General features: G+C 37.7%; 57 protein-coding genes (1 of these 57 running past the window's edge). 24 read left to right on the top strand and 33 right to left on the bottom strand.

Annotation, left to right across the window (positions count from 1 at the left end; translation table 11 throughout):
• Window positions 1-279 carry the 3' portion of a helix-turn-helix domain-containing protein gene (locus tag CLV62_RS01250; RefSeq protein WP_110308965.1) on the top strand. Its footprint begins 207 nt before the window's first position, so the window shows 279 of its 486 coding nt (coding positions 208-486); its start codon lies beyond the left edge, outside the window; it ends in the stop codon at window positions 277-279.
• 74 nt (window positions 280-353) lie between these two features.
• On the opposite strand, the gene CLV62_RS01245 is transcribed toward CLV62_RS01250, so the two are convergent.
• The 7 genes from CLV62_RS01245 to queC all read right to left on the bottom strand — a co-directional run bounded on the left by CLV62_RS01245 (window position 354) and on the right by queC (window position 6,898).
• Window positions 354-1,565, bottom strand: coding sequence for a TlpA disulfide reductase family protein (locus tag CLV62_RS01245; protein WP_110308964.1), 1,212 nt, complete (start codon window positions 1,563-1,565; stop codon window positions 354-356).
• Window positions 1,566-1,813: 248 nt separating this feature from the next.
• Window positions 1,814-3,166: a tetratricopeptide repeat protein gene (locus tag CLV62_RS01240; protein ID WP_110308963.1), complete on the bottom strand. Its 1,353-nt coding sequence runs from the start codon at window positions 3,164-3,166 to the stop codon at window positions 1,814-1,816.
• 42 nt (window positions 3,167-3,208) lie between these two features.
• Window positions 3,209-3,460, bottom strand: coding sequence for a hypothetical protein (locus tag CLV62_RS01235; RefSeq protein WP_110308962.1), 252 nt, complete (start codon window positions 3,458-3,460; stop codon window positions 3,209-3,211).
• Window positions 3,461-3,496: 36 nt separating this feature from the next.
• Window positions 3,497-4,636 (bottom strand): tetratricopeptide repeat protein, encoded by a 1,140-nt coding sequence (locus CLV62_RS01230; protein WP_110308961.1) that lies wholly within the window; start codon window positions 4,634-4,636, stop codon window positions 3,497-3,499.
• Window positions 4,637-4,931: 295 nt separating this feature from the next.
• Window positions 4,932-5,414 (bottom strand): preQ(1) synthase, encoded by a 483-nt coding sequence (queF, locus tag CLV62_RS01225; protein WP_110309252.1) that lies wholly within the window; start codon window positions 5,412-5,414, stop codon window positions 4,932-4,934.
• Window positions 5,415-5,449: 35 nt separating this feature from the next.
• Window positions 5,450-6,172 carry a hypothetical protein gene (locus tag CLV62_RS01220; RefSeq protein WP_110308960.1) on the bottom strand — a complete coding sequence of 241 codons (723 nt, stop codon included), beginning with the start codon at window positions 6,170-6,172 and terminating at the stop codon, window positions 5,450-5,452.
• A gap of 57 nt (window positions 6,173-6,229) precedes the next feature.
• A complete protein-coding gene (queC, locus tag CLV62_RS01215) occupies window positions 6,230-6,898 on the bottom strand; it encodes a 7-cyano-7-deazaguanine synthase QueC (RefSeq protein ID WP_110308959.1) in 669 nt (222 codons plus the stop codon).
• Window positions 6,899-7,117: 219 nt separating this feature from the next.
• Between queC and CLV62_RS01210 the strand changes: the two genes are divergently transcribed.
• Window positions 7,118-8,017 carry a hypothetical protein gene (locus CLV62_RS01210; RefSeq protein ID WP_146212661.1) on the top strand — a complete coding sequence of 300 codons (900 nt, stop codon included), beginning with the start codon at window positions 7,118-7,120 and terminating at the stop codon, window positions 8,015-8,017.
• A 22-nt stretch (window positions 8,018-8,039) separates the two neighbouring features.
• Here CLV62_RS01210 and CLV62_RS01205 read toward each other — a convergent pair whose 3' ends face one another.
• The 5 genes from CLV62_RS01205 to CLV62_RS01185 all read right to left on the bottom strand — a co-directional run bounded on the left by CLV62_RS01205 (window position 8,040) and on the right by CLV62_RS01185 (window position 13,206).
• Window positions 8,040-9,512, bottom strand: a complete 1,473-nt coding sequence (locus CLV62_RS01205; protein ID WP_110308957.1) for a hypothetical protein — start codon at window positions 9,510-9,512, stop codon at window positions 8,040-8,042.
• Entirely contained in the window at window positions 9,509-10,027 is a 519-nt protein-coding gene (locus tag CLV62_RS01200; RefSeq protein WP_110308956.1) for a CYTH domain-containing protein, read from the bottom strand. Before CLV62_RS01200 ends, CLV62_RS01205 begins: the two co-directional genes overlap by 4 nt.
• 17 nt (window positions 10,028-10,044) lie before the next feature.
• On the bottom strand, window positions 10,045-11,130 hold the full coding sequence (locus CLV62_RS01195) for a DUF4831 family protein (RefSeq protein WP_110308955.1): 1,086 nt from the start codon (window positions 11,128-11,130) through the stop codon (window positions 10,045-10,047).
• 287 nt (window positions 11,131-11,417) lie between these two features.
• Window positions 11,418-11,867: a PepSY-like domain-containing protein gene (locus CLV62_RS01190; protein ID WP_110308954.1), complete on the bottom strand. Its 450-nt coding sequence runs from the start codon at window positions 11,865-11,867 to the stop codon at window positions 11,418-11,420.
• A gap of 13 nt (window positions 11,868-11,880) precedes the next feature.
• Window positions 11,881-13,206: a mechanosensitive ion channel family protein gene (locus CLV62_RS01185; protein ID WP_110308953.1), complete on the bottom strand. Its 1,326-nt coding sequence runs from the start codon at window positions 13,204-13,206 to the stop codon at window positions 11,881-11,883.
• Between the two features lie 427 nt (window positions 13,207-13,633).
• Here CLV62_RS01185 and CLV62_RS01180 point away from each other — a divergent pair, with 427 nt between their 5' ends.
• The 4 genes from CLV62_RS01180 to obgE all read left to right on the top strand — a co-directional run bounded on the left by CLV62_RS01180 (window position 13,634) and on the right by obgE (window position 17,145).
• Entirely contained in the window at window positions 13,634-14,422 is a 789-nt protein-coding gene (locus CLV62_RS01180; RefSeq protein ID WP_110308952.1) for a hypothetical protein, read from the top strand.
• A gap of 150 nt (window positions 14,423-14,572) precedes the next feature.
• A complete protein-coding gene (hpt, locus tag CLV62_RS01175; protein ID WP_110308951.1) occupies window positions 14,573-15,106 on the top strand; it encodes a hypoxanthine phosphoribosyltransferase in 534 nt (177 codons plus the stop codon).
• Window positions 15,107-15,186: 80 nt separating this feature from the next.
• On the top strand, window positions 15,187-15,768 hold the full coding sequence (locus CLV62_RS01170; protein WP_110308950.1) for an adenylate kinase: 582 nt from the start codon (window positions 15,187-15,189) through the stop codon (window positions 15,766-15,768).
• Window positions 15,769-15,951: 183 nt separating this feature from the next.
• The gene (gene obgE, locus CLV62_RS01165) at window positions 15,952-17,145 is read left to right on the top strand and encodes a GTPase ObgE (RefSeq protein WP_110308949.1); all 1,194 of its coding nucleotides are present in this window, start codon (window positions 15,952-15,954) and stop codon (window positions 17,143-17,145) included.
• Between the two features lie 140 nt (window positions 17,146-17,285).
• Here obgE and CLV62_RS01160 read toward each other — a convergent pair whose 3' ends face one another.
• Window positions 17,286-17,768, bottom strand: a complete 483-nt coding sequence (locus tag CLV62_RS01160) for a nuclear transport factor 2 family protein (RefSeq protein WP_110308948.1) — start codon at window positions 17,766-17,768, stop codon at window positions 17,286-17,288.
• 86 nt (window positions 17,769-17,854) lie between these two features.
• On the opposite strand from CLV62_RS01160, the gene CLV62_RS01155 reads away from it, so the two are divergent.
• The 7 genes from CLV62_RS01155 to CLV62_RS01125 all read left to right on the top strand — a co-directional run bounded on the left by CLV62_RS01155 (window position 17,855) and on the right by CLV62_RS01125 (window position 26,643).
• Window positions 17,855-18,166 (top strand): winged helix-turn-helix transcriptional regulator, encoded by a 312-nt coding sequence (locus CLV62_RS01155; RefSeq protein ID WP_110308947.1) that lies wholly within the window; start codon window positions 17,855-17,857, stop codon window positions 18,164-18,166.
• Window positions 18,167-18,442: 276 nt separating this feature from the next.
• Entirely contained in the window at window positions 18,443-19,255 is an 813-nt protein-coding gene (gene pgeF, locus CLV62_RS01150) for a peptidoglycan editing factor PgeF (protein ID WP_110308946.1), read from the top strand.
• A gap of 360 nt (window positions 19,256-19,615) precedes the next feature.
• Window positions 19,616-20,191, top strand: a complete 576-nt coding sequence (locus CLV62_RS01145) for a hypothetical protein (RefSeq protein WP_110308945.1) — start codon at window positions 19,616-19,618, stop codon at window positions 20,189-20,191.
• A 114-nt stretch (window positions 20,192-20,305) separates the two neighbouring features.
• The gene (locus CLV62_RS01140; protein ID WP_110308944.1) at window positions 20,306-21,328 is read left to right on the top strand and encodes a Gfo/Idh/MocA family protein; all 1,023 of its coding nucleotides are present in this window, start codon (window positions 20,306-20,308) and stop codon (window positions 21,326-21,328) included.
• A 115-nt stretch (window positions 21,329-21,443) separates the two neighbouring features.
• Complete coding sequence (locus CLV62_RS01135; protein WP_110308943.1) at window positions 21,444-23,126, top strand: kelch repeat-containing protein; 1,683 nt, start codon at window positions 21,444-21,446, stop codon at window positions 23,124-23,126.
• 9 nt (window positions 23,127-23,135) lie between these two features.
• The gene (locus CLV62_RS01130) at window positions 23,136-24,620 is read left to right on the top strand and encodes a fibronectin type III domain-containing protein (RefSeq protein ID WP_110308942.1); all 1,485 of its coding nucleotides are present in this window, start codon (window positions 23,136-23,138) and stop codon (window positions 24,618-24,620) included.
• A gap of 379 nt (window positions 24,621-24,999) precedes the next feature.
• Complete coding sequence (locus CLV62_RS01125; protein ID WP_110308941.1) at window positions 25,000-26,643, top strand: fumarate hydratase; 1,644 nt, start codon at window positions 25,000-25,002, stop codon at window positions 26,641-26,643.
• A gap of 88 nt (window positions 26,644-26,731) precedes the next feature.
• Here CLV62_RS01125 and CLV62_RS01120 read toward each other — a convergent pair whose 3' ends face one another.
• The 3 genes from CLV62_RS01120 to CLV62_RS01110 form a co-directional block, all read right to left on the bottom strand.
• Window positions 26,732-27,565: a hypothetical protein gene (locus tag CLV62_RS01120; RefSeq protein WP_110308940.1), complete on the bottom strand. Its 834-nt coding sequence runs from the start codon at window positions 27,563-27,565 to the stop codon at window positions 26,732-26,734.
• Window positions 27,566-27,602: 37 nt separating this feature from the next.
• The gene (locus CLV62_RS01115) at window positions 27,603-28,400 is read right to left on the bottom strand and encodes a hypothetical protein (protein ID WP_110308939.1); all 798 of its coding nucleotides are present in this window, start codon (window positions 28,398-28,400) and stop codon (window positions 27,603-27,605) included.
• A gap of 93 nt (window positions 28,401-28,493) precedes the next feature.
• Window positions 28,494-29,309 carry a hypothetical protein gene (locus CLV62_RS01110; RefSeq protein WP_146212660.1) on the bottom strand — a complete coding sequence of 272 codons (816 nt, stop codon included), beginning with the start codon at window positions 29,307-29,309 and terminating at the stop codon, window positions 28,494-28,496.
• 663 nt (window positions 29,310-29,972) lie between these two features.
• Between CLV62_RS01110 and CLV62_RS01105 the strand changes: the two genes are divergently transcribed.
• Complete coding sequence (locus tag CLV62_RS01105) at window positions 29,973-30,191, top strand: hypothetical protein (RefSeq protein ID WP_110308937.1); 219 nt, start codon at window positions 29,973-29,975, stop codon at window positions 30,189-30,191.
• Between the two features lie 93 nt (window positions 30,192-30,284).
• On the opposite strand, the gene CLV62_RS01100 is transcribed toward CLV62_RS01105, so the two are convergent.
• The 10 genes from CLV62_RS01100 to CLV62_RS01055 all read right to left on the bottom strand — a co-directional run bounded on the left by CLV62_RS01100 (window position 30,285) and on the right by CLV62_RS01055 (window position 39,841).
• A complete protein-coding gene (locus CLV62_RS01100) occupies window positions 30,285-31,091 on the bottom strand; it encodes a hypothetical protein (protein ID WP_146212659.1) in 807 nt (268 codons plus the stop codon).
• A 77-nt stretch (window positions 31,092-31,168) separates the two neighbouring features.
• Window positions 31,169-32,044 (bottom strand): hypothetical protein, encoded by an 876-nt coding sequence (locus CLV62_RS01095; protein ID WP_146212658.1) that lies wholly within the window; start codon window positions 32,042-32,044, stop codon window positions 31,169-31,171.
• 28 nt (window positions 32,045-32,072) lie between these two features.
• Window positions 32,073-32,891: a hypothetical protein gene (locus CLV62_RS01090; RefSeq protein WP_146212657.1), complete on the bottom strand. Its 819-nt coding sequence runs from the start codon at window positions 32,889-32,891 to the stop codon at window positions 32,073-32,075.
• Window positions 32,892-33,570: 679 nt separating this feature from the next.
• On the bottom strand, window positions 33,571-34,170 hold the full coding sequence (locus tag CLV62_RS01085; RefSeq protein WP_110308933.1) for an outer membrane beta-barrel protein: 600 nt from the start codon (window positions 34,168-34,170) through the stop codon (window positions 33,571-33,573).
• Window positions 34,171-34,405: 235 nt separating this feature from the next.
• A complete protein-coding gene (gene pfkA / locus CLV62_RS01080) occupies window positions 34,406-35,386 on the bottom strand; it encodes a 6-phosphofructokinase (protein ID WP_110308932.1) in 981 nt (326 codons plus the stop codon).
• Window positions 35,387-35,534: 148 nt separating this feature from the next.
• Complete coding sequence (locus CLV62_RS01075) at window positions 35,535-36,413, bottom strand: 4-hydroxy-3-methylbut-2-enyl diphosphate reductase (protein WP_110308931.1); 879 nt, start codon at window positions 36,411-36,413, stop codon at window positions 35,535-35,537.
• On the bottom strand, window positions 36,410-37,102 hold the full coding sequence (cmk, locus tag CLV62_RS01070; protein ID WP_110308930.1) for a (d)CMP kinase: 693 nt from the start codon (window positions 37,100-37,102) through the stop codon (window positions 36,410-36,412). The genes CLV62_RS01075 and cmk overlap by 4 nt, the downstream gene beginning before the upstream one ends.
• Window positions 37,103-37,182: 80 nt before the next feature.
• Window positions 37,183-38,184, bottom strand: a complete 1,002-nt coding sequence (porQ, locus tag CLV62_RS01065; protein ID WP_146212656.1) for a type IX secretion system protein PorQ — start codon at window positions 38,182-38,184, stop codon at window positions 37,183-37,185.
• 210 nt (window positions 38,185-38,394) lie between these two features.
• Window positions 38,395-38,862 carry a hypothetical protein gene (locus tag CLV62_RS01060; RefSeq protein ID WP_110308929.1) on the bottom strand — a complete coding sequence of 156 codons (468 nt, stop codon included), beginning with the start codon at window positions 38,860-38,862 and terminating at the stop codon, window positions 38,395-38,397.
• 559 nt (window positions 38,863-39,421) lie between these two features.
• Window positions 39,422-39,841: a helix-turn-helix transcriptional regulator gene (locus tag CLV62_RS01055; RefSeq protein ID WP_110308928.1), complete on the bottom strand. Its 420-nt coding sequence runs from the start codon at window positions 39,839-39,841 to the stop codon at window positions 39,422-39,424.
• A 172-nt stretch (window positions 39,842-40,013) separates the two neighbouring features.
• On the opposite strand from CLV62_RS01055, the gene CLV62_RS01050 reads away from it, so the two are divergent.
• Window positions 40,014-40,244, top strand: coding sequence for a hypothetical protein (locus CLV62_RS01050; protein ID WP_146212655.1), 231 nt, complete (start codon window positions 40,014-40,016; stop codon window positions 40,242-40,244).
• Between the two features lie 178 nt (window positions 40,245-40,422).
• On the opposite strand, the gene CLV62_RS01045 is transcribed toward CLV62_RS01050, so the two are convergent.
• From CLV62_RS01045 to CLV62_RS01035, 3 genes are all read right to left on the bottom strand, one after another.
• The gene (locus CLV62_RS01045; RefSeq protein ID WP_110308926.1) at window positions 40,423-41,265 is read right to left on the bottom strand and encodes a hypothetical protein; all 843 of its coding nucleotides are present in this window, start codon (window positions 41,263-41,265) and stop codon (window positions 40,423-40,425) included.
• Between the two features lie 10 nt (window positions 41,266-41,275).
• Window positions 41,276-42,043: a hypothetical protein gene (locus tag CLV62_RS01040; RefSeq protein ID WP_110308925.1), complete on the bottom strand. Its 768-nt coding sequence runs from the start codon at window positions 42,041-42,043 to the stop codon at window positions 41,276-41,278.
• 83 nt (window positions 42,044-42,126) lie between these two features.
• Window positions 42,127-42,987: a hypothetical protein gene (locus CLV62_RS01035; RefSeq protein ID WP_110308924.1), complete on the bottom strand. Its 861-nt coding sequence runs from the start codon at window positions 42,985-42,987 to the stop codon at window positions 42,127-42,129.
• A 610-nt stretch (window positions 42,988-43,597) separates the two neighbouring features.
• Here CLV62_RS01035 and CLV62_RS01030 point away from each other — a divergent pair.
• The 6 genes from CLV62_RS01030 to CLV62_RS01005 all read left to right on the top strand — a co-directional run bounded on the left by CLV62_RS01030 (window position 43,598) and on the right by CLV62_RS01005 (window position 49,314).
• Window positions 43,598-44,842, top strand: a complete 1,245-nt coding sequence (locus CLV62_RS01030) for an ABC transporter permease (RefSeq protein ID WP_110308923.1) — start codon at window positions 43,598-43,600, stop codon at window positions 44,840-44,842.
• Window positions 44,843-44,894: 52 nt separating this feature from the next.
• Window positions 44,895-45,368 (top strand): PepSY-like domain-containing protein, encoded by a 474-nt coding sequence (locus tag CLV62_RS01025; protein ID WP_110308922.1) that lies wholly within the window; start codon window positions 44,895-44,897, stop codon window positions 45,366-45,368.
• Between the two features lie 82 nt (window positions 45,369-45,450).
• A complete protein-coding gene (locus CLV62_RS01020; protein WP_110308921.1) occupies window positions 45,451-46,431 on the top strand; it encodes an aminodeoxychorismate synthase component I in 981 nt (326 codons plus the stop codon).
• Window positions 46,428-47,036: an aminotransferase class IV gene (locus CLV62_RS01015; RefSeq protein WP_110308920.1), complete on the top strand. Its 609-nt coding sequence runs from the start codon at window positions 46,428-46,430 to the stop codon at window positions 47,034-47,036. The genes CLV62_RS01020 and CLV62_RS01015 overlap by 4 nt, the downstream gene beginning before the upstream one ends.
• Before the next feature lie 221 nt (window positions 47,037-47,257).
• A complete protein-coding gene (locus CLV62_RS01010) occupies window positions 47,258-47,857 on the top strand; it encodes a hypothetical protein (RefSeq protein ID WP_110308919.1) in 600 nt (199 codons plus the stop codon).
• Between the two features lie 20 nt (window positions 47,858-47,877).
• Window positions 47,878-49,314, top strand: coding sequence for a DUF5723 family protein (locus tag CLV62_RS01005; RefSeq protein ID WP_146212654.1), 1,437 nt, complete (start codon window positions 47,878-47,880; stop codon window positions 49,312-49,314).
• 12 nt (window positions 49,315-49,326) lie between these two features.
• Here CLV62_RS01005 and CLV62_RS01000 read toward each other — a convergent pair whose 3' ends face one another.
• The 4 genes from CLV62_RS01000 to CLV62_RS00985 all read right to left on the bottom strand — a co-directional run bounded on the left by CLV62_RS01000 (window position 49,327) and on the right by CLV62_RS00985 (window position 54,257).
• Complete coding sequence (locus CLV62_RS01000; protein ID WP_110308917.1) at window positions 49,327-49,893, bottom strand: flavin reductase family protein; 567 nt, start codon at window positions 49,891-49,893, stop codon at window positions 49,327-49,329.
• 252 nt (window positions 49,894-50,145) lie between these two features.
• Window positions 50,146-53,082 (bottom strand): BamA/TamA family outer membrane protein, encoded by a 2,937-nt coding sequence (locus tag CLV62_RS00995; protein ID WP_110308916.1) that lies wholly within the window; start codon window positions 53,080-53,082, stop codon window positions 50,146-50,148.
• Window positions 53,083-53,084: 2 nt separating this feature from the next.
• Window positions 53,085-53,561: a hypothetical protein gene (locus CLV62_RS00990; RefSeq protein WP_110308915.1), complete on the bottom strand. Its 477-nt coding sequence runs from the start codon at window positions 53,559-53,561 to the stop codon at window positions 53,085-53,087.
• Window positions 53,562-53,591: 30 nt separating this feature from the next.
• A complete protein-coding gene (locus tag CLV62_RS00985; RefSeq protein WP_146212653.1) occupies window positions 53,592-54,257 on the bottom strand; it encodes a hypothetical protein in 666 nt (221 codons plus the stop codon).
• A gap of 942 nt (window positions 54,258-55,199) precedes the next feature.
• Between CLV62_RS00985 and CLV62_RS00980 the strand changes: the two genes are divergently transcribed.
• From CLV62_RS00980 to CLV62_RS00970, 3 genes are read left to right on the top strand one after another with little or no spacing between them, the layout of a single operon-like run.
• On the top strand, window positions 55,200-56,000 hold the full coding sequence (locus tag CLV62_RS00980) for a hypothetical protein (protein ID WP_110308913.1): 801 nt from the start codon (window positions 55,200-55,202) through the stop codon (window positions 55,998-56,000).
• A gap of 16 nt (window positions 56,001-56,016) precedes the next feature.
• Window positions 56,017-56,811, top strand: coding sequence for a hypothetical protein (locus CLV62_RS00975; RefSeq protein ID WP_110308912.1), 795 nt, complete (start codon window positions 56,017-56,019; stop codon window positions 56,809-56,811).
• A gap of 34 nt (window positions 56,812-56,845) precedes the next feature.
• Entirely contained in the window at window positions 56,846-57,631 is a 786-nt protein-coding gene (locus tag CLV62_RS00970) for a hypothetical protein (protein WP_110308911.1), read from the top strand.
• The last annotated feature ends 40 nt before the right edge of the window (window positions 57,632-57,671 follow it).

Raw genomic sequence — 57,671 nt, 5'->3', positions numbered from 1 at the left:
CTCAAAGAAGACCATTCGCCTCTGGGAGCAACTAATAATACTATAAATGATTCTCCTGTTCATTCACAAACGCAAACGGGAGCTGAAAATTCGAGAGATGTTCAAAATACAACTCAAATTCAAGGAGAGCAGATAAACTATAATATTACTAATGACGACGATTTTATTAGTCTATACGAAAGATTATTGAAATCGGAGGTTGAAAATGCTCAACTGAAAGGTCAGTTGAAAGATCTCAAGAAAGAAAATCAGGAATTAAAAAATATCAAAAAGTCTTAACGGATTGAATCTGATGAAATTAAATAAGGGTGCAATCTTTTGCACCCTTATTTTTTATCTCTCTTGCCTGTTTATTACGTCTCCTGTTTTAGAATATTATCTATAAATTCAAGTTCTTGGTCACCGATATGTTGCCATTTTTTAAGAATTTTCCCCTGCTTATCGATTAAAATATATACAGGAATAGCCTTTATATTATATATCACAGAAATATCACCTGCTTTACTGAAATAATCATCCGGATCACTATAACCTGAAACCTGAATCCATGTTCCTACCTGATGTTTTTCGACTGCGTTACGCCATTCTTTTTCATCGCCATCCAAAGACACTCCAATAATTTTCAAGCCTTTGTCAGCATACGTATCCTGTATTTTTTTTAGTTGAGGAATTTGTTTTACACAAGGACCGCACCAACTCGCCCAGAAATCTAATAAGACATAATTCTTAGTTCTAAAATCGGATAGTTTAATGGTCTCACCCTGTATATTTTCCTTCGAAAAATCGGGAGCCGTCTCACCCGTTGAAAGATCTTTTATATTCAATGATAATTGGGTCTCCTTCATTTGTGCTGAAGCTAATTTACCTGATAACGTTACTTTGGAGTGTTCGGGTAAGTTGTTATAAATAGAGGTTATAGTATCAATACTAATGAGATTATTTCTTGAAAGTGTATACAGCAAATGAGGTATTATTTGGTATGTAGTATGCTTTACTATAAAATCGAGCTTTATACTGTCTGACTTTTGGGCATTAATGGTGGCTTTATCCTTAAAATAATATGCCCTTTGCATCAGACTGTCTACTAAAGCCGGTTCATTGTTATGTAAGTCAATCTGTTTGAATATATCCTGTATGCTATCTCCTGTTGAGTCAGAGATTATCAGATAATCGGATAGCAGATTTCGCAATTCAATACTTTCTTTTTCTACACTTGTCCCCGAGAGTTCGTAGGTATACGGTCGGCTTTTGTCGATTGTCAGTTTCATTTTTGTAGGTTCCAGATATATCTGAACGGAAGTCTGGTCAATGCTTAAGTATGCGCCCGTTACTTCATCCATATTCCCTTCAAAAGAGAATTTGCCTTCTATTAATTTTGTACTATCGGATATTTCATGCCATTTGTTGTCTTTCAAGTACATATAATTTAATCTGATAATTTCAGTATTGTCGGCACCCTCTATATAACCATTTAATATAAAGTGGTTTGATGGGGTTTTATTACAGGATACTCCGCCCATTAGCACTAGCATGAAAAGAAGGAAGTGTAAAACAGATTTTATCATAATGAAACAGCATAAGGTTCATCTTCGAAATCTTATCGATGATAATTCAAATATACAATTTTCCTGTTATTATCATTTAACTTATGGTATTTCAATTCCAAAAATGCAGAAAGCCCGAATAGAATAATTAATTTCTAATTCGGGCTTTACAATTATTACTAAGTAATTAAACGTATTTAGTGATACATTTTACAAATATAACCAGCTTTGGTTATTGTATTTCCAAAGCAATAAACAGCTCTGCGAGCCTAATTACTGAACAACCTGTTATTTTCCTTTTCGTCTTCTTCGTTATCCTCCAACATTGCTTTAATTTCGGCTTCGATGTTTGGATATCTTCTATTTACCGAATGTAACATACCTCTTAGTATTTCATATTTTTCAACATGTAATCTGATTTCTTCTTTGTCCTTTTTGTGGTTCTTCCAAACGAAGAATACAAATATTAATACAATAAAGAAAAGAATCGCTCCAATAGACAAATACAGAAAGATATGTGTGTACAGTTGGCCGGCTTCTTTATCTTTTTGTGCTAAATAGAAATCTTTGTCAGCCTCCAGTAAAGCAGGAGCATTGGTTTCCTTCTCGATTTGTTCTTTAGTTACTTTTTCCAAATCACTATATTGCAATGCCTGTTTGTAATCGCCCGATTGCCTATAGTATTCGGAAAGGGCGGCGTACATTTCTTTTACAGTGTAGGTGTAGGTAACCTCGGGAAGGTTTTTTATGACGAAATCAGCATATTGCTTGGCTGCTTTTATATCTTGTTTCTTGTTGTAAGTGTTTAGCAAATAGAGGTTTATTTGTCTGATTTGTTCTACACTTGTAATATCCATATCTAATGAAGATTGGAAGTATTCGATAGCCTTTTGATACTCTCCTTTGTAATAGCAGGTTATTCCTAAATTCTGATTAAGTTGACTTTCTTCTAACTTATTGTCTGTTTTTTTTGCAAGATTTAACCCTTTTTGAAAATACAGGAAAGCACTGTCTAACTCGTTTTTAATACTATATGCAAAGCCAATATTGGTGAATGTTTTCAATTTTCTTTGATCTGCATTTTCTATTTTGTCATAATACGATAAGGCTTTTTGATAGTTTACTATGGCACTGTCAAAAAGTTCTTGTTTATAATAAATATATCCGATGTTATTAAAACTGCGACCTGTAAGTATTTTATCATCCGATTCTTTAGCTTCATGAATCGTTTGCATGAATAACTTCAAAGCTTGCGGATATAAATTATTCGCATTGTATAACTGTGCTGCATAGAAATTAGCTAATGTTCGATCGAGAACATTTCCTTTTTTCGAAAAATATCTTTGCGCCTCAAAGATCAATGTGTCATTTTTCATGTCTTCTCCAACTTCATATTTTGCCCCTACAGAGGTTACAATATACTGCATATAACTGTATTTGTCCATGTTCTGAGGGTTCTGGATAGAGGCCAGTAAATCAAGCGCAACATCAGATTTATCCATAGCCAAACGACTTTGCGCTTTATGCAATAACTTCTCTTCAGACTTGTCTTCTTGACAAGAAAATAAGGAGATGCCTATCAATAGGAAAAGTAAATATTTGGGTAGCTTAAGTAATTTCATAAAGGAGAAGTTTGAAGTGTCAAAAAAGAGATGTGCATAAAGTTATTTAATATCCGGAAGTTTAGCGGAGTTGTGTAATATGCTATCGTTATAGCTTATTTCGTTATCCCTGATGACAGTAGTGTCTTTTTCATCGGGTAAGGATATTCCTTCTTTATCCAATGGTCTTGAATGAACATTTACGATATCATTTCCTCCCCCGGCAAATCCTCCTTGACGCATTTCTTCTTTTTCGCAGGATGTAAATAATAATGTTGTGCAGCTAATTGCAATTAATAATGTTTTAATTCTCATGTTAGTTCTAATTTTATTTTCTTAAATATTAGATTTTTAAAATAATTCTTCAAAATAGCGGATATAATGTTTGTATATCTGTAATTGGTCGATTTTTTTATTCTTTTGAGTTAAGTAGAAATTTTTGTCAGCATCCAGTAGTGCCGAAGTATTTGTTTCCTGTTCGATTTGTTTTTTAGTTGCTTTCTCCAAATCGCTATAATGTAAGGCTTGTTGATAGTCACCTGATTGCCCGTAATATTCGCTCAGGGCAGCATACATTTCTTTTATCGTGTAAATATATGTTACTTCTGCAAGGTTTGCTGTTACCAACTCTGCATATCGCTCTGCTGATTTTAAATCTTGTTTTTTATTGTAGATTCTGAGTGCACAGAGGTGGATTTGCCTTGTTTGTACATTATCCGTAGCATCCATAGCCAGTGCAGACTGAAAGTATCCGATGGCCTTGTCGTACTCTTCCATATCAAAACAAACTACTCCGAGATTTTGTAAAGAAAAACTCTGATATTTTTCGTTTTTTGTCTTAACTGCATTATCCAGAGCTTTGTTAAAATACAAATAGGCACTATCCGGCTTTTTTATACAGTCATAAGATCGACCTAGATTCGTAAATGTTCTTAGTTTTCTTTGATCTGCATTTTCTGTTTTATCATAATGGAGCAAGGCTCTCCGAAAATTAACTGTAGCACTGTCGAAAAGATTCTGTTCAAAATAAATATATCCGATATTATTAAGGCTTTTGCCCGCTATCAGGTGATTACCTGATTCTTTAGCATTATAAACGGCATGCATATAAGCTTCTAAAGCTTTCGGGAAATTAGAATTAACGTCATACACTTGCGCTGCATAGTAGTTTGCGAGAGTCGACTCACCGGTATCTCCTTTTTTGTTGAAATATTTTTGAGCTTCGAGAATCAGAGTATCATTCCTAATGTCCTCTTTAGTTTCATATTTTGCTCCCACATAGGTCACAATATATAACATATGATTGTATTCATCCAGATTTTCAGGATTTGAGACAGAAGCAAGCAGATAACGTGCAACAGCAGGTTGTTCCATAATCAAACTATTCTGAGCTTTGCGTACCAGTTCCAACGACTTATCGTTCTGACACGAAAGCAGAGTGATTCCGATCAGTAGATATAGTAAATGTTGGTGTGTGCCGGTTATTTTCATAAAGAAAATAGTTTTGATACGTCAAAAAATAATGATTGTATGTTAATCTTATACAGTCAGAGTTTGTAATGTTTTAATTTTAGAGACTAATCTTAAGTATTGTTTATACAAGTATTAAATCTGTTTTATAAAGTAAAGTTAAATAATCCGTTCCTCTGTATCGAAGAGCCTTGTTTAACAGAGAAGGAGAATGAATATTATAAAAAAAGGAGCATCTTTGTTAAATGCTCCTTTTTTATAATATTTTTATAATTAAAATCAAGTATAGGTCTGAGATGTTGTTATGCTTTGTCTTTTATCGGGTGTATTCCTGTTGAGGATTTCTGTCCCAAAGACGGGTCTTGGCCATTTGCTCATATTGAGTACCGAGACGACCATAATTTGCATACGGATAGATGCTTATACCTCCTCGGGGAGTAAATACGCCGATCACCTCAATGTATCGGGGATCCATCAGCTTAATGAGGTCTTTCATGATGATATTCATGCAATCTTCATGAAATGCTCCGTGATTGCGAAAGCTGAAAAGGTATAACTTCAGGCTTTTGCTTTCCACCATATTTATTTCAGGAATATAGTTGATGTGTATCGTTGCAAAATCGGGTTGCCCTGTGATAGGACAGAGGCTTGTAAATTCGGGGCAATTGAACGCCACCCAATAGTCGTTTTCGGGGTGCTTATTGGTGAATGCCTCCAGTACTTCGGGAGCATAATTATCTTTATATTCTGTTTTACCTCCCAATAGCGAAAGGTTTTCCAATTGTTTATCTTGTTGCATAATTTTATTTTTATTGAGTTGCGGGTAAACAGTTATCAGTCTGTAAAGCATTGAGGGCCTGCCATTCCGCCTGTGTATTTTAAAACCACGTTCTTTTTGTAATAAACGTATTGACATCCGTCGTTAAAGTCCTTAATCTGAGGGACGGTCAACAATGGAGTCGGGAAAATCAGGTACGAATATTTACCCAATCCGCTTCGTGCAAAACCTACTTCGGTCTGATCACCGTTTTGAAGCGATATGCAGTTTGCCATTTGCATCATATTCTTGATACCGCTGAATGTCATCGGATCCCATCCTATAATTTTAAGAAGAGTATATAATTCATCCGAATCGTATTTAATATCCCAATCACCATCGATCAGTTTAAGTTCGCCTTTCGGATCTTTCTTGAAGATTTGGAGGTCTATCCCTTCCACCGTGTGGAGAAGGTCTCCCTTTGTCCTTATCTCCAGAGATACAATAAAATCTTTGGGTATCGAGCGATTGAATTCGTCCTTAAGATTTTCTATTTCGACAGATCTTTCCTCATAGTTTTGTATGAGTTCTGCTTTGCTGCTCATAGGCATCGAATAAACTTTCAGCATGATCGCTTTGATGGTATCATTAGCCAGATCGTAATCGCGTTTTGCATCTGCGAGTGCTTTGGGTGAAAATTTAAGATTCAGAGCATCGAATATTTGGTCTGTTTTAGTACTTTGTGCCATACCAGTAATACTGAAGCAGAATATACCGAATGCGAGCAGAATTTTTTTCATTTATATAAATATTTTAATAAAAAGGTCTGGGACCTCGACCTCAAAGAAACATAAAAATCAGTGATTTTGTTTCCGTATTTTTAAATAATTTTCTAAACCTTGTTTCCGTAATTGGCACGACGGACATTCGCCGCAACCATCGGCAGGTATTCCGTTATAGCAGGTAAGGGTTTCGTTTCTGATGAGGTCGAAAACACCCAGCTGGTCTGATAATTGCCATACTGCTGTTTTGTCTCTCCACATCAGGGGGGTATGTATTTGGAAATGTTCGTCCATTGCCAGATTGATACTTGTGTTTGCCGACATGATAAAGGTGTCCCTGCAATCGGGATAGCCGCTGTAATCGGCTTCCGAAACTCCCGTTACAATATGACGGATACCATGACTGCGGGCAATAACTGCCGCAAAGGTCAGAAACAAAAGATTACGTCCCGGTACAAACGTATTGGGATATGCATCGGCAGGCTTTTCTTTATCCATTACCACCGTATTGTCGGTTAATGAATTAGTCGATAAGTGACTGATGATCGAAGCATCCAACTTCTGGAAAGGTACTCCTGCACGTTGGGCAATGCCTTCGGCAATTTCTACTTCTTGTGAATGACGTTGTCCGTAGGTAAAGCACAATGTGCGTACGGAAGAAAAATGTTTCAATGCCCAAAAGAGGCATGTGGTGGAGTCCTGACCACCCGAAAACAGGACTAGCGCAGATTCTGTTGATTTCATTTAAATTACTTTGTTTTTTACGTGGTTATTTCCTAAGCTACACGGAGAAGAACCATTCTTCTCGACTGTAAAAGTAGTAAATAGATGAGGATAATACAAAACAAAGAATAAAGGATGATAATCTCTTTTATAAATAGGACAAGGTTTGTCTCAAGAAAATAAACTATCATTGTATTCTGTTTCTACAAAATGAATATGATATTTATTGTTTCTTCAAATATGAGTAAAATACGAATATGTTTCTTGTTATTGCTTATTCCTCTGATGGGATATTCCCAAAAGGATATTTTGAGCGATATGCAAGGGTTATCTCTGAAAGGCGATATGATTTTTGAATTGGAAGGATATATTATGACCATTCAGAAAGAGAAAGCCTCTCTGGATAAAAAAGGTATTCAAAAAATTAAAAAGAAGTATAATCTGGAAAATATAGAAAGAGAATATTCAGATAAAAATATAAAATGGGAAAATTGGGTAATAGAAAGCAGCACAACGGTAAAAGGCTTACCCGAAGTAAAGGGTTTTCAACGATGCTACCTCTTACCCGAAACAGACAACCGGATGATGGTTGTACTTCTTCAATCGGCTAACGGCAGAGATACTTTAGTAGAAAAGGCCTTTATGGATGCGGTCTTTTCGAGGCAATTAGCACAATACACGATGGATAGCTGGGTTGCCGAAAAAATAGATTTTGCGGGTCGGGAAATAATGTTGGGAGATGTCTGTCAGTGGGTATCACCGCAGAATGTGCATTGTGCGAGTTTTGGTCAGATGGGGTGGTCGGTTTTTAAGACTCAGAAAGAAGCGGAATTGAATACGTTGATTCAGATTGCCAACAATAATAATTCGGGCAGATATAAAATAATGAATGAAGAGAATCTCAATGTTATCTTCGAAGGCGTTCCCACTCTGGCCAAACGGATAACATACAAAATAAATACATCCAAACTCCTGTCGGGAGGACGTAATGTGCTGGCTGTATATTATATTACACAAAAAGTGAGAGGCAAGTACCTGAGTTGTGTACTGACGCATTATGTTGAGGTGAAAGATAATTATTCGCTGCCTCTATTGTTGAAAGAGGTAATGAGTATAAAAACAGAAGCTGCCTCTTCTTAAAGTAATAAAGAGGTTTGAGACCTTAATCGTAAATCTCGGTAATCTCTTTTATACCTCCCCGATTAAAAAGCAGGCGGAATTTGCGGAAGTATAAGTTCTCGTGTCCCTGACAGCGGAGTATGAAGTGAAGGGCATATACTTTCTCGCTGGTCATTTTTATATAACCATCCTGTTCATCGGGTACATAGATGGGTATGTACTCGTTATCCATTTTCTGGATAAAGTGGGTAAGATTGAATCGTGTGACATCGTTTATGCCTGCAAACTGATAACCTTTGTATCTTTTAATGGCGGATGAAGACAGATTTACCAGTTTTTTATAGAGGATAATCTGCTCGTTATAAATCCTGTTTTCGGCTTCCACGAGAGGCGTCCTTTTGCGGATATTCATTATTTCGGCAGGCACTTTCGATTCGGGGGCAAAGTCGAATGCTTCCTTTGTCCATCCTATTTTTTTGTCCTGTATTTCGAGTTCACGTTTTGTGTCGTAGTATTTTTTGCCCAGTTGAGTACTGAAATAGTATCTCATCAGGTCTTTGATACGGTCTTTAAACACGTAGCTGATTACCAGTGCAAAAAACAAGGGAGTTGTAAAATTACCGTAATGCAATTGTGCCGAAAATGATACTACTGTCGCAAAAATCATAGAAGTAGCTGCCGCTATTCCATAATAAAACTGTTCGGCTAATGCTCCGTCTTTGGTCTTTTTGGTGTAAAGAAATAAATCGCTTTCGATGAATTTCTTAAGTATTCCCCTTCGCATAACTACCAGATAATTGTTCGAAGGATCGGTAGTGTCGAGTAACGAATAGTTTTTCTTTCGTTTATATTCGTTTTCCGATTTGATTAAATCCAGAAGCTGGGCTTTTACTTTCTGATATGCGGATCGATTTTCGATCCCTCTCATTATCCTGAAAGATTGTTGCTGGATAATGTTGCCTATAAAATCATCACCGAACGAAAAGTACTGCTGCAAATCTTCGCTAATGGAAGGTACGTCTTTTATCGTTTCGAATTTGCGGTAGTGGCGTGCTATTTCAGTCATATCATGAATATAGTCACGCACCATTTCGGCTACTTTATTATCGTCTTTTTCCTCTATTATATGATAAGCTCTGTCTCGGGATGCACTCTTGAATATAGCCGAAAACATTTTGATCTGGAAGGTATAGTCTGATATGTTCTCTTCCGAATCGGGGTTGTTTATTTGGTTCTCGAAAGCTTTTTGGAGTCTGCTCAACGGGCTGTTCTCCGAAGCATAAATATCTTTCAGCCCATAAATAGGGGTGATGAGCCTGACGTTAGACTGGGTATCCTTATAAAACTGTTCTTTGGAATAGGTAGATCGGTTTATATCCAAACTATTGGGTACAAACATCCATGTGTTGATACTGAATTCGTTTATATCATTTTCTATCGATTTACGGGTGGCAATAAATGATATTTTGAATTCGAAAGAAAACTTGTCATGTATCTTTACCTTTATATCGATCATTCAGATTTCCACGTTTTATAGGGGCTTTTTACTAAGTGCGAATTGTAGTATCGTTTGTCTCCTGTGACTTCTTCTCCCAGCCACGATGGTTTTTCGAAAGGTTCGTCTTCCGAATCAAGCTCTATCTCGGCAACCACCAGACCTTCGTTCTCTCCATGAAATACATCTACCTCGTAGGTATGTTTTCCTGCTTTGATGAGATAGCGTACCTTGTCGATAACTCCGGGGTCGCATAACTGCAACAGTTGTTCTGCATCTTGTAACGAGATTTCCTTCTCCCACTCGAAACGGCTCAGCCCCGAATCGGTGCTTCCGCCTTTTATGGTAATGTAGCCTTTGTCGCCTTTTATGCGGATTCGTACACTTCTGCCTCCTGTACTCGATGCCATGTAGCCTTGTACAACTCTGTCGGATCTGTAAGCATGTGATTTAAAATCGCCTGCAATGAGAAATTTACGCTCTATTTCGATATTTTCTGAACCCAAGTGATTGAAATTTTTATTTTTTAAACCCATAAAAGGGTCTGTAATCCTTACTGTATAATTTGTTTTATGGCTCCCATTTCGGGGAAGAATATTACTTTGACAGGTTGTTTGTTGTTTTCGAACATTTTGGGAATAAGCACTTCCTGTTTGCCGTATTGTACAACGTCTATTTCTTTATTTACCCATGTTTTATTGTCAAAGTCCACCTTCATCGAAGCTTTGGCAGGTATGTTGTAGATGATGCCTTTTGCAAACTTGTCGTCCCAAGCCTTCTGGTCTTTAGGACTAAGTACGGGAGGTTCGCCCGCAGGTTCTTTGTTGATAAGGGTTAAGGTTACGGGAGCGCCTGCCATATTTTCGCTTTCTACAAAACCCAATTTTTTAGAGAATCGGAATACTATCTGATTGCTGATATCCTTCGTTGTAGGTATTACCGTATATGATTTGCTGAGACTTTCTACCGATTCGTTTCCCGAAAACATAGAAGTTAAAGCTTTTTCCTGTAAATCTAAACGCTCCATTACCAGTTTGTAGGCATTTCCATCGGGAGGCATATTGTCAGCTTCGCCCGTCAGGATATTGTTTCGGGTTTCGCGAAGCAGAAATATTTGTTTTGAAATCAATTCTGCTTGCTTGGCTTTTGAACCTGCACGCAAAGTTTCTTCCGAAAGAAACGAATTGGGATTGGGTAATGCTTTGGCTGCTTCTTCTGCAGCAGTGTTAGCGGCTTGCTCTACAGGCGAAAATTGAGCATCGGCATTTATTGCACAAATAAGACCATCTTTGGTGAGGGTTACAAAAGGGGCAGTGGTGCCGCTTCTGAATTCAACCAGATAGCTTTTCTCTTTGTCGGGTACTGCTCCTGTGGTTGCCGTCAGAGCATTTATGGTATATATGGTTTCGTCCTGAGTGATCGGGTTCGAAATGTTGAGGTATCGCTCCGCATATTCGTAAAAGTCGCCCGCCTTGCGTGTTGTTTTGGTCGCATCGGCTTTTATAACTATCGTAGTTTTTGGTAAAGTGTATGATACCCCGAAATCGTTGCTTTTTACAGCACTCATTTTTACGGTGTTTTGTGCAGGTAAGGCACCGGCTAATAGCAGTGATAATAGTCCTATATAATATCGTTTCATATCTGTATTTTCTGATTTTGTACGAAATACAAATCTAATAAAATTATTTTAGGCTCCGATATTTTTGGTGCCGATATGTACATAAGATAGGGAAGAGGGTGTGTCAAAAGAGATTCAGCACACAGAATACACAGACATCACAGAATTTTGTGTTTTATAAATTTCTGATAAATAGGGAGTTGAAAAATTAAAACTGTATTTTTCTGTTATTTCGGTGTAATCTGTGTTCTATTTAGCCTTTTGGTACACCCTCTTTTATTATCCGAATTTTAGGATTCGGTGCCTTGTTATCTTTTTATAACATTGCCTTTGTTGTCAAATACAATATTGCGGTGACGGTCGCGACCCCTGTCGTTTTCGAATTTTATGCCTACCGAGTAGGTTGTCGATCCGTTTTCGTACTTTTTATTAGCACCTAAAATCTGTGCATCTTTGTAATTTTTTTTGATGTAATCGGTCGCAAAAGAAGGAATATCTTTTATCAGAATATCCTCTTTCGAAGCTATCAGAGTTCCATTATCGGCAATTTTCAATTCTACTTCTCTGCCTTGGTATCTGAATTCGGCTTCGTAATAACCCTTTTTTGACTTATCTTCCCACTCGATGCTGTTTACTTTCGAGTAATGTTTCGAAACGTATGACTTCACTTTAGCAGGGACGTTTTCAGGTAAAATGTCTTTTGCCTGTGTCGAAAATGAGGCTACGGCCATCATTACTAAAATAAGAATCTTTTTCATGTTCGTAAAATGTTTAATTAGTGATTTTATTTTCTTTTGGACTCTGTTCTATTTTTACGTCATAACCATCCGTTCCGGCAGTTACTTCAAAAACAGTCAGTCCGAATATGCTTACACTTGAAATGAGGTGATTAAACACTTCGCTCATAATACGTTCGTATTCCGACCATGCGGTTGTATTCGTAAAAGCGTAGACCTCAATAGGTAATCCCTGTGTAGAGGGTGCCAACTGGCGAACGATGAGTGTCATCTCCTGATGTATCTCGGGGTTGTTACGCAAATACCATGTTGCATAACGCATAAACAAATCGCAATTGGTTATCTGAAACCCTTTAAGGATCGAACCGGAATCTATCTTGAGAGCTTCGTTCTGATTGGCATATTGTTTACGCTTACTTTTTATATAAGAACTCAATGGAGTAACTTTCTCAAATTCGTCCAGTTCCTTATCGGTAAGAGGTCGTATATCGGTTTGCTTAATGGTAAATGCCCGTTTTATACGGCGTCCTCCACTGTCTTGCATTCCTCTCCAGTTCTGGAACGAATCGGATATAAGTGCGTATGTAGGTATGGTTGTAATGGTTTTGTCGAAGTTGCGGACTTTTACCGTCGTCAGATTTATTTCCATAACATCGCCATCCGCACCATACTTGTTCATGGTAATCCAGTCGCCGATCATTACCATCTGATTGGTCGATATCTGGATGCTGCTCACAAAGCCCATGATAGTATCTTTGAACATCAGCATTAATACTGCGGATGCTGCTCCCATTGCCGTGAAAAATGCGGTTGCCGATTTACCTGTGAGTATCGAATAAATGGCTACTGCTCCAAAAATATAAAAGATGATCTGAATTACTTGCAGATAACTTTTCATCGGTTTGTTATGGAATGCAGGTTTCTCTTGCAGCACATTTGCCATCGATTTTACAATAGACATAATAGTCCAGATAACCATAAATACCATATATATTTCCGCAATTTTGAGCGTAGGCTTTATAAATGTTGGATAGTTGGCAAATATAATGGGTACAGTATTTATAATAAAGGTATACGGTATCACCAATGCTAAGAAGTGAGGCAGTCTGTTTTTCTCCGCATGTTTAAAAATCGAAAGACCGGTTACTTTTTCTATCTTCTTGAAAGCATAGGTAAGTCCTATACGTACTACTTTTTGGAGTAGATACACTATGATAAAGGCTGCAACCAGCATGATTATCAGATTAAGGAAGTCGATCCATCTTTCTGATACTCCTATTCTTTCGAGCAAATCGTGGATGAAGTCTGTTACAAGATTTGCTGAAGTTTTTATTTCCGAATCTTCAATAATATGATCCATAATAGAACTGGCTTTTAATTAATTAAGGTCTCAGACCTTCTTATTGTTCGGGTGCAGGGTCGAACCTGTGTCTTTGCCTGAATAAGACAGGCATATGGGGCTTTTCCTACAGCTTATTACTCCAAAGTTAAGTCTAAAACATTGCTTTTTGCTACTTTTTTAGTGATTTTTAACGATGTGTTTTGACGAAGTGTAGAGATTGAAGGATGAAATTGATCTTTACTGTGATAAAAAGATTTTCTCTTTTAGTGGTGGTGCCAACTTGTGACTATTAATTAGTCGGATATTGTATTATGCTACCGTTCGGATAATTCACAGCAATGTTATCTTTATGTTATAATTGATGGTTCCGGTGAAAAAGAGGATTCATAATTCACTGTTTTTACTAATTTTGACTTATCAAACTTTTCACTAAAGCAATATTATTATGAAAGTACAACTGATTGCAATATTTACGCTGTTCTCCAGCCTATGTAACGGGCAGGCTGTATCTGAAAATGATAGTTTAAGACTCATTAAGGAGAAAAACGAGCAACTGTTAAATTACAAGTTACAGCAGGGTACGAATGATTTGGAAAAGAGGTCGCCACTAGATGAAAATACTTCCCTGAACTACAGGGTAAATATGGAAAGTAGTTTAAATAGGCAACCGGAAGCTTCAGATATAAGCATTGCGATTCATAAAAAATATCAAGGACCGATGCATGAATATCTGGCGAATCCTATAGGTAATCCTTTTGCTGATGATTACAGATACGACGCTGCTTATAGAATCACAGGCAGGGACTGGCTTTCGACCACAAGTTCACATACCACTTATCCTTCATTGGGGTCGATGAGCCTTATCGGTATCAATTATAACTATCAGTTTTCCGATCGGTTAAGGGGATCGGCAGGAACATATGGTACCCGATATTTTCACCTGATGGATATAAATTACGATTTTGGTGTAAATTCTTCCTTAAGATATGAATTAAGCAATCGATTTGCCGTTCTGGCTTTCGGGCAATATTCAGCCAGAGCCAATATAAATAAGGTAGGGGGCGATAATGGATGGATGATGCCTCAAACACATTATGGTGCCGGAGGAGAGTTTAAACTCACCGACAGAATCGGTATTCAGGGAGGAGTCATGAGAGAGCTTAATCCGATGACCGGAAAGTGGAAGACTATTCCTTTCATAGCTCCTGTTTTCTATAAGAAGAAATCCAACTAAATATCAGGTAATCTCAGATACGTCTTCTACCTTAGCATTTGTTTGATAGAGGCTAAATTAGGTGTCTCTGAAAAAAAAGGGAACACTTATTGCTATCATTCATCTAATTGTAGTACTTTTGTAAGCTTAAAAGTTTTAAGCATTCACAGTATGAAAAGCGTAAAGGTAAGAGATAAGGAATTTGAACTGTTTATCTCAGAAACAGAAATATTACAGGCTGTAGACAGAATTGCAGAGCAGATGAATAAAGATCTGGATGGTAAAGATCCACTGTTCGTATGTGTGTTGAACGGCTCTTTTATGTTTGCGTCCGAATTGATGAAACGTGTAAACGTACCCAGCGAGATTTCGTTTGTGCGTATGGCATCGTATCAGGGAACCAAATCGTCGGGTAAAATAAAAGAAATCTACGGACTTGAAGAAGATATAAAAGGTCGTACTGTGGTGATTATCGAAGATATAGTAGATACAGGGTATACCATGTCGCTCATATTAGATCAGTTGGCTTGCGGCGAACCCGAAGATATCAAAGTAGCTACTTTACTGTTCAAACCCGAAGCTTTGAAATGTGATGTTAAAATCGACTATGTTGCCTTGGAAATACCCAGCGATTTTATTGTCGGTTTTGGTCTGGATTATGACGGATATGGTCGTAACTTGCCTGATATTTATAAAATTAAGTAAACAAGTAATTAAGTTACAAGTAAACAACACTGATAATTGTTGACTGATAACTGATTTCTGATAACCATAAACAAAGAGTAATGTTGAATATTGTAATTTTTGGAGCTCCCGGCTCAGGAAAAGGCACACAAAGCACAAATCTTATAGAGAAGTATAAACTGGCACACATTTCGACAGGCGATGTATTGCGTGCCGAAAAAGCTGCCGGAACCGATCTTGGTAAGCTGGCTGACAGTTATATGTCGAAAGGTCAGTTGATACCCGACGAACTGATGATTGATATACTGGCAAGCGTATTCGATCAAAAGACAAAAAGCGGAGAATGTAAAGGTGTAATCTTTGACGGATTTCCACGTACCATTCCTCAAGGAGTCGCTTTGAATGAAATGTTAGAAAAAAGAGGACAAAAAATATCAGCCGTTGTAAGTCTTGACGTTCCCGAAGAAGAACTGATCGAACGCCTTTTGAACAGAGGTAAACTTACCGGTCGTAACGATGATAATTATGAAACTATAAAAGCTCGGTTGGATGTGTATTACAATCAAACCACACCACTTAAAGAGCTTTATGAGAAAGACGGCAAATTGTATTCTGTAGAAGGAGTTGGTTCTGTAGAAGATATTTTTGCTCGTATTTCGACTGTGATTGATAGCGTAAATTAAGATATAAATAACATTTTTGAGGCCAGGAATTGAGTTTTGAATCTATTGTCAAACTCGGTTCTTGGTTTCAGGGTTTTAAGCAACAGTAAGTAATTAATACCACTTTATTTCAATATAAATGTTTGTTTTACTTATATTTGCCAAAGTAATAAATAGGTCTTAGACCTTAGAAGAAAGGATAATATGTCTGATACAAATTTCGTAGATTACGTAAAAATATACTGTCGCTCGGGAAAGGGTGGAAGAGGTTCTACTCACTTTCGACGTGAAAAATACATACCGATGGGAGGTCCCGACGGTGGCGACGGTGGCGATGGAGGACACATAATTCTCCGAGGCAATCGTAACTACTGGACGTTGTTACACTTAAAATTTAAACGACACCTGCTTGCCGGACACGGTGGCGGCGGATCGGGTAAATTATGTTCCGGCAAAAAAGGTGAAACTGTAATTATAGATGTGCCTTGCGGAACTGTTGCCTATGATGCAGAGACGGGCGAATATATGTGCGATATTACGGAAGACGGACAAGAGATAATCTTGTTGAAAGGTGGTAAGGGAGGTCGTGGTAATAACCATTTTAAGACTCCTACCAATCAGGCTCCACGTTATGCACAACCGGGCGAACCGTTTCAGGAACGCCGTATTGTATTGGAGCTGAAAGTACTTGCCGATGTTGGATTGGTTGGATTTCCGAATGCCGGAAAATCTACACTTTTGTCTGTAATGACAACCGCTAAACCGAAGATCGCGAATTATGCATTTACTACGCTTGAACCTAATCTGGGTATTGTAAGTTATCGTGATCATCGCTCGTTTGTGATGGCAGATATTCCCGGTATTATAGAGGGAGCCAGTGATGGTAAAGGATTGGGACTTCGCTTCTTACGACATATCGAGCGTAACTCGTTGTTGCTTTTCCTTATTGCAGCCGATGCAGATGATATTCACGAAGAATACCGTATTTTGTTGAATGAATTAGCAAAATATAACCCCGAATTGTTAGATAAGCGTCGTGTGTTGGCTATCTCTAAAGCGGATATGCTGGATGAGGAGTTGACCGAAGCTCTAAGTGCCGATCTGCCCGATATTCCTCATGTCTTTATATCTTCATTCACAAGCTTAAATCTCCAAAAACTAAAAGATTTACTTTGGTCTGAACTTAATAAAGACGGTGAATATATTAAAGCTGCCGACAATGTTATTGTTCATAGAAAACTTGATATTAAAGCGATTGAATTGGATGATGAAGACGATGATTTTGACTTTGATGATGAAGAAGAGGATATCGAAGAAGACTGGGACGATGATGAAGATCCCGATTTTGATGCCGACTTCTATTACAGAGAAGGAGAAGAGGACGATACCGTTAAATGATTCTGGGCCTACTGATAGGTAAACCTCAGTCTATAAATATAAAACGAGATAATAGCTAAAACTATTATCTCGTTTTTTTAGAAATCGCAGAGAGATTTCTGCTAATGTTAAGTTGAGATATTGTAGGAAGTGATAGGTGTTTATTCTTTTGTGTTGAACAGCTTTTCAGCGTGTGAAGTATTTGCGAATTCTTCCATTTTGGTGATCAATCCACCCTCTACAGTATATACCTGTACCCAGTTTTGCTCAAGAATCTGCCCGTTCTTTTTGATCTTTTGTTTTTCGGAGCCAAGCACAACAACAGTATTACCATGGGCGAGAAGTTGTTTTACCTGAAAATCAAGAACATCTACATTCGATACAATATCCGTGATGAATTGAACCGCTCCTTCTTTTCCCTTATAGACTCCTGTATAGGGAATGTCGCTACTTCCTTCGTAAATCCAAACGGAAGAGTCTGAAATCGTAGCTTTTAAAGCTTCCATGTCTCCCGCTCCGAATGCTTTAAGCATATTGTTTACTACATCTGTTTCCTTAGAGGTATTTTGTGAATATGCGTTTGTGGCTGTTAAACTAAGTGCCGCTAAAACGATAATCGCTGTTTTTTTTAATCTTACCAACATAATTTTAATGTTTTGATTGTTATTAATTTGTAACTTTACTGCAAAGCTATATAAAGTGTAAAAGCCAGTCAATTAGTCAGAAAAATATGACTACAGATAATAAAATGGAAGATGATAAAGCCTGTCCTGCGGAGGTTCTTGTAAAGATGCTCTCAGGTAAGTGGAAGCTGCAGATATTGCGTCTGGCATTTTTGGGACCTATTCGTTTTAATTCATTGCTACGACAGATCGAAGGTTCTAACAAGCAATCGATCGCTTTGGCATTAAAAGAACTGGAAGAACAGGGCTTTCTGGAGAAAGTTGTGATTAAGTTGAAGCCCTTGCATATAGAATATAATTTGTCTGAAAAAAGTAAGTCATTAGTGCCGGTTTTTCGTCAACTCGAAATAATATCGTAGCTATGCCGATGCGGTTATTGGTATTCGGTGCGTTTCTTATTTTTTGTTTATAAAACTGAAAATATGAGATACTTTGAAAACAAGGAATGATTATATTTGTTTTGTAATGTATGGGGTTTGGGTGAAAACTGGCCTTGAGAAGTTCTGTTTTGTATACAAACGAAATGTGATATTTTATTTATCAATGTCTCAGACCTATTTGTTACTTTGGTAAGTGTAATAATGAGAGATAGTTATAACTGTAAAATGTAACAATGAATATTTACTATTACTTAAATGATAGATCATAAGCTATATTCGAATTTATTGCAATTTGAGAGTCTCAATTCTTTTGACTCTCTTTTGCATTTCTCTACCACCATCGATGGTGGGGTCAGTAACGGTAATTATACCTCCTTCAATTTAGGGTTATATTCGGGTGATAATGTGGATAATGTGATAGAAAACAGGAGGCGTTTGGCGTCGATGTTAAATATATTTTCAGAGAATCTAATATTTCCATATCAGACTCATGGCGATGATGTTTGCATTATCGATAACGAGTTCTTGTCTAAAGGCAACGATGAACAAATGCAATTGTTACATGGCATTGATGCTGTAATAACCAATCAGAAAAATATCTGTATAGGAATAGGTACAGCCGATTGTGTGCCCATTCTTATATATGATCCTGAAAATAAAGTATTGGCAGCCATACATGCCGGATGGAGAGGTACGGTTGCTAAACTTGCGTCTAAGGTTGTTACTATTATGAAAGCCACTTATAATAGTGATCCAGCCAAACTTGTAGCGGGAATAGCTCCTTCTATCTCACCTGATTATTTTGAAGTAGGTGTTGAGGTTGTTGAAGAATTTGTAAAAGCCGGCTTCTTAATTGACGATATTGGTTATTATGATTTTAATACAACTAAATTTCATGTTGATCTTTGGTTTGCAAATGAGCTTTTATTAACGCAATCGGGTATTCCTTTTGAGAGTATTGAGGTAGCCGGAATGTGTACTTATGCTCATGGAGACCAGTTCTTTTCGGCTCGCAGACAGGGCATTCAGTCAGGACGTTTAATTACAGGCGGTGTAATAATTAGTTGAAATCGAGGTTTTTGCTCTTGTGTCTTATTTTTCTATAATACTGTATTTGTATTCTGTTTTAAACCATTTGTATAATAGAGCACTGTGTTAGGTATTGAGTTTTTTATAAGATAAACTTTACGCAATTCAGTAACTAATAAGGTCAAGATATATGAACTGTTTAATATCGTGAAGGTTAATTTCTATTTGGGAAAATTTATAATTTCACAAAACTATACTATCTTTGATATATATTTAAATAATCTAAGGTGTCTATTTGGATATTATTTAACTATAATCGCCTGTTAAACTTATGCTTACCCAAATAATGGGGAAGCCTGAACACTCAAATATTAATCAAAAATAAAGATTTAAAAGTATATGGGAAAAATTCTATCATTGGCAATCATGGTTTGTCTATCAGCAAATCTTTTTGCTCAAGTTCAGAATCAAGCTGAACCTGTTATCGGAACATGGGAAGGCGAAGAGGTGTTTGTAGAACAAACTGATTCTACGGAACATCATATTTCGGCGGCATATATACAACTCGAGCCTCAGGTTTTGGCTGATATCGATTGGTTGAATTATTCACCACTGGATCAGGATATACCTTTGCGTGACGATAAAAACCGTTTCGTTCTGATGTGGATGTCAGGATCGCCAACCGTGAAAATTGGTATGGACGACCGTATTGTAACCTTTCAAGGGGCACAGCCTTGGTTATTGATGGCTTACATGATGGGATGGACTAAATATTCTTTGGAGCATAACTATTCGGCTGATCCTGTCGACTGTACTACTGCTGCCGTTACTAATGTGGTGAAATTCTATGAAAGAAACCGCAAATCGTTAGCCAAGAGTAAAGAGGTGGAAAAATACGCTAAGATGGTTAAAGACGATTCTTTGAAAAAGTATATCAGTGGAGTTTTAGCTCAGCCTGTTGCAACAGCAGAGTAAGGTAACATCTATTTAGATAAAATAAAGGCATTTAACGAATCGTTGAGTGCCTTTGGTTGTTATATTTATCAAATAAACCAAGAGGTCTTCGACCTTCACAAAAAACAAATTATTATGTCAACCATATCTCCATCTAAAATTCGCTTTGGTATCGTTGGAACCAATTTTATAGTGGATACTGTGCTGGAAGCAGCACGGCTCGATCCCCGTTTCGAATTGACGGCTATATATTCGCGCACTCAGGAATCGGCTAATGTATTTGCCCAAAAGCATCAAATACCTCATACGTTTGTTTCGCTCGAAGATATGGCACAAAGCCCATTGATTGATGCTGTGTATATTGCTTCTCCCAACTTCTTGCATTCGTCGCAAAGTATTCAGTTTATGAAGCATGGTAAGCATGTATTGTGTGAAAAGCCATTTGCATCCAATGTTACAGAATGTAAGGCTATGATTGCCGCTGCTAAAGAATACAATGTGACTTTGATGGAGGCAATGAAATCGACTCTTACGCCTAACTTTAAAGCGGTGATGGAGAATATAAGTGCTTTGGGTACAATAAGACGCTATTTTGCAAGTTATTGCCAGTATTCATCCAGATACGATAAGTTGAAAGAGGGTATTGTTTTGAATGCTTTTAATCCTGCTTTTTCGAACGGATCGGTTATGGATTTGGGTGTGTATACTATTTACCCGATGGTGGTACTTTTCGGACGTCCGAAGAAGATAAGTGCAACAGGATTTATCTTGTCTACAGGTGCTGACGGGCAGGGAGCTGTAAATTTCGAATATGAAGGGATGAATGCCACGGTACTTTATTCGAAGATTGCCGATTCACATTTACCTACCGAAATACAGGGCGAGAAAGGTTTAATATCCCTTGATAAGATCAATACGATTGAGCAGGTAAAACTTTGCTTCAGACAAAAAGATGAATTGGAAATAAGTCATCGTGATCAGAAGAACGAGTATTATTATGAAATTGCCGAATTTATAGATCTTATACAATCGGGCAGGAGAGAGTCTGAGATAAACAGCTATGAAAATTCGTTGATAACTATCGAAATTGTTGATGAAATAAGAAAGCAATTGGGTGTTGTATATCCTGCGGATCTGTTAGATAATTTCAAAATTTAAGAATTTGTAAATGTGCTTTTTTTGAGATGACTAAAGTTCTTTAAATCGTTGTGTTTTTATTTAATTTTCATTAAATTTGTATAGGAAAATACAAATACTTTAACTCTAATAGTGTATGAAAATATATTTGTGTGTATTGTTTATCATGTCTTTGGCTTTTACAGGATGTGATAAAAAAGAATACATTTATGAAGAATTTGAGAAACCGACAATTGAAATTTTATCAACTGATATAGAATCTAAAGATGTCTGTGAGATAGAACTTAAGATAAACATCGGAGTCGGGGTTACTATTAAAAATGCATACCTTAAAGTTTGGGACGTAACTAGTGACTCTACTCAGTCTGAAGATTATAAAATAGAATTGACGCAAGATAGAGAGCAAATACATAAAGTAATAGTAAAAGCACTGAAAGATAAGCATGATTATAAAATAAGAGCAATACTTCGGTCGGATAATAATGAATATGTTAGCTCTCCGAAAATCATAAGATTTAGCGATATATTAATACAAAATGGGATCAATTATATTAATCTCTATTTAGGTGATAATGAGAGAGATTACTTTTATGTAGATGAGATAAATAAAATAGGAAAGAATCTGAAAAAAGGAGAACTCTTTTTATTTAATATTTATTATTCAAAATTACCTTCACAAAACACTAAAACTGAAATAAAACTTAATGGAAATATCCCCATCAGAACTTCGATAGAATATTCAGGCTGGATGGAGGATGGAGAGGTTTCAGGTATAGGATATTTACCGGAAGATATTGTTCCCGGTATATATACCATTCATGTTTATATGGATGAGGTCGAATATATATTAGAGTATAAAATTAGAATTTTGCCAGGTAGTAGCGAACGGTTTTATATTGATCCAAGACCTGATAAAGAGTCGTATATTGGAGATATTACTAATTATTTTGTTACAGATAATAAAGCCTATTATATTCATAATCTTATAGCCCCTTATACTGTATTGTCTTTTGATCTCAATACCCTAAAATGGAAAAAAATGCGAGATATTCCATTGAACTATTCAGACCAATATTTTAATATTCAACCACAGCGAATATCTTCTAATAATAACCACTATTTTTTATTTCGAATGTCGACGAAAGGATCATATGATTATGACTCTATGACATTATGGGAATATATAGAAGTGAATGATTCTTGGAGTCGAATTACTACTTATCCGGGATTAGGAGAAAGCGGATACATTGCTTTTATTGTTGGTGATAATATCTATATGGGAGGAGGAGTGAAAAACGTTTATAATGAGTATGGAGCATTTATTTCTCAAAAATCGGTCACTGATTTTTGGATATACAATATAAAAAATAAGACATGGAAAAGACTTGGAAATGTGCCTTATGATAGTACCGGATATGATATCTATGTAAACTCTACTTGCGTGAATGGTCATGATGTTTTTACTTTTACTCACTTCAGGGATTTGTGGAAATATAATTCTCAAAATGATCAGTGGAGTAAACTTGAAACATTAAGAGGTGGGCCATATGATCGTATATCTAGTAATTTATTATATTATAAAAATAAATTGTATTTAGTCGGAGGGCGAACATCAAAAGATAATATTGGGTTAAGAGATGTCTGGGAATATGATTTGAACTCAAATGTTTGGAGCTTAGTTGATATTCAAGAAAATGTATTTGGTACAACCTGGGGATTGGATATTCCATCATTCTTTTTTAATGATATCTTATATATTGGTTATGGTGCGCTGATGTATGATGATAAAGAATTTTTTTACAAAGTTAAAACGAAATAGCATTCTATTATGAGGTTAAGTTATTATTATATAACATATTTATTCTTTGTGATCCTAATTTTTTCAGCTTGTGAGAAAGAAGAAGTATTTGTTTCAGCAAAAGAGCCTGTTATAGCAAATCCAGACGAATCTTTTATTACAGGAGATTTTACTGTTGAGATTTTATCAAGAACAGATCACGATATTTTCCTAAAATGGTATCCTGTAGCTAATGCTGATAAATATGAAATTCTTGTAAATGACACAATGACTGTATCGGAAAATATAGTAAAAGAAAATAATAATAACTATTATTCTTTTAGGCTAACAAACTTAGAACCAGATACAGACTATAAATTATCAATAAGAGCTATAAGTAAAGATTTGAATATAAAATTAGCTTCAGGTACAACTAGAACTCATAAAGAGACTATTGCTAATGTTTTAAATGTTATTTTGGATAAATACAAATATGATAGAGTAGGTTTTGGGCATTGTATACCAGTTCAGGATAAAGGTTATCTACTAATTGGCAATGCTTTCGTTTTTGGAAAACAGAAAATCATATTATTAAAACTTGATTCGGATTATAATATCAGCTGGCTTAAAGAAAAAGATAATACAGATGAAGGTACAGCAGTTATTGATGTAAAAGAGTTTTCAAATGGCTCATTCTTGTTAATGCATAGTAAAGGTGCTACCCAGATAGATAAAGAGGGGAATCAGATTTGGAGTAAAGAAATTAAAGAGTCGAATAGTAAAGAGGATCTTTTGTTTAATAAATGTTTAACCCTTCCTGATGGATGTTCTGTTTTGGTAGGATCTTTATTTAGTTATGGTCCGACTAACAGGTATTATATTACAAAATTATCAAAAGAAGGAAATGTTTTATGGGAGATATATGGACCTAGCAGGACATATACTGATATGTATATATTGACTGCAATGAAATTATCGCCGAATAATAATATAGTTATAGCTGGAGCTACTTGGAATGATGGAATGGCTTATCAAGGGAGTGCCACATTGGCATTAGTTGAATGTGACTTAGATGGGAATTTAATTTCCGATATCACGTATGATATAGAAAAAATACCATATTATATTTTCGATATAAATAATATCTTTCCTGTAGAGAATAACTCTTTTTATATATTAGGTACTGCCAGCGATTATAGTTCTACTAGGCGTAATACAATAACTTTGACAATAAAAATAGATAATAATAGAGGTTTATGGTATAGAGAGAATAGTTTTTCAGCAGGAGGGTATTTTCCTAAAATAAACCTCGCGACTTTGAATGATGATGGAACTTTCTTTTGTATGATACATGATGATAGAGGAATTATTTTTGCCGATATTCGTTCAAATGGAGAGATCTCAAATTCGGTAGGGTATTATAATTATCCAAGTGGAATTTTTGCAATAAGAAATAAAGAGAATCAAATTGTATATTTTACAAGTGATGGTAGAATAATTACTCTAAATCCAGATGGCTATTCTTCCTCTAAGTAAATTTAGATAAAAATTTAAGGTTCTTCAGGCTTACTTTGTGAATCCTTAGTGTTTTTGTAGATATTTTAGGTGACGGATTCTTTGTGATTAAGATTCCTTTGCTTCGGATTATTTTTGTTATTTTTGTAGGGATCAAAAAAAGAACTAAGGTCGCAGGACTTCTTATTGCTTTGGTAAGTATAATAGAAATATCCAATTATTGCGATGAAGCCTGTCAATACATATTTAAGGCTATTTATTCTTCTATTTTTTGTTGAAGATAAACGAAAGGTCTCAGACCTTCCTATTGCTTTGGTAGATGCAAGTGTGACAGCTGATTATTCTTGAAGGATACAGCATATACATATGATATTATTTATTTAATTATAAACTGATTAACATGGCAACTCCATCATTTAAGTATCAGGAAACATTTCCAATGGGTAAAGATACTACCGAGTATTATCTGCTATCTAAAGATTATGTTTCTACCGCTACCTTTGAAGGTCAGGAAGTTTTGAAAGTCGCTCCCGAAGGTTTGACTCTCTTGGCTCAACACGCATTTCATGATGTTGAATTTTTGTTACGTCCCGAGCATCAGGCGCAGGTGGCGAAAATTTTATCAGACCCTCAGGCTAGTGATAATGATAAATTTGTAGCACTCACTTTTCTTCGTAATGCCGAAATTTCGGCACGTGGTATCCTTCCTTTCTGTCAGGATACAGGCACGGCTATTATTGTAGGCAAAAAAGGACAAAATGTATGGACTGGTAGCAATGATGAAGAGGCGTTGTCGAAAGGTGTGTACAATACATTTGTGGAAGACAATTTGAGATATTCTCAGAATGCAGCTCTTAATATGTATGATGAGATAAATACGGGTTGTAATCTGCCGGCTCAGATCGACTTGTATGCTACTAAAGGAAGTGAATATAAATTCTTATTCATAGCCAAAGGTGGAGGTTCTGCCAACAAAACATATTTGTATCAGGAAACAAAAGCATTACTTACTCCCGGAAAACTGGAGACTTTTCTGATCGAGAAAATGAAATCATTAGGTACAGCAGCTTGTCCTCCTTATCACATTGCATTTGCGATAGGTGGAACGTCAGCAGAAAGTAACCTGAAAACCGTAAAACTGGCTTCTACTAAATATTACGATAACCTGCCAACCGAGGGTAACGAAGGTGGACAGGCTTTCCGTGATCTGGAAATGGAAGCTAAATTGTTGAAAGCTGCTCAGGAACTTGGTTTAGGAGCACAATTCGGCGGTAAATATTTTGCTCACGATGTGCGTGTAATCCGTTTGCCACGCCACGGCGCTTCTTGCCCTGTGGGTATGGGAGTTTCTTGTTCGGCAGACCGTAACATCAAAGGTAAGATCAATAAAGATGGTATCTGGTTAGAGAAAATGGAGGATAATCCTTCACGTTTGATTCCTGCTGAATTTCAAAAAGAAGGTGAAGCGGGTGGCGTGAAAATCGATCTGAACCGTCCAATGCCAGAGATATTGGCTGAACTTAGTAAATATCCTGTATCTACACGTTTATCTCTTACGGGAACTATTATCGTAGGACGTGATATTGCTCATGCAAAACTTCAAGAGCGTCTGGATAAGGGAGAAGGTATGCCTCAGTATATCAAAGATCACCCGATCTATTATGCAGGGCCTGCTAAAACGCCTAAGGGATATGCTAGTGGTTCGATGGGACCAACTACTGCGGGTCGTATGGATTCGTATGTGGATGCTTTCCAAGCGGCAGGAGGCAGTCTTATAATGATTGCTAAGGGTAACCGTAGTAAACAGGTAACAGATGCTTGTCACAAACATGGAGGCTTCTATTTGGGAAGTATCGGTGGACCTGCTGCCATATTGGCTCAAACCAATATCAAGAGTCTGGAATGCGTTGAATACCCTGAATTGGGTATGGAGGCTATCTGGAAAATTGAAGTGGAAGATTTCCCTGCTTTCATTCTTGTGGATGATAAAGGAAATGACTTTTTTCAACAACTGAAACCAAATACAGGTTGCAGCTCAATGTAAGAATATATCGATATATTTATAAAGCAAAAGAGCAGCAAGGATAACCCTTGCTGCTCTTTGTTATTAAGAGGATTAAGTATATTTATTATTATTCAATGATTCTGAATGCATAGAAACTGCAATCTCCGGTGTTTTTCCCGACATTGGGCATATTAATGCCATTAATAGCAGCAGAATTAATAACATTACCTGCTAAAAAATAGTAGTCTTTGGCAATTCCACTGGTGTTATCTATGATGTATCGGCTCGTTAATACTCCTTTAATATCAGCCCAAACGCTGTTGCTGTCTTCTGTTCTTCCCAAGATGTCCGGCGAGGGTGTTCCATAAGTGGAGTTAGCATCGAGTGTTGTTTGATCTCCTATTGTCGAACGAACCCAGATTCTATAATGGGGTGGGGCACTTACACGGTTGCAATTGACTGTAAAGGCATATATAATAATCCACTTGCCGGGGTCTAATGTCATTTTAGCCCTCGTGTTTTTGTATAGGGTTTCATCTCCCATAATATCTACACCGTCCACATCAAATGTGCCTAGTACAGCTCCGGGTACATAATCTTCCCAATGAGCAAATCCGTTGGCGTTGGAGGTTAATACCTTATTGACACCTTGATAGCCGTCTTCTATCGTAAGCTGAGGGTTAGGCGATATTGATGTTCCTCCTGTTGCTATATGTAATTTGGTTGTAGGAGCGATTGTTCCTGTTCCTATATTGACGATAGTAGTAATTACTATATCGTCACCTGTTTGGTCGCTTGTAGTAGTTCCTGTTTCAGAATTATTTTTTTTTGGGTCGATATGTACCAAAATATTAGCCTGCGGATTTTGTGTGTTTATCCCTATTTGAGCAACAACCGTATGTGTCGAAAATGTTGTTAGAAATATAGGGACAAGTATTTGTTTGATAATGTTATTTCGCATAATTGATAAAGTTTAATAAATGATTGAAATCCACTGTTTAGTTATTCTTCATTTTCATAGCTATCATCCTGTTTTCTATAGATGAACTGCCGGCAAAATTTAGAAGGCTGGTTGTCTGAGGTAGATTTATTAACCCGCAATGTGATAGCATATAGTAATAAGTTTTAGATTGATTAGTTCTGTTATTTAGAATTATAAAGCCATCTAAAGTTCCATATCCGGTACTATATACTAATCCGGACATAAGATGTGCTCCCATTATATCAGGAGAAAATCCGCCGGAGGTATTATCCGAAAAAGTGCTTCTGATCCATGCTCTGCCTGTATAATCGGTAGATGGAGCACCCGCAATGGTTAGGTTGAGAGTTATTGTCACGAGCCATTGTCCGGGAGGTAATGTCAATGTGGTTCCGGTATAAAGATAGGAGGGGTATATTGAATAATCATATATTACCGGATTAATTCCATTTCCAAAATTTCCTATGACAGTTAGTATCTCACCTGCATGCCCCCAACTGGCATTACCTGATTCATCGGATTTTAATATTTTAGTATTGCCCTGAGAACCATCTTCTATTTTAATGGCTCCTCTGGTTGTAATATGCGATTTCAGATGTACTTTACTTATAGGATTGGTGTGTCCTAATGCTATATTTCCTTCCGAATTGATATATAGATCGTCGTCAGGTTCTGCGTCATTTAATGATCCTGTCGAATTGTTCCCCTTGGCATCTATATGCAGAGTGCCTCTTAGCGGGTTAGTTGTGTTGATGGATACCTGTGCATTTGCAATTATACTCAAAGCACTTAGTGTAATATATAATATATAGCGCATAATTTATTTTTTATTTGAGTAGTTTCAACTAATTATGACTGTAGCAATCTTTAGTCATTATACTTGCCAAAGCCATAAAAAGGTCTTGAGACCTTAAATGTCTGAGGGGATACGGAATGCTACCATAGAATCTTCACCCCAATAACCACCGGGATTTCTGAAAACAGTTATCTTCTCGGTATTATATGGCTTTGTACCTCCCATCATGTAATAATATCTCTTAGTTTGCGTACTCGTATTATTTACCACAAGAGACCCTGTGAGAGTACCTCCGTCCATACCGTCTGTCCAACTCATGCTCGATACTAAATTGGCTCCCTCTATATCCGGCGATAGTACATTGCTCAGAAGCTGACCATTGTTGCCAATTGTGGAAGCATCGGCCAGTGTTGAATTTATCCAGCATATTCCTTTTGGGTCAGACACTTCTGTTAGTAAGTACATCACTATCATAACAATCCACCTTCCCGGAGCCAGATCGATAGTCGCATTTGTATGATAGTAGTTAGGTGTAGATGTCGACAGATTGGGGCAATCAGCTGATCCTCTGTAATAAATAGCATCAAATGTGGTTAGTGCCTGCCAGGTAGCCAACCCGTTGTTATTGATTATACTGAGTATTTTGTCGTTGCCCTCATTACCATCTTCCAAGCGAAAAGCTGTTATCGGATTAGTAGCCGTTCCATTTGTTTTTATATGCAAAAGAGCGTCAGGGTTAATTGTGCCGATGCCTAATTTGCCATCATCAGTTACTATAACATCATCCGAAGCATTACTCCCATTTGGTTGCGTGTCACTCTTGGCGTCGATATGTAACATGCCTTTTGGGTCTCTGGTATTTATTCCGACTTGCGCATTGAGCAGGCCTATGCAAAAAATGCCGAATAATATTAGAAACTTTTTTTTCATTTTCATATTAGTTTATATATGTTAGTTATTATCATTTGATGAATGGAAATAGCGAAGCAGCAAAATGTAATCGCTACACACTGCTACCGGACATAGTTGTGACATAGGTAAACGGATGTTTCGTGCCGATTTTGAACGACAATAACAAAACAAATCTGCAACACGAAAACGTGTACCCAGACAACTATCAATATTTTTATTTAGGATATATTTACAAGACGAATAAGATGCGTCTTTTGGAAGAAACGAAAAAGAAAGACGGTAAATCTCGTCTAAGATATTTTTAGCGGTAACGTGTTTTTTAGTTCGTATTTTGACGCACATAATTAATTAAATAAATGAAATCAAGCTGTTACTTGAAAAATTTATCTATTAATTTGTTGTCATCGTTACTGTAAAGAATCACTTTACAGGCGCAAAGATAATAAAAAAATATATTTAGAGCTTGTTTAAATTCTACTCATTCTAATTTTTAGGGCTATTTTACGGTTAATTTATTCTTTTGAAAATATCCAGAGAAAATTTGAACAGGTATTTAGCCCAAATTTGATGTCGTTTTATGATAAGTTAAAGTCTGATTTTTAACTGAATAAACACTCTTTTTTATGAACGTTTTCTGAACTCGTGTGTTTATATTATATAGATCTTTAAAAAAATGTTATTATGGAAGGCAAGAAAAAACGCAGAATTTATACCATTATTGGTATTTGTGTGGCTGTTTCCTCTTTATTCTTTTTTTTACAGATTGGCGCGAGTGAACAGCTGAGTGTGGTGCAAGCGAGTCTTTATAGGCTATTTGGAATATTGGCAATCGTGTTAGGCTCAGTATTCGTCCTGTTTGGATTGCTTAGAGGACATCATCATGAATCTCATGAGTCGTAGTAAGATTCGGTGTCCATTGATTTAAAATCTAAGAAATTATTCGATATGAAGGGGAATGATTTCTTAGATTTTTTTGTTTTAGAGAAAATCCGCTTAAGGTGGAGTAATGTCATTTACCCTAAAAGCATATAAATTACCCGTACTTCCTACAGCCTGAAAGGTTGCACTGTTGGGTGACGTTGCATTACGAACCACTTTACCGGCCAGTAAATAATAATCTTTTTTTCCTGACGATTTATTGGTGATAAATATCTTTCCATTTACACTTGATCCCGGTGAGGCTTTGATATCATTAAATAAGGCTGCCGATATAGTTCCTTGCTCATCGGCAGATAATGTTAATGACGCTAGTGTAGAGGCATCGGCAAAACCAAAGTTCATCCACGAAAAATCGGGATTAGTTCCATTCCCAAGTATATTCAGCGATACAAAAACAACCCATTTTCCCGGATATAGTGATATTTTTGTATTTGTATTTACATAATTAGTATATGTATTGGATATATTAATGCCACTGCCCATCACACCTTTTTCTGTTCCCGGTACATAAACCTGCCAATATGCAGTTCCGCTGTTGTCGCTGGTCAAAACATATTTATCGGCCTGATACCCGTCTCTGATCGAAAATCCTTTCACGGGAGATGCCGAAGTACCAGCTGTCACAATATCCAGCTTAACGGTGGGAGTGCTTGTACCTACACCCAGATTACCCGATTTGTCAATAACAATATCTTCCTTTGTTTGGGCGGTAGTTGGCGTACCCGATGCAGCATTGTCTTTTGCCGGATCGATATGGAGTAATATATTCGACGAAGTTATATTATCGGTATTTATACCAATCTGCGAAAATCCCTCCAAAGGAATTATTATTAATGATATCAATAAAGTTAAATATTTCATTTTCATTTTTTTATTTAATGGTTGTCTTAGAATACTATCTTGAATGATTTTGTAGTTTTTTTACGGTTCTTGATAATCTATTGCAGAGGCATAGCTATAATACGGTTTTCGGTATGTGCAGGGTTAGCACTTGTTAGTATCCTGCCTGTGAGATTGAGGTGAGTAGGATAAGCGGAATTTACAATTTTCAAATAATAAGTTTTGGTGCTACTCGTCTTATTATTAATGATAACAAATCCCGAAATTATAGTTGCTGTTCTGAAATTGACATTGGCAGAGATCAATGATCCGATAGATGCAGTTCCATTGGCCGATCCTTCGATATCTTTCGATACCCCTGCACCGTTTGCAGGATAGAGAGTTCCATCTCCCGACAGATTATTGTCGGAAAAAGTAAGCCTGAAGAAAGACCTCTCCAAATACGAAGTGCCGTAACTTCCCGAAGCGGGGTCTACCCGATGGTCTACCATAACCACCCAACGCCCTTTGGGTAATTTGATATAAGCATTTGCATACATATTTGCATATACTAACGAGGGCGATATACTGGGAATAGTATAATTTGTAGTTTTTGTATATACTCCCCGTATAATAGAAATTTCTCCGGGATATCCCCATGATGCATTTCCCGAGGCGTCCGATAATAATATTTTGGAATCTCCTTCGGTGCCGTCCTCAAGGCGAAATGCTGGCTTTGAAGTTCCCGAGGGTCTGACCCAGATGTCGAGTTTATATGTAGGTGCAATATGCCCGATGCCAATATTGCCCGCCGATGAGATTATTACATCATCCACTGTCTGAGTGCTTGCAGGAGCTCCTGTCACATTATTATCGTTTTTAGGATCTATATGCAGAGCCCCCGATTGTGGGTTTGAGGTATTTATACCCACTTGTGCCGATGAGGATATTGTGATACACAAAAAAAATAACATCCATTTATAAACTGGTTTCATATTTAAGTCTTAAGTTTTTTAGTATGTTTTATAAATTTTGTGGCAATCGGTAAGCAATTATATTGTCTTCGCCTTTTGTGCCTCCTATTTGAGCATATAGAACAGAAGAGTCGGATGTGCCGTAAACAGTGGTTCTGCCCATATAATAATAGTAGGTTGTACTTGTCAGAGGATTGTTGATGATAAAGGTACCGTAGAGGATGCCCGCCGATCCGTATTTCCAGAATATACCCGAAACGTACTTTGCCCCTTCGATATGTGCAGAAGCTACGTCGGTTGTAGTTTGAGATAGATTTGTTTCCGAAAAAGTACTGCTGAGAGCTATACGGTCGTTAAATTGTGCTGTTGGAGAACCGGCCATGACGATATACATAGCCACTTGTACAAACCATTTTCCTTGAGGTAGGGTCAAAGTAGTACCCGAATTATAAAGAGTATTGCCGGTTACTGCCGGTTGTGTAATGCCTGTTGTACTTTTGACACCCGATATCCCCCCTTCAGGGATAATATTTGCCCACGTAGCTAAGCCGACGGCATTGGAAACCAATGCACGTTTGTCCGCCTGATTTCCGTCAACCAGCCTTAAACCATATACAGGAGTCGAAGTATCTGTACCTGCTGTCGCTGTTTTTATATGCAAGTAGGTCGATGGAGTACTAGTTCCGATACCGACATAGCCATCTTTGGTGACGATGATATCATCTGCATCTCCGCTGCCATTGAGTTGTGTATCTGCCTTAGGGTCTATATGAAAAATTCCTGATGGGTTTTCGGTATTGATTCCCACCTGTGCATTACACCATCCGATTGAGAATAAGCTAAAGATTAATATTAAATTCTTTTTCATTGTTAGGTAATTGATATAGTTAGTTATTCTGTTTGAAATTAAAAAAAGCAGCAGCGTATAATCACTATATGCTACTGCCTGAGATAGTTGTGTCATAGGTAAAGCTCTTGTTCGTGCAGAATTTGAACGACAACAACAAAACAAAAGCTCTGTACGATAAGCTTTACCGACAGAACTAGAAGTGTATTTATTGGGGAAATATTTGTATATTAAAAGCCTTGTGTATTTGGGACGCACCTGCAAAAAAAGACGGACTAAGCCGCCTGAAATATTTTTATTACCAGCGTGCTTGCTAGTTAATTCTCTCTCTCTCTCTCTCTCTCTCTCTCTCTCTCTCTCTCTCTCTCTAATATTTCGACGCACATAGACAAACTTAAATAGTTAAAATTTAAGTTGTTGAATGTCGATATGTTTGTTAATGCTGATGCCATTTTCGATGTAAAGAGTTATTTCACAGGGGCAAATGTAATAAAACTATTTTTAATTAGCTAAATTATTATTACATTAAAATTTTATATGTAAATGAAATTATTTAATGATATAATTCAATTTGTACGGGCAGATATGTGTGTCTGTCTTCTTTGGGCGAATATGTAGGTTCTTCCCTACACCAAAGCAATGAAAAGGTCGCAGACCTTGCTTTTTCTATCAACTAAAGATATATCTGCTATAATAGTTTTTAATTTCCCATCTGAAACAGGTACCCGAAAGTCATACAGGAGTTGTAATAATTGCCTCTTCTGTTACTTGCATCGTCCCATGCTCTTATCATCCCAAACTGAAAGGAATATCCGATATAGAGACTGTAAACAATAACGCTGAATCCTACTTGCGGACCAACATCAAATCTTTTTTTGTGATCAAAAATATTAGGTCTGGTTCTTTCTCCTGTCGTAAGATCGTCTACCCAATATCCTCCGTGTAGACCGTATTTGAAGAAGGGGCCGAAATCGAGACCGAAGCTTATATCTTCGTCTCCCATTCTACGGGACATAATCAGAGGAACTTCGAGATTGTATGTATATGCCGAATAAGCAGGTTTGAAGCGGCTTACCGATTTACTTCCTTCGAGATTATATAAAAGTGCTGGTTGAAAATACCAATGATCGGCAATCTCTTTACTGTACATAGCTCCTGCACTGAAACCTGCTCTACTCTTTGAACTACCGGTACTCAACGAAGATATGTTGAAACTACCTCTGAATCCCAGACGATATTGAGAATGAGCACTTCCGAATGTTAGAACGGTTAGGAGTATGATGATAATAGCCTTTTTCATTATTTTATTTTATTTACGAAAGTTACAAAAATAATCAATTTTGAATGATGGAAGTGTGAAAATCTATTAAATGTTTTTCTTTTCATGTTTTACCAATGTAAAAAGGAAACCATTTTTCAATGATTTCCTTTCTTGTAATTATCAATATACCTGTAAGGTAAAGTGGTTATTTTTAAATATCTAAATATCTTTTACTGTAATAGCGTCTACCGACGCAATAAACAGATCTGAGACCTTAGATAGATAGTATTTTTAGGGTATTAACCAGATTTTCGTTGATAGGCTTATTCTTCTTGATTGCTTTTGAGAATGGCACATATACCAGCTGATCGTTTTGTATACCGATCATTACATTGCGCTGATCGTCAAGTAATGCATCGATAGCTGCTGCTCCCATACGGCTGGCAAGTATACGGTCTGTAGCCGTTGGAGAACCTCCTCGTTGAAGGTGTCCCAGAATGGTTACACGTACATCGTACTGCGGGTATTCTTTTTTTACACGTTCAGCCATAGCCATAGCGCCACCTGTAATATCGCCTTCGGTGACAAGAACGAGACTACTGTTTTTGCTTTTTCTGAATCCCTGTGAAATTAATTCGCCCAACTGGTCGGTACCGTACATTCTCTCGGGAATGATGGCTGCCTCTGCTCCGGTTGCAATAGCTCCGTTAAGAGCCAGATAACCGCATTCGCGTCCCATCACTTCGATGAAGAACAGGCGTTCGTGTGAACTGGCAGTATCTCTGATTTTATCCACAGCTTCCATTATCGTATTCAGAGCTGTGTCGTAACCGATAGTCATATCGGTTCCGTTAAGGTCATTGTCTATTGTACCGGGTAAACCTACGATCGGAATGTTATGTTCCTGAGCAAGAATGCGTGCACCTGTCAAAGATCCGTCTCCTCCAATTACAACTAAGGCGTCTATACCTTCGCGTTGCATTGCCTCGTATGCTATCTGACGTCCTTCGACGCTCATAAATTCTTTGCAACGGGCTGTTTTGAGGATTGTACCCCCTTGTTGTATAATATTACTGACACTGTTGCTTCTGAAAGGGATGATCTCATCAAATATAAGACCTCTGTACCCTCTCATAATACCTTTAACTTCGATGTTATTGTATATAGCAGCACGAGTGACAGCGCGGATTGCTGCATTCATTCCAGGGGCATCGCCTCCCGAGGTCAAAACGCCAATACATTTAATATTTGCCATAATTCTTAAGACTATATATATTTTAAGTAGTGAATCTATTTAATGATATGTTTTCCACTAGTAGGGGCAGACCTTTGTGTCTGTCCTATTCAGGCGAACACATAGGTCTGCCCCTACATCCAAGTAATAAAAAGGTCTGCGACCTTACTTATTCTTCCAGATGCGATGAAATTTCGTCTATTCTTTTTTCAACTTCTTCCATTTGCCATTTAGGAGTCGAAGTGGCTCCGCATACACCTATGGAAAGTCCTTTCTTTATAATGGACGGGTCAATTTCGTCTGGCGAAGATACGAAATAAGAATTTGTATTGTATTTTTTACACTCAGAAAAAAGCACTTTTCCGTTAGAACTTTTTTGTCCCGCCACAAAAAGTATAATATCATGCTTAGTTGCGAATTCCTTGATGTTGGGTATTCTGTTCGAAACTTGTCGGCATATGGTATCTACATACTCAAATTGAGCGCCGTTTTGCATTCTCGATTCGATGATGTCGATCACTTCCCTGAATCCGTCAAGAGGTTTAGTGGTTTGCGAGAACAGACAAATATTTCTGGTGAAGTCTAATTTGTCCAGTTCTTCTTTTTTCTCGATAACAATGGCACGGGCATCCGTTTGTCCCATTAGTCCGTTTACCTCGGCATGACCTTTCTCTCCGTAGATGACGATTTGAGTGTCGTTATCTATCTCCGTCTTGTGTTTATCTTTGATTCGTCTTTGAAGGCGAAGTACCACAGGACATGAGGCATCAATAATTTCGATATTGTTCTCTTTTGCAATCTCGTAAGTGCTGGGTGGCTCACCATGTGCACGAAGCAACACTCTTGCATTCTTCAACTCTGCAAATTGTTCGTGATTGATGGTTTTTAGTCCTAACTTTTCTAAGCGTTCTACTTCCAGATTATTGTGTACAATATCGCCCAGACAGTATAGTATACCACCTTTGTCCAATTCTTCTTCCGCTTTCTTTATAGCATTTACTACCCCGAAGCAGAAGCCCGATTTTGAATCTATTTCTATTGTATTCATTGTGATGTGATATGATTGAATTTATCAAGGAGCCATTGCATTTGTTGCTCCTTGGTTAGTGTTGAATTGTCGAGCACCAGAGCGTCCCCGGCTTGCGTCAGAGGGCTTTCTTCGCGGTGCTGATCAATGTAATCTCTTTGTCTTATATTGTCTAAAACCTCGTTAAACGTTGTTTCGGTATCTCCTTTAGCATGAAGCTCGTCCAGACGGCGTTGTGCTCTGATATCGGGACTTGCTGTTACGAAAAATTTAAGCTCGGCATCGGGGAAAACGACAGTGCCTATGTCTCTGCCATCCATGACGATACCTTTCATTTTACCCATTTCCTGTTGTTGCAGAACCATCGCCCTGCGTACAAAACCTACTGCACTGGCGTAGCTTACTTTGTTGGAAACTTCCATTGTGCGGATTTCCTTCTCTACATTTACGCCATTGAGATATGTTTCGGGTGTGGCTGTTTCCTTATTCAGCTTGAAACTTATATGTATATCTTTTATATGTTGACTCAATTTCTCTTCATTTAATACATCTCCGTCGAACAGGTTATTTTGGATACAGTACAGAGTAATAGCTCTGTACATGGCTCCGCTGTCGATGTATATATACCCTATTTGTTTAGCTAAATCTTTAGCCATAGTACTTTTTCCACATGACGAAAACCCGTCAATTGCAATTGTAATCGTTTTCATTATTTGCTATATTTACAACAATAGTATGTTTAAAATGTTCGTTGAATTCGGATGCAGAGGTCACAGGCCTCTCTTTTCTTTTAGAATTTGGAGATATCAACGGCTAAGCTGAAATGATAGGTGGTAGCCGCCGGGTGAAATTTAGCCAGTGAAAAACCGATACTGAATTTTTGGATACGTATACCTGCACCTCCGTTGAAGCCTCCGAATTTGTTCCCATCCTCCAATGCCATATCGTAATGTACCTTGGGATTGAAGCCTGCGCTTATCCAGAAGTTTTCGGAAGGAATAATGTCTACTCCCAATATGGTGTGCTTGAATGCGGTTTTAAGAAAACCGTCGTCACTTGTATCTATACCGTTAGCCTCGTTTACTCTGGCAAAGTCCCATTGAGTGAGGTATACCGCAGTAAGCGAAAGGCGGATAGGGGCGTTGTTCAGCTTTTTACTTATGCCCAGTTGTACGTCCCAGGGCAAGCCCACACGCTTGTCGTCGTAGGACGATATCTGGCTACCCATGTTTTTGAGTACCAAACCCGCAGAAAATTCGCGATCTTCATTATAATAACTCAGACCGACATCGAATCCGATGGCTGTAGATGAATAATCCTCATAGTTTGATGTTATAAACTTTGCTGTAACACCTCCTCTTAACCTGTTGGTCAGCATATGGCTGTATACTCCGTTTACGGCTATGTCTTTACCAGAGAAACTTCCGATAACTTCGCCGTTAATTGCCTCTTTAAAATCTCCGTAATCTATATAATTTACGCCTACGGCAAACGAATTATTTTCACGAATGGATTTACCGAAAATGGCACTTCCCACCTTTATGTCCGATATGTATGAAAGGAAATTGACATTGGCATTCATGTTCATTTCGGGGCCTAGTGCTGCGGGATTGAGAAAAACGAGTGAAATGTCGTTTTCTATGACCGAAATATTTGTTCCGCCCAGTGCATTTGCCCGTGTTGAGGTAGGCAGCCCAAGGAAACTAAAGGCTCTTTCACCCTCTTGGGCGAAAGACTGAAATATGGCTATTGTACAAATAATGCTTGCTATACAAGCCTTTATTCTGTTCATGAACGATCCTGCTGATTTTGAGGTCTTAGACCTTAAATAATATTGCTTTAAATACTTACAGTTGTTTTATTGTACTTTGCAAAGATAATTTTATTCTTTTGATTATGTAACGCCTTTTGCTGTTTCCGGTCTTTTTCCTTCATTAAAATAAAAAAAAGCAGAATTTGGCTTGTATTCCCATATCCTGCTTTTTGTGGTTTCTTTTTTCGATTATATCTCTTCCGATGTTTCCTTATCTTTTTCCTGAGTGAGATCGATCATGGTACGGACTAGTCCTGCTACGGTGAAATAGATACCTTTTTTTATCCATTCTGCATCTTCAAAAGAAACGGAGTATGTTCCTGTGGATATGGTGGCTGTCAGTTCTTCGCTTTCTAACATTTGAGTACATATTTCTTTTTCCATTTCCAATACTTTATCGAGTTGAGTATCAATAAGGTCTTTCAGATCGTTGGTTGTGAATATCTCGGCAATATGTAAATCGTCATATAAAAGTTCAAAATCTTCGGGATCATCAATAACTCTGTCTTGTGTAGGTAATGATTCTAATAAAATACTTTCCAGAGAATTGATATCGAACTGATCTGCTTCCTGAGAATAGGCTGGCAGGAGGATAAAGCAAAAGAATAGAGCGCAGATTAATGATCTGAGCCTATTTGTATTAACGGTTAGTGGCATGTGGTCGGTATATGTGATTAATTGGAATCAGTAGTTGAATTGTCAGTAATGAACTCTCTTTTAAGCTATTAATTTCCTACGCACAATCAAAGATTGTTTGTGTTCCTTTTGCCCAAAGCCGCAAAAGGAACCAAAAAGTCTTTTGCCGACCACTTACGGTGGTGATCCGTTAGCAACTTGCCATCGGAATAAAATAAGCCGTCCTGTCGGACTTTTGTATTTTATTCTTAACGACAGCTTCGTTGAACGGATACCTCACCCCCGAAGTAAACGTCGGCTTTGCTTACGCCCGTCAGGCTCTCCGACCTTGACGGTTGCACGGGGTACCCGATGTGGGAGGAAAGCGTAAAAAACAAAAAGAAATCAAAGTCAAAAGTAGTTTTTTGTTTTCGCTTTCAAACACCTATCGGGTCGGGCAAGAGGCACAGTCTTGATCTTTTGTTTCGTTTTGCATCAAGGCAAAATGAAAGACAAACCTCGATAGAGGTGCGTCAGTAAAAAAAGAGCGTTTTATATAATCCAATTACTGATTCGCATTATTAGTTAATGTGTATGAGCATCATTTTTTGTCTTTGAGCATCTGTTCCAAGATATTCACTTTTTCTTGTTCTGCTTTCAGCATACGTTCAAGTAGTTCAATTTTTCCATCGTATAGTTCTATAACTTTATCCAAAGGATTAAAGGTACACTTGTAATGAATGGCATAGCTTACGGCTTCATCTTGAAATGTATTTGCTATAATATTAATAGCAGCCTCATCGCTAAAGTTTTTAATTGCTTCTACAGAAACATTTAGAGCTTTTGCGATATTGTTTAAAAGTTCATCTTCCAAAATATCTTTTTGCTCGATCTTTGAAATTGTCTGTTGTGATACTTGCAGTTTATCGGCTAAATCTTCTTGCTTCACACCTAGTATTTCACGTAGGCGCTTGACGCTATATCCGTCATTTCTCTTTTTCGTTTCGAAAGATGTATTCATATTCTATATCTATAGCTGTTTTTTCTAATTTTTTATTTTTCAAATATACAAAAATAACCTAAATCACGGAGCGTATTTTACTCCCCTAATTTTGTGCTTTACAATCAGCAGTGTTTTTATACGTGCTGATACTCTTTTATTTTTGTTTCAAAATTAACATAACAGAATGAAAATGCTGGAGAATATTTTAAATAAACTTTACAGGACGAAAGAAACTCCCGAAATTTTGTTGTTTCGCCAAAAGGTAGAAAGCATTGCAGCAAAATTAGAATACCTGAAAAGTATGGAGCCGCAAACTGATGAGGATTACCTAAATATTCCGTTGATTGTGCAATATGCAAAACTGACTACTGAAATAAATCTGGAAATTGCCGAAATATATATAGCGGATGTGCTTGAATGAAATATTAATGTCGATTGGCATTGCAAAACACTATCTGTTTTCTGCAATACTTATTAACCGCAAAGGTACGAAGGACGCTATTGTCTGTTTGAAATCTGTACATAACAAAAAATATCTTGGCGTTCTTTGCTCCTTTGCGGTTAAAATAAATAGTTCTTTTTCGGTATCCCCCTCTTTTTTACATGGATGTACGACCTTGCATTTCTATGATTTGCAGCTTTGCCCAGATTTTTATACCCGACGGTTTAGTGTAAGGTAGAGGGTCGAGATAGGGTATCGATTTCTTGGGGTCGCTGCTGACGTCCGTTGCCTGAAAACTGAGGCTGACCTCGGCAGGGTAATTGCCCGAGAATTTGACGTACCAAACACGTGCCGACAGGTAATCGGAATACACAAAGTAATCCTGAGTTGTTATTTCGGGTCTTGTATGGTAGCTGTTGGTAGCAGTTCCACCCGTGGTGAAAAGTAATTTTCCGTATTCGCGTACATCTTCTACGTCGGCTGTAACGATGACAAAGTAACCTGCATAACCCGAGCTGGTAAAACGGGCGGGAAGCACCAGAGTACCTCCGTTGTTTTTGGTAGTGAGTCCGATTTCATTCGAAAGGAAAGTCGAACTGCCATTGATCGGAACGGGAGTTGTGGTTATATTGTTGGTCTGAACCTCTACCTGCCATTCCGAAACCCTGTATCCTGCCATCGAAAAGTATCTCCATTCGGCTAAACCTTCTTCGTTCGAAGAAAAAAGGAATCTGTCTTCCCGCGGATTACCTCCCCTGAGTCTTATTTTGCCGTTCTGAATATGAAGTTTTGCCTCTGGGGTGGTTGTGCCTATTCCCATTTTACCGTCGCTGTCGATAACCACATCGTCCGAACTGTTAGTTGACGAGGCCGTAGTATCTCCGTTGGGATCTACATGTATATTTAGTCCGTTTTTCGGGCTGGCAATATTTATGCCAATCTGAGCTGAGAGGTTGAGTGATGTGATGAAGAGTATAGTTATATAAAGATATTTTTTCATATACTGTTTTTTAGTCTTTGATACGGATAAATGTCAGTGAATACTTATACGGTTTCTGAAACGGAGGGGCTGCATAATATATATTGTTTGTATCGACCGCTTCCCATTGCAGGCTTATTGCAGACTGTTGCGATAAGTCCTGATAAAAGATACTTCCGTTTACATAATCGGAATAATACACCTTATTGGTTTCCGTTCCGTTTACGAGTAAGTGAAGTATTGCATTTTCCTTGGTCGATTCTATTTCGCCCGCTGCAAGAATGAGGTATCGTCCTTTTGGCATTGTAATTGCCGAAGAGGCGGTACTCGCTCCTGTAATTTCGTTGTAATCGATAGATGCCGTACCTGTAAGATTTGATTTTTTACCGATGGAGGAGAAACTAAATGCAGTATTCTGCAAAGTCCAGATACAGTACTTGTTGAATGGGAAAGTTTTGAAGTTGACCCAGTCTCCCACACCCTCGTTGTTGCCATGCAGGATGTAGCCTTCTCCCTGAGTTCCGTCCACTATCTTTAGTACACCTTTAGATCCCGATTCACCTGTGACGGTTACTTTAGCACCCGCTACTGCGGCCTTTGCACCGATTACCAGATTTCCGTTATTGTCTATGATAACATCATCGAGGTATTTAGTGGTAGCGGTTGCGGTAGCATTATTCTTTTTACTGTCGAGATGAAAAAGTGCTTCCGGATTTTCGAGGTTTACGCCGATTTGTGCTGCCAAAGGGCATAAATAGATAATCAATAAAACAAGTATGCAGGATAGATTTATTTTCATATTAATAAATTGTTTCAACTATTTATTACTATCTGTTATCGTTTTAATAGTCTTTGTTTGTTGCTTTTTAAAAGATTGTGACCTCAGAGATTGCGTAAATACAAATAGGTAACATCAAACTGTACATGGGCGGTGAGGGGAGCTGTTGCAAACCAGTTTATGCCCGTTGCATTTTGCAGGGAGATATACCATCTGTATACTTTAGGTGCATTTGTTACCTTTAGCAGAAAAGCAGATCCGGCTGCACCCTCTCTTATGGGTATTTTGGATATAAACTCTTTCGAATTTGTATTGTCTACCACTTCGGCAAGCATAAAGTCTCCGTATGCTGCCAAATCGTTATTTGCAGCGTCGGACGTTCTTTGCTTTACGGTTACCAGATATAATGCATCTTTTAGGAACGTAAAGGTTGGCTGGCTCGATATGTATGTCGATTCGAGATCTACCACTCCCGCATAAGATGTGCCTAATGATACTCCGATGCCGCCTGGTGCAATTACTCTGGCGTTAGGTTCATTTTCCAGTAATTGGAAGGTTTTTGCTTTTGTCCTGTCCACAGTGATTTCGGTACGATAAAGGGGGAGCGAATAAGATTCCGTCCATGATGCCAGACCCGTAGCATCGGATTGTAGCATATAATCCTTTATGTATACACCTGAGGCTGACTTGTATGGGATTGCTATTTGCCCGTTGATATCCAGTTTGGTCTTGGGTGTAATGGTTCCGACTCCTACATTGCCTTCGGGGGTGATAATGAAATCGTCACTTTCCTGAATTGCATCGGGGATACCTGTCTCCGGATTGGTTAAAGCCAGAGTGGAACGTGCATCCACATGGAATATTCCCTGAGGATTTTTTGTGTTAATGCCAACCTGAGCTGACAAAATGAGAATCGAAGCTAAATAGAGAGGTGATAATACCCCGTACCTAATAGATTTATTCATAATGATAATTGCTCTTAGTTATTTTCGTCGTTGTTTTCTCGTTGTCTGATGCCTGTTGGGTCAGTCGGTCGTTATTTAGATACAGCAAGTGTATTAAATAAGGTGATTTTCAGCTTTCTCAGAAGCTCGGAATCATAGTATATTCGTTGTTGTTTTTGTTATTGTTTAAATATGACACAAAGATAAAGTTATTTCCTTGCTAAAAAATCGAATTTAGATTATTTATATACTTTGGCTCGGAATTTGTATGGTGTTTTATTTTTTTATCAATGTTTTAGTTAACAGTTATTTATGTTTTATTGTTAGAGGGGCGTTTTTCTTATTAATTCTTATATCAATACTATCTATGCCTATAAATATTACGCATTTTGACTACTTTTTTTCGAGAGGAAATAAATAGTATTGTTTCGCATTAAGTTCAGTGTAATTACGTACGTTTATCATATAGCCTGAGGTAATGGGTTGCCGGTAGTATATGTTATAAGACAGTATACGTATATTACAGCTAAGAGCTTGAACCGGATGATAATAGTTTTCGGGCTTTATCGTTATCTATTATTAAGGATAATTTATACCTTTGTTTCAGTAAAAATTTATTCAATAGTATATTTTGAACTTAGAATTATTTATAGCCCGAAAAATATATTTCGGAGGAGGTATCAGGCAAAAGGTATCGTCTCCGGCTATCAGGATAGCAGTTGCGGGAATTGCTTTGGGGCTGGCGGCAATGGTATTGTCGGTATGTATTGTGGTTGGTTTCAAGAAAGAAATACGGGATAAAGTGGTTGGCTTCGGTTCGCATATTCAGCTGACCAATTTCGGGAATAATATGTCGTACGAGGTTCAGCCCGTTCGCATGACCGATAGTCTGGCGGTGGCGTTGGAAAATAATTCGGATATAAAACATATCGAAGTTTTTGCAAATATTCCCGGTATTATCAAAACAGACAGCGATTTTCAGGGAGTGGTTCTTAAAGGCGTAGGCAACGATTATGACTGGACTTTCTTCAGACAAAATATGATAGAAGGCGATATCCTGCATAAATCGGATACGTCTACCGTGAACCAGACGATTATATCGAAATATATTGCCGACAGGCTGCAATTGAAACTGGGCGACAGTTTTGTCACTTACTTTATACAAGACCCGATAAAAGCCCGTAAGTTTGTAATATCAGGTATATACAGTACCAATTTCGAAGATTACGATAAGCTTTTTATTGTCACCGATATAGCTTTGGTACAGCGTTTGAATGGCTGGGGAAGGAATCAGGTAAGCGGTATCGAACTGACGGTAAAGGATTATGACAGGCTGACTGAAATAAAGAACGACTTGTTTTATGAAATGGCAGGTGCTCACGATGGGGATGGAAACTCTCTGTATACCCGTTCGATAGAGGAATTGAATCCTATGATTTTTAGCTGGCTTAGTTTGCTTGATATGAATGTCTGGGTAATCATCATACTGATGCTGGCCGTATCGGGTTTTACCATGATATCGGGTTTGCTCATTATCATACTCGAACGTACCAATATGATTGGTATTCTTAAAGCATTGGGGGCACGTAATTTCAGAATACAGAAGGTGTTTCTTTACATATCGTCTTTCCTTATTCTGAAAGGGATGCTATGGGGTAACGTGATAGCTTTGGGTATTTGTATTTTGCAGAAACTGTTTGGTATTATAAAACTCGATCCTGCAACTTATTATGTATCAGAAATGCCTGTTTATCTGAATGTCTGGTATATAATTCTTATTAATGTGGGAGCATTGGTGATATCGATGGCAATGATGATAGGCCCGTCGTACCTTATTGCACGGATATCTCCTGCCAAATCGATTAAATTTGAATAAAGAAATACAAGTGAATATAACGATTGACACAACGTTCTAAATTATTTATGATATGAAAAAGTTATTAAAAGCAAGTTTACTATTATTTATTGCGCTATTTGCATTCAATGCATGTACGGAAGATGATGATTCGGAAGATTTTATTATCGATTATAGCAGCTTGCCATCCGAATGTAAAGCATTTGTAACTGCACACTTTGGCGCAGATATCGTAGTGAGCCAGACTAAGGAAAGATATACAGCCGAATCTGACGGCACTTATTATATGGTTTATCTTAGCGGCGGTTACGAAATTGATTTTAAAAAGAATGGCGATTGGGTGAGTGTAGAGCATGCTACAAATGCAATTCCTCAAACGGTTGTGAAATTATTACCCGCAATTACGCAAGAGTACCTGACTACCAATTATGCAGATGCGAAAGTGGTGGAAATAGATAAATTGGTTTCGGGTGGCTACGAAGTCGATTTAAATAACAATATAGATTTACTTTTCGATTCGACAGGAAAATTCCTGAGCAAGAAGTAATAAAAAGTATTACCCATAAAGAGAACGGAAACTGTTTGTTGTTATATACGAACAGTTTCTTTTTCTTTTAAATTCGATAAGGATGCAATTCTATAGAGATACAGATGATATTCGTCTTAAAATGAATGAAGCAGGTTCTGCAAATGAGCCCTTTTTATTTGGTATCAATTATGAAATGTCGGAAGGTTTTTTTATTGAAAATCCTTTGCTACAAAACGATTTATTGTTTCAGCTAAAAGGGATCGGTAATAAAAAAACGGATGAGGTTAGTAATGTATCTGCCGACCTTACGTATACGCCTATTTCCGAAAGTGAATATCAACATAAATTTGATATTGTGCATAAAGGGTTGAGGCGAGGCGATTCGTTCTTAACTAACCTGACTGTTAAGACACCCATTGCAACTAATATTTCGCTGCAAGATATCTTCGACCGAAGTAAGGCTCCTTATCAGTTGTATATGCCCGATCGTTTTGTCTGCTTTTCGCCCGAACGCTTTGTGAGGATAGCAGACGGGCGCATATCATCCAATCCGATGAAAGGTACTATTGATGCAGGTATTGAGAATGCCGAACAGATTATTCTCAATGATTTTAAGGAAACGGCCGAACATAATACTATAGTTGATCTTATTCGTAACGATTTGAGTATAGTCGCCGATCATGTTCGTGTAGAGAGATTCAGATATATAGATCGGATAAGGAGCAGGAATAAGGAGATTCTGCAAGTAAGTTCCGAAATCATGGGAGATCTGCCTGCTGATTATCATTCGCATCTGGGAGATATCCTGTTTAAATTGTTGCCTGCCGGATCTATTTCGGGTGCTCCCAAAACTGCAACTGTCGATTTAATACGATCGGCAGAAGGAGAGGATAGGGGGTACTATACAGGTATTTTCGGATATTATGATGGTACGGCTTTAGACTCTGCCGTACTGATCCGTTTTATAGAGCAAACCGATAGGCAGATGTACTTTAGAAGCGGCGGAGGAATTACCGCTTATAGTAAATGCAGCGATGAATATCAGGAAGTTTTGAATAAAATATATTTCCCGTTTATATGAATAAACCTTTATTATTTGTAGAGTCCATAAAAGTAAAGGATGGTGTTTTTTACAATCTGCCTTTGCATATAGCCCGGTTAAATAGAACTGCAATGCATTTTTTCGGTTCGGCTCCTGTATTGAAATTGTTGGAAGATATGATTCCCGAGGCTTTGAAGGTGGGATTGGTGAAATGTCGGGTTACATACGGTTCGCAAATCGTTTCTATAGAATTTGAGCCGTATGTGTTCCGCAGAATATCGAGTTTGACTCTTGTTGAGGGTAATGCGATTGACTATACTTACAAATCGGCGGACAGAAGTGCTCTAAATACACTCTTTTCGCGAAAAGCAACCGGTGATGATATTCTTATTGTCAAAAACGGATTGATTGCCGATACCTCTTTTGCGAATGTTGTTTTCAGGAATAGTAAAGGTTTTTTCACTCCCAAAAGTTATTTGTTGGGAGGAACCAAGCGTCAATATCTTCTAGGGAAGGGAATTATCAGAGAAACAGATATTAGCGTGGATGATTTATCGTCTTTCTCGAAAATTTATCTGATAAATGCCATGATTGATCTCGAAGATGAAATCTGCATAATGATATCTGACCTGAAAACATTATAGGTTTAAAGATTGTTAATAAACAAAAAGATGTATTTTTGCATCTTAACAACTAAGGTCTCGGATCTGTTTATTGCTTTGGCTAGTCGTAACAACCAAAGGTAGTTATAGTGACAAACCATTGCATTGAATATTTACATTACTAACAAATGGCTAACTAAGCAGGCTTACTTATTATGCAAGTAGGCTCTTGCAGCTTTTTTACATAAACTAAAACCCGGAGTATGAACAAATCATTAATCTATAATATAATCGGAATCGGTATTCTGTTTTTATTTATGCAATCGTGCGTAGATAAAGAATATGATTCGGATAAGCTGAATACAAATATTGAGTTGAATGTTCCGCCGGTTCCGCTCGGAGGTTTTGATACTATTTATGTGAATTTTCTTCCGTCAATTCCTCCGGAAATTGTAATAGGAGCAAGAGTTGCATTAAGTGATACTATACGTGGTTTATTTGATCAGAATACTATCGACAGGTTCTTCTTCGAAGGGTCGAGTGGCGTTGTGATTTCGGCTAAGCTGGATGCAATGGTGATGCCGCAAGAGTCGGGATTGGAAATAGAGGTATTGCTTGATATAATTGATGCAGACAAAACCAAAAATGAGTTTGTAAAGATTCCTTCTCAAAGAATAGTATCCGCTAAGAATCAGAATTTCGAAGTGAGAATAGGACCCGAGTATATGAAGTATATGAAGAATGCACGGGATTTACATTTTATATTCGGAATAAGGGTTGCGGCAATTAATTTTACACGACAGGATTATATTTATCTGAGGAGGGTAATCCTTTTTGCGGGAGGTATACAACTTGAACTTTAATGAAAAATCCAAGGAACAAAATGAAATTACGATCTCTTTTTAGCGTTTCGGTTGCAATTATAATAGGTTGCATCTTGTCTCCGGATGGTTTTGCACAATCGACCCGCTCTTCCTATTTTATGAAAACGTCTTATACACGTACCGCTCTTAACGCTGCTTTGAGACCCGAGCACGGGTATATTGGTGTGCCTTTTTTATCTAATATCTATTTGGATGCACGAACCAATACGTTTAATATGGAAAATCTGACTTTTCCGCTGAATGGCGAACGTGTAACATTTATGCATGCCCAGATATCTGAGAGCCAGGCATTATCAAATATTTCGACCGATAATTATATAACAACAAATCTGGCTTTTAGTATTTTCTCCGCAGGGTTTTTTAGAGGCGATTCGTATTGGAATTTCGATTTTGGTATAAGAGCCAACGCCGATTCGAATGTGCCTAAATCGGTATTCGAATTATTGAAAGTCGGGTTTAAAGAAAATGAAACAGTTACGCACGATCTTTCGAATATAAGCCTTGCCGGTAGTGTTTTTGGGGAAATTGGTGTGACCAACTCCCGTACATTCTTAAATAATAGCCTGACATTAGGTGCTCGGGGAAAGCTTCTTTTGGGGATATCGTATCTCGATCTGGATGCAAAGAGCTTGAATATCACGGCTGGAAGTGAATTCTGGCGGGCAAAATCGCAGGTTATATTAAGGGGGGCGGCACCCGGTATAAAAGGGCGGTATGAGGAAAATGAATATAACCCTGACAAACAGGATTTTGATGGTTTTGATTTCGGAGATTTCAATATTCCCGGGTTTGGTTTGGGGCTTGATATAGGTGCCGTTTATGATTTTAAAGATGTATCCGTTGATTTTCTTCGAAAGCTGAAAGTATCTTATGCTTTAAATGATTTAGGATTTATTTCGTGGTCGAAAAGTAATTTTGTACAACTCAGCTCACCCGAAACCGAGGTCATTGTTTCGCCTAATGATTATACTACCCACAACGATGGGACTACATCCATAATCGACATATTTGATCACGCTCTGGATGATCTCCGTCAGGCGGTTAACCTGCATGAAGATCCTGTTACCAGCGGTTATACGGCTACTTTAAGGGCAAATATGAATGTGGGTTTGGAATATGAAGTGTGGGATGATAAAATGACTGCAGGCTTTCTGTATTCCACCCGCTTCGGAAAGTATTTCACCTCCAATGAGTTCACCTTATCAGCCAATTATATGCCGAAACCATGGCTTGCAACCACCTTCAGCTATTCGTTTGCTTACAGTGCTTTCAAAACATTTGGCTTAGCAGTTCATGTGGCTCCAACGAGAGGCATAAATTTCTTTTTGGCAAGTGATTATAGTATTGTTCGTATATCGCCTCAATGGCTGCCTACATCGAGTCATGCCATAAATTTACAGATGGGTGTATCGATACCTTTTGGTGGAAGACAATAATCTTTTGGGGTTTTATTTCTTTTTTACGGACCAGCCAAAACGACCTATCTTTTCGGCCAAAGCATAGTAAAAACCATGAGAGTAAGCCATTATTCCGGCTTTGTCTAATTGGAATCTACCTGTTTCCGGGTCGATGTATCTTTCGTCGGCTTTTACATTTACTACTTCCGCAATAAACATATGGTGAGAGCCTAGTGGTAGAATTTCTTTTACCCTGCATTCGACCGATAGTGGAGATTCTTCGATGATGGGTGCTTTTACTACGGACGCTTTTCCGGCTGTGAGTTTCATTTCCTCGAATTTATTTACATTCTTTCCCGACTTTACACCGCACCAGTCAGTAGCATATGCCAATTGTTCGGTTGTGATATTTATCACAAACTCCATATTTCGTTTTATAATGTCATACGAATGTCTTTCGGGGCGTACCGATATGTAACACATGGCAGGATTGGTACATATTGTTCCTGTCCAGCTTATGGTTATAATGTTATATTCTTCGGGTGTGTTGCCACAGCTCACCATCACAGCAGGAAGAGGGTATACCATTGTTCCCGGTTTCCAATCTTGTTTTGTCATTAGAGAAAGTTTTCTTGAAAATTCGGATGTAAAGATACGGTTTTCGTTTTATACTTTAGATGCGATGTATGACATACCTATAGCAACAGACAAAAGAAAAGCGGCAATACTGTGTTCGATATATTAAGTAAACTTCGATTCAAAGGTGTGGCATTATTTTATTATCGCTTTATCATAACAAACAGGCTCTTAATTCAATAAAAAAGGGAAATGTCTGAAAGACATTTCCCTTTTTTTGCTTAAAGTGATATTTTATTTCTTGCTTGTTCTTACATTGATATGCGGATTCACTGGGATAAAACAAGATGTGAAGTCTACTGTCATCGTATTACTGGTTATACTTCCGCAAGCATCGGTCACTATTACACGGTAGTAATATGTTTTTGCTGTAACTTGACTGGCAGGTGTATAAAGTACAGTGTTAGGAGCACCGGGTATATTTGACCAACCCGATATGCCATCGGGACTCGATTGCCACTGATAAGTATATATGCCGCTACCTCCTGTAACAGCACAACTTAGTGCTTTGGGTGTTGTCCGTACACATATTTTCTGATTAGCTGTAATTACTCCGGCTGTCAGAGGTTCATAAACTTTAATCTCAACCTGATCTAGTACCGGATCGCCGCAAAATTCGGGCTTCACCGAAACTTTGTACACTCCTGACATATTCGCCTGAGCATTGGTGATTATAGGGTTCTGCTTATCAGAACTCCAATTATTAGGACCTGTCCATTTATACTCTGTAGTGCCCAGTGTGATACATTTTAGTTCTATGGTTGCACCTGCACAAACTTCTTTACTGGTTGCATAAACGATGCGTGGGGTACGTAAATCAGATATAGTGACTTTCTGAGGAAAACCGCCGGAGCAATTGTCTCTGAAACGTATCGTATAAGTCTCATTACCTTTTCCATATTTAAAAGATACCTGCTCCCCATTGACCGATTTGGCTTCCGGAAGGTTTATTTTAACCGTATTATCCTCGTTCCATAACTCAAAGTAATAAGGCGTTACGCCGTTTGTTGCTTTTAAAAGGATAATAGAGGTAGGATTATCTACACATTCATAACCACCTGTACCTGTTACGTCTAATGTTATCCTTGGTTTAGTATAAATAATTGTCACTTTATTGATAACACAAGCATCGGCAGTACTGCCAACCATAATTCCCAACTCATAGGTTCCGTCTGTACCAAGAGTAACAGATTCACCGGGTTTAATTACTGTTTTGTCATAACCGCTTGTAGGGCCACTAACCAATCGATAGAAAGTAGTACTTGGCTGATCAACTCCCCTTAGGGTTATATTACCGAACGGGCTAACCTTCATTCCGTCACAAGTGTTTTCGTATTTGTAATCCAATTTTTTACCACTGTATACACCGTTAAGAGTTACGGTAGTTGTTTTTGGATCGGTATTACCACAGCCGTTAACAGCATTCAGAATGTAAGTTCCGGCAGGCAACTTTGTTACAGGCATATAATAAGAAGTTGAGGCACTTGTAGTTTTCACTGTCTGTGTCGTATATCCGGCAGGCCCCGTTATCGTGAATGTTGTACCTATAGGAAAAACGCCTGATGTAGGTGAGACTACTAATTGTCCTTGGTCTTCGGTACAATAATTACTAGAGGTATAATAAAGTGTCAAATTATAAGCACTAGGTAGAGTTGTGGTTCTGGCGGGTATTGCATAAGTATAAGTAGGTGATGTGGTTGAATTCGGATATACACCCTCAAAAAAGTATTTTTTACCATAATCTAAATAAAAACTACCACTGGTATTACTTGAAGTGAGTGTATAAGTGTGTACAATAGCTCCGCCTTCGTCCTTAATAGTCACATTGGCAGGATAACAGGGGTTACTAGTTGTAGAGTAAGTCAGGCGATATTGGGTACTGCAATAGTCCTCTGTATAACTAAGAGAAAAAGTTGATCTGGTACTAGATACATTTGTTGATGCTTTCACTCCATTTTTATCAGTAAAAGTTATATAATAATAGCCACTATTGTAATCTGCGGCAAATTTTACCGAAGCAGGATATGCTAAATTAGAGCCGGTAGTTACCACCTCCCCGACTGCCGATCCTTTATTTACAGAAACAGAAAGAGGATAACACAATAATCCGTAATAATTTGCTCCTTGAGGTTGAACGGTATATGATATGTTTTCGCAAGTTCGGGTAACACTGGAAGTTAATAACGGTTGATACATATAAGTGTCCAGTTTGGTATAATTGGTTTCGCACCCTTTTATTCTCGTGTATATAGATATACCTTTTGGTGAAAAAAAGTCGGAATAAGTATATGGGGATATATTTAATAACAGATTGCCCGATATCAGATTAGCTGCATTCCATGTTTTCCAAGCAGTAGGCATACCGCCACCGGTTGGAGCCGCACCTACTTCGTACATGCCATCCTGATAGTAACGGTAATAGTCGGGATTTGCTGTGGAGCTCACTGACGATGCGTACCAATTAACCGAATGGCAGGAGGCATCGGTAGTTACAGGAGTGAATCCCGTATAAGATGTGTTGGCAAATGTAGGGAACCCTATTACATCTTCTAAAGTAAAGTTACATGCAGCAGTGTAACAGCCGTCATATACTGTCACCACATATTTACCTGCCGGATAATTCTGATCGGGGAGTGTATACAAATTTGTACTCCTGTTGGGAACCACAGTGCCCTTAGTTACCCCTTCGGGTGCCTCTACAACATTAAAAGTGTAGTTTCCACTACCGTTCAGAACCTCCAGTGCGATAATACCTGTTTTACATCCCGGGTAAGATTTGCGTGAGGATGAAGCAATAAAAGATGCTACAGGAACTTTATAGGTGCCTCCTACGGTGATATTGGCAGCTGTTTTTACTACACTGTATTCTGTGTTTTTAAGACAAAAGGCTCTGACTGTCACCGAGTAAGTGCCTGCCGGAATATTCCTGAGCACATTGCTCTCTTGTGGGTTGATGGTAAAACCACTTGCAGAAGTCAGCCCATATTGTGCGTGGCTGATATTACTTAAATCACCCCCCATAGTTACGGTTATCGTCCCGTTAGCCTGACAGGTGGAAGCGGTAGATTGGGTGCTTACTGTGAAATTCAGGTCGCAATCCTGAGCAGTTATATTTCCAACTGAAAATATAAATAAGCACAGATATATAATTTTGTAATATAGTTGTTTCATAGTTATTTTTCTTTGGTAAGGATAATTGCTAATTTATTTTCGAGCGGAAACTCATATGTGGGATTGCCATATAAATATTCGGAAGTAAAAGTTAGTGTATTGTTATCGAATGACGATGTGTATGGAAATAATTCTTTGGGATTATTACTCTTTGCGTGCTCTTCTCCTTCTTTTGCAGGAATTAATATTACTTCGTTTCTTACTACATATTCCCGATGGTCGGGTAAGATGCAGAATGACAGTACTCCATTGTATATAATTGCTTTCAGAACTATGTTTTGTAAAAATATATCCGTACTGTCGATTAAGGTAACATCTTCGATAATGCGGGTATTAATCTCCGCCTTGGAGTTGTAATTATAGGTAGTTAGTGTTGCTTTTTGGAAGAGGTATACTCCGTCATTTTTATTTTGCTGACCTTCCTGTGAATATGCATATATAGCACATAACGCTAATATGATTGTATATAATATTTTCATAATTTAATAATTGGTTAATTTTGATAATATTTATCTTTTTATCTTAAATAAGATATTCATAAAGGTTTTATCTGTAGTAGCAGGTGAGGCTGGCACTTTATATGTTAATACCCCGGTGTTACTAATTGTGATATCTTTATATACAATATCGTCGTAATAGGTAATAAGATATTCAATTTCATTACTCATTAATACAGGAAGCGAGGTTGCACTTGGGCTTTTAGCTGAAGTTTCTGAAGTCGGGATTCCAAATTGTCCGGCATATTTTGTATATAAATCTATTGTAAATATTTGTGTGCTTGTGTTGTAGGAGGGGTCGGAAGTGTTGGTTGAAAGTGCAATTGCCGGCATGTAGAAATACCTCAAACCTTGATCAGAACCAACAGTTTGCCAGAGAGTTCCGTCAAAATAATAATACCCGGGTGCGGTGACATTTCTTGTCTTAGCAGAGGCAGCAGAGGTTGCATCTGTTACGTACACCAAGGCTCCTGTTTGAGCGGCTAAGTATCTGGCATCTTTCGAGACTAATTGACTGAGGGTTAGTCGTGGAGCTGAAATTCCGTCAGCCGTACTGCCGTCTGTAGTTGTTGCTTGTACGTCCAAACTGCTTTTAGGAGTGTCCGTGTTGACACCTATCTGTGCCTGTAAAAGTCCTATACTAGAGAAGCCTAGTATAGATAATAAAATCCTTTTCATTGTTGTCGTTTTAAATGTCCAAAATCCTAAGTTCCAAAAATACATAATTATTTTTAAAATATTAGTAAATGTAAATGATAAAATATATGTAGGAAATGTTATTATTTGTCTAAAGGAGAAACAGATAGTCTTTTTTAGACTGCTCAAGCCTTATGGTTTCTCATTACTGTTTACTAAATGCCATTAGTTAAAGGATAGGTTTTTTTTTATTGTAAAGCTTGTTTTTAGGTTATGATAGGGTAGGTATTACTATTTAATGGTTTTGTTTAAGGCTATTTATATGGATTTTAACTGATAAGGAAAGATAAAGGAAGGAAAAACTGAAAAATGAGATAGGAAACAATAAAGATAAATAGAATAAAGCGGCTGAATTTATAAATAAACAAATATACTATTCTCAAAAAGAAATTATCTCTATAATTCTTCATCTTTTAGGGCGATGGTTAGTACTGTATGCAAACTTTTATTATATTTGCCCTTGTAAAATAACTCTTTACGTAGAAAATGGTATTTCAATTAACAAATATATCCATGAGTAATACTCTAAATTTTAACGATTTAGGTTTGGATATGTGTGTCGAAATATTAGAGAGAGAGAGAGAGAGAGAGAGAGAGAGAGAGAGAGAGAGAGAGAGAGAGAGTAACTAGCAGCTACGCTGGTAATAAAAATATTTTAGGCGGCTTTGTTCGTCTTTTTTTATTCTTGTGTGTTTTTGACACTTATGTGTGTCTCCGAAAATATTTCCCCAATAAATATAATTTTAGTTTTGTCGATAAGATTTATCGTATAGCAGATTTGTTTTTTTTGTTGTCGTTCAAATTCGTACGATTCGTAAACTTATCTATGGCAAAACTATGTCCGGCAGTAGCGTGTAGCGATTACACGCTGCTGCTTTTTTTGATTCAGAATAAAATAACTAACTCTATAAATAATTGAAAATAATGAAGAAACGCTTAATATTCATTCTTAGCTTATTTGCTATTGGTTGGTGTCATGCGCAAGTCGGAATAAATACCTTGAATCCGCAGGGAGTATTTCATGTTGATCCGCAGAAAAACACCAATGGATCTGTAAATATTTCAGACGATGTACTAGTAACTTCTGCCGGAAGGGTAGGATTAGGAAATATTACTCCAAGTGCGAAACTTGATGTTTTACAGACCGATGCCAGTCGATCGATGTTCAGGCTTAGAGATGGGAATGAAGCCGGAGCAGCTGTATTGGTATCTGACGTAAATGGTGTGGGAACCTGGACTAGTTACACTGCTTCGGTTAAGGCAACCTTAGGAGCAGGTGTCAGTGTTTATATTCCCAATGTTGTATTATCTAATCCAAATCCGGTTACCAAAACCATGCCTACAGGTGATTATATTGATTTACCTCCCGGTAAGTGGTTTGTAAGTGTGGTTATGCAGGTTCCTTTGGCTGATGCTAGTGTTGCCAGAAATAGAGCTGCATATTGGATGCGTTCAACATTTCACTCGAGTAATGCACCTTTAGGAACAATTCTAAATTTCGATCCCGATATCGTACTGGCAAGTCAGATATCAGGACAAGGATGGTATAATATCCCCAGTATTATTTCGGGATATACGATAATCCGTAATTCGACACTTGCTTCTAAGAGATATTATTATCGAGTAGGCATGGTAACCTGGTATGTATCTATGCCCTATACAATTCGATTTGGAGGTACTAGTGCAGGCGAAAATAATATTGTAGCTTTTAGATTAAGTGAATAATTAAACAGACTATAAAATGAAATATATTAAAACAGCAATATGTGTAGGCTTGATGGCATTTTTGTATTTAAATATCCTCTATGCTCAGGGCGTAGGAGTAAATACAATTAATTCCCAAAAGATATTTCACATCGATGGTGCAGGAGATAATGCCGCGAGTGGTGCACCAACAGCAGCACAACTGAGCAATGATGTAATAATTGATCAAAATGGAAATATGGGTATAGGAGTAATGCCCGGTCTGTATAAATTAGACATCTTAACGCCTACACTTAAACAGGGTATCAGGCTGAGAAACGGAAGCGAGCAGCAAAATAGAGTGTTAACTTCAGATTTTCAGGGAAACGGATCTTGGCAATTTCCCGGAACAGTACCTATTGTACTAGGAAAATTAACGGGGACAGGTATTTCTATACCTCTGAATAAGACTAGCAGTACAGATTTTCTTAGTACCTCTTCATATATTGATCTGCCTCCCGGGACATGGTATGTGCATATTACTATGACCTTACAGGTGAATGGAGTTGGCAACGGAGAGCATTCTTGGTTGAGATCTACATTCCAACCCTCAGCAGATATACAAGGCAGTCAATACATTTCGGGGCAGGTTATAGGCGGGCATTTATCTAAAATGACCGGATATATTGTTATAAAAAATAGTACTACTGCTGTAAAACGGTATACCTACTATGCTGGATATGTCTATTATCCGGGAACTGATGGTGCAAGTTTATCCGTAACAAATTTTGGAGGAGCCAATCCCGGCTTTCCAGATAATTTGATATTTGCTTTACAAATGTCGGGTACTTAAATATAGACGGCTTCTAAATATAAAATCGAAAAACATGAAATATATATATTTATTATTGCTATTAATTGGGATTACTCCCATATATGCACAAATAGGAGTAAATACGGAAACTCCCACAGGAGTGTTTCATATTGATGGAAAAGGTAATACACAATTATCTCCAACAGCCATTAATTTTATAGATGATGTTATCATTGCCAGTAATGGAGATGTGGGTATGGGTACATTAACTCCTACAGCTAAAATTGATATTGTAACAGGAGGTGTTGCAGGTAATCCGGTTCTTGGATTTAAGTTGAGGGATGGCAGTCAAAATCAAGGATGGATGCTCACCTCTGATGGCAATGGATATGCTACTTGGGCTAATCCTTCGCCATCGGGGGCTATTAATGGTGTATTACCTGCCGGTGCCGGTGTGAATATTAATTTGGCTGCGGTTACCAATGTGTATGTTTATACAGGTGCTTACATTAATATTCCGCCCGGAAGATGGCTTGTAAGTTCTATTTTTTTACTGCCTCAAACTTCAGGAGGAAGTGTTCCTCTTACTTATAGATTAAGAATATCATTTGCAGATGCAGCAACCTTGCCTTCGTTGACAATTAGTCCCGATGTTCAGTCATATACTCCGATAATGGGTGTTGGCTGGTATGAAGTATTCGCTACAGTGGAGGGGTCATCCATTATATATAATAAGACAGCTGCCACCAGACGCTATTATGTGATTGCAGGCAATACACAACAGAGCATTCCTTTTACTATTGGTAATTTTGCAGGTTGGGGCGAAGATGCGGTTGTTGCTTTTCAGTTACAAGATTAAAATATCTTATCTTCTCAAATAGAAATAAAATCCCCCTTAG

The organism is Indolivaga alginatilytica (assembly GCF_003201355.1).
GTDB lineage: Bacteria > Bacteroidota > Bacteroidia > Bacteroidales > Dysgonomonadaceae > Dysgonomonas_A > Dysgonomonas_A alginatilytica.
This window is presented reverse-complemented; position numbering and strand designations above follow the sequence as displayed.

Excerpts from the sequence above, each read along its gene's own strand:
- pfkA (WP_110308932.1), bottom strand. The coding sequence starts at position 35,386 with ATGGCAAATATTAAATGTATTGGCGTTTTGACCTCGGGAGGCGATGCC.
- CLV62_RS01115 (WP_110308939.1), bottom strand. The coding sequence starts at position 28,400 with ATGCGCTATATATTATATATTACACTAAGTGCTTTGAGTATAATTGCA.
- CLV62_RS01040 (WP_110308925.1), bottom strand. The coding sequence starts at position 42,043 with ATGAAAATAAATCTATCCTGCATACTTGTTTTATTGATTATCTATTTA.
- CLV62_RS01205 (WP_110308957.1), bottom strand. The coding sequence starts at position 9,512 with ATGATCGATATAAAGGTAAAGATACATGACAAGTTTTCTTTCGAATTC.
- CLV62_RS01095 (WP_146212658.1), bottom strand. The coding sequence starts at position 32,044 with ATGAAACCAGTTTATAAATGGATGTTATTTTTTTTGTGTATCACAATA.
- CLV62_RS01160 (WP_110308948.1), bottom strand. The coding sequence starts at position 17,768 with ATGTTGGTAAGATTAAAAAAAACAGCGATTATCGTTTTAGCGGCACTT.
- CLV62_RS01035 (WP_110308924.1), bottom strand. The coding sequence starts at position 42,987 with ATGAATAAATCTATTAGGTACGGGGTATTATCACCTCTCTATTTAGCT.
- CLV62_RS01090 (WP_146212657.1), bottom strand. The coding sequence starts at position 32,891 with ATGAAAAAGAATTTAATATTAATCTTTAGCTTATTCTCAATCGGATGG.
- CLV62_RS01050 (WP_146212655.1), top strand. The coding sequence starts at position 40,014 with ATGCTGGAGAATATTTTAAATAAACTTTACAGGACGAAAGAAACTCCC.
- CLV62_RS00970 (WP_110308911.1), top strand. The coding sequence starts at position 56,846 with ATGAAATATATATATTTATTATTGCTATTAATTGGGATTACTCCCATA.
- CLV62_RS00990 (WP_110308915.1), bottom strand. The coding sequence starts at position 53,561 with ATGAAAATATTATATACAATCATATTAGCGTTATGTGCTATATATGCA.
- CLV62_RS01140 (WP_110308944.1), top strand. The coding sequence starts at position 20,306 with ATGTCAACCATATCTCCATCTAAAATTCGCTTTGGTATCGTTGGAACC.
- CLV62_RS01000 (WP_110308917.1), bottom strand. The coding sequence starts at position 49,893 with ATGACAAAACAAGATTGGAAACCGGGAACAATGGTATACCCTCTTCCT.
- obgE (WP_110308949.1), top strand. The coding sequence starts at position 15,952 with ATGTCTGATACAAATTTCGTAGATTACGTAAAAATATACTGTCGCTCG.
- CLV62_RS00995 (WP_110308916.1), bottom strand. The coding sequence starts at position 53,082 with ATGAAACAACTATATTACAAAATTATATATCTGTGCTTATTTATATTT.
- CLV62_RS01125 (WP_110308941.1), top strand. The coding sequence starts at position 25,000 with ATGGCAACTCCATCATTTAAGTATCAGGAAACATTTCCAATGGGTAAA.
- CLV62_RS01005 (WP_146212654.1), top strand. The coding sequence starts at position 47,878 with ATGAAATTACGATCTCTTTTTAGCGTTTCGGTTGCAATTATAATAGGT.
- queC (WP_110308959.1), bottom strand. The coding sequence starts at position 6,898 with ATGAAATCAACAGAATCTGCGCTAGTCCTGTTTTCGGGTGGTCAGGAC.
- CLV62_RS01190 (WP_110308954.1), bottom strand. The coding sequence starts at position 11,867 with ATGAAAAAGATTCTTATTTTAGTAATGATGGCCGTAGCCTCATTTTCG.
- hpt (WP_110308951.1), top strand. The coding sequence starts at position 14,573 with ATGAAAAGCGTAAAGGTAAGAGATAAGGAATTTGAACTGTTTATCTCA.
- CLV62_RS01135 (WP_110308943.1), top strand. The coding sequence starts at position 21,444 with ATGAAAATATATTTGTGTGTATTGTTTATCATGTCTTTGGCTTTTACA.
- CLV62_RS00980 (WP_110308913.1), top strand. The coding sequence starts at position 55,200 with ATGAAGAAACGCTTAATATTCATTCTTAGCTTATTTGCTATTGGTTGG.
- CLV62_RS00975 (WP_110308912.1), top strand. The coding sequence starts at position 56,017 with ATGAAATATATTAAAACAGCAATATGTGTAGGCTTGATGGCATTTTTG.
- CLV62_RS01220 (WP_110308960.1), bottom strand. The coding sequence starts at position 6,172 with ATGAAAAAAATTCTGCTCGCATTCGGTATATTCTGCTTCAGTATTACT.
- CLV62_RS01240 (WP_110308963.1), bottom strand. The coding sequence starts at position 3,166 with ATGAAATTACTTAAGCTACCCAAATATTTACTTTTCCTATTGATAGGC.
- CLV62_RS01185 (WP_110308953.1), bottom strand. The coding sequence starts at position 13,206 with ATGGATCATATTATTGAAGATTCGGAAATAAAAACTTCAGCAAATCTT.
- CLV62_RS01235 (WP_110308962.1), bottom strand. The coding sequence starts at position 3,460 with ATGAGAATTAAAACATTATTAATTGCAATTAGCTGCACAACATTATTA.
- CLV62_RS01180 (WP_110308952.1), top strand. The coding sequence starts at position 13,634 with ATGAAAGTACAACTGATTGCAATATTTACGCTGTTCTCCAGCCTATGT.
- CLV62_RS01130 (WP_110308942.1), top strand. The coding sequence starts at position 23,136 with ATGAGGTTAAGTTATTATTATATAACATATTTATTCTTTGTGATCCTA.
- CLV62_RS01155 (WP_110308947.1), top strand. The coding sequence starts at position 17,855 with ATGACTACAGATAATAAAATGGAAGATGATAAAGCCTGTCCTGCGGAG.
- CLV62_RS01145 (WP_110308945.1), top strand. The coding sequence starts at position 19,616 with ATGGGAAAAATTCTATCATTGGCAATCATGGTTTGTCTATCAGCAAAT.
- CLV62_RS01045 (WP_110308926.1), bottom strand. The coding sequence starts at position 41,265 with ATGAAAAAATATCTTTATATAACTATACTCTTCATCACATCACTCAAC.
- CLV62_RS01055 (WP_110308928.1), bottom strand. The coding sequence starts at position 39,841 with ATGAATACATCTTTCGAAACGAAAAAGAGAAATGACGGATATAGCGTC.
- CLV62_RS01100 (WP_146212659.1), bottom strand. The coding sequence starts at position 31,091 with ATGAAATATTTAACTTTATTGATATCATTAATAATAATTCCTTTGGAG.
- CLV62_RS01010 (WP_110308919.1), top strand. The coding sequence starts at position 47,258 with ATGAACAAATCATTAATCTATAATATAATCGGAATCGGTATTCTGTTT.
- CLV62_RS01085 (WP_110308933.1), bottom strand. The coding sequence starts at position 34,170 with ATGAAAAAGGCTATTATCATCATACTCCTAACCGTTCTAACATTCGGA.
- cmk (WP_110308930.1), bottom strand. The coding sequence starts at position 37,102 with ATGAAAACGATTACAATTGCAATTGACGGGTTTTCGTCATGTGGAAAA.
- CLV62_RS01210 (WP_146212661.1), top strand. The coding sequence starts at position 7,118 with ATGAGTAAAATACGAATATGTTTCTTGTTATTGCTTATTCCTCTGATG.
- CLV62_RS01020 (WP_110308921.1), top strand. The coding sequence starts at position 45,451 with ATGCAATTCTATAGAGATACAGATGATATTCGTCTTAAAATGAATGAA.
- CLV62_RS01060 (WP_110308929.1), bottom strand. The coding sequence starts at position 38,862 with ATGCCACTAACCGTTAATACAAATAGGCTCAGATCATTAATCTGCGCT.
- CLV62_RS01105 (WP_110308937.1), top strand. The coding sequence starts at position 29,973 with ATGGAAGGCAAGAAAAAACGCAGAATTTATACCATTATTGGTATTTGT.
- CLV62_RS01230 (WP_110308961.1), bottom strand. The coding sequence starts at position 4,636 with ATGAAAATAACCGGCACACACCAACATTTACTATATCTACTGATCGGA.
- CLV62_RS01025 (WP_110308922.1), top strand. The coding sequence starts at position 44,895 with ATGAAAAAGTTATTAAAAGCAAGTTTACTATTATTTATTGCGCTATTT.
- CLV62_RS01120 (WP_110308940.1), bottom strand. The coding sequence starts at position 27,565 with ATGCGAAATAACATTATCAAACAAATACTTGTCCCTATATTTCTAACA.
- queF (WP_110309252.1), bottom strand. The coding sequence starts at position 5,414 with ATGCAACAAGATAAACAATTGGAAAACCTTTCGCTATTGGGAGGTAAA.
- CLV62_RS00985 (WP_146212653.1), bottom strand. The coding sequence starts at position 54,257 with ATGAAAAGGATTTTATTATCTATACTAGGCTTCTCTAGTATAGGACTT.
- porQ (WP_146212656.1), bottom strand. The coding sequence starts at position 38,184 with ATGAACAGAATAAAGGCTTGTATAGCAAGCATTATTTGTACAATAGCC.
- CLV62_RS01075 (WP_110308931.1), bottom strand. The coding sequence starts at position 36,413 with ATGAATACAATAGAAATAGATTCAAAATCGGGCTTCTGCTTCGGGGTA.
- CLV62_RS01170 (WP_110308950.1), top strand. The coding sequence starts at position 15,187 with ATGTTGAATATTGTAATTTTTGGAGCTCCCGGCTCAGGAAAAGGCACA.
- CLV62_RS01245 (WP_110308964.1), bottom strand. The coding sequence starts at position 1,565 with ATGATAAAATCTGTTTTACACTTCCTTCTTTTCATGCTAGTGCTAATG.
- CLV62_RS01015 (WP_110308920.1), top strand. The coding sequence starts at position 46,428 with ATGAATAAACCTTTATTATTTGTAGAGTCCATAAAAGTAAAGGATGGT.
- CLV62_RS01195 (WP_110308955.1), bottom strand. The coding sequence starts at position 11,130 with ATGAAACGATATTATATAGGACTATTATCACTGCTATTAGCCGGTGCC.
- pgeF (WP_110308946.1), top strand. The coding sequence starts at position 18,443 with ATGATAGATCATAAGCTATATTCGAATTTATTGCAATTTGAGAGTCTC.
- CLV62_RS01200 (WP_110308956.1), bottom strand. The coding sequence starts at position 10,027 with ATGGGTTTAAAAAATAAAAATTTCAATCACTTGGGTTCAGAAAATATC.
- CLV62_RS01110 (WP_146212660.1), bottom strand. The coding sequence starts at position 29,309 with ATGAAAAAAAAGTTTCTAATATTATTCGGCATTTTTTGCATAGGCCTG.